The organism is Streptomyces sp. NPDC051217 (assembly GCF_044455465.1).
GTDB lineage: Bacteria > Actinomycetota > Actinomycetes > Streptomycetales > Streptomycetaceae > Streptomyces.
Window position 1 is genome coordinate 113,261 of record NZ_JBITEV010000006.1, and the last position, 57,057, is coordinate 170,317.

A 57,057-nucleotide genomic window follows, 5' to 3' on the forward strand; every position below is an offset into this window, starting at 1 on the left:
CGCTCCGCCACCTGAACGAGTGAACATCAAGGAGGAGTTGGCGAACAACTCGCGCGGGCGCGCGTCACGGACACGCACGGTGGGGCGGTTGGAACTTACGCGTGAGCTTTGGCAGGATGCCGGGCCGCGCCGTCGCGGAGCCGACCGCTCCGGGCCACTCGGGGGCGGGGCTCCGGCGCTTCGCGCGGACGGTACGCCGAGGTGCGTCGCGGCACCCGGCGACACCGCCGTCACCGTGTGTTTGCCCCGATACGTCACCGGCCTGTCGGAGCACACGGAAGACGCGCGGACGCGGCGCGGACGCCAGGCGGAGCCGCGCGGGGTCTGGGGCAGACTTGGGTCCATGCGCATCGACATCGCCACCGCCCCCGGCAGCCACCCACGCCCGAACGAGGACTGGACCGCCGTGGCCACGCCCTCGGCGGGCAGCGGCGGCACGCTGATCGCGCTGGACGGCGTGACGCCTCCGCGGGAGGGTGGCGACGGCTGTGTGCACGGCGTGCCGTGGTTCACCTCGCGACTGGGCGGTGCGCTGACCGAACTGTCCGCTTCCCGGCGGGAGATGCCCCTCGCCGACGTGCTCGGGGAGTCGATCCGGCGTACGGCAGACGCCCACCGGGACACCTGTGACCTTTCTCACCCCCGAACGCCTCAGGCGACCGTCGTCATGGTGCGCTGGGACGCGGGGACGGTCGAGCATCTCGTCCTCTCGGACTCGACCCTCCTCCTGGAGTCGCCGGCCGGCGAGGTACGGGCCGTCGTGGACGACCGGCTGGACCGCATCCCGCGCGCCGTCCGCCGCCAGGCCGCCGCGACGGACGCGCTGCGCAACGCGGAGGGCGGCTTCTTCACCGCGGCCGTCGACCCGGGCGTGGCGGCGAAGGCCGTCACGGGGCGTACGCCCGCCTCGGAGGTACGCGCCCTGGTGGCCCTCACCGACGGCGCGGCGCGCTGGGTCGAGGTGTTCGGGGAGGGCGACTGGGCGGACTGTCTGGCGCTTGTCAGGAAGAGCGGCCCGCAGGAGCTGATCGACCGGGTCCGGGCGGCGGAGTCCGCGGACCCGGACGGGGCGGCCTTCCGGCGGGGCAAGGCGTACGACGACGCGACCGTCGTGTACGTGGAGCCGTAGGAGCCGGGAACCCCCGCCCCCGCCCCCGCCCCGCCCCATCCCGCGGCGTCGGACTCGCTCAGCTCGCCGCGCGGGCGTTCAGCTCGCCGCGCGGGCGTTCAGCTCGCCGCGCGGGCGTTCAGCTCGCCGCGCGGGCGTTCAGCTCGCCGCGCGGGCGTTCAACTGGTGCAGCAGCCGCGCCAGTTCGGCGACCTCCGCCCGGTTCCAGTCCGCGAGCTTGCGCACGTACCGCTCGCGCCGGGCGTCCCGCACCCGCCGGAAGCGTGCGAGACCCTCGGCCGTGAGCCGGACCAGCGAGGCGCGCCCGTCGGCGGGGTCGGGCTCCCGCGTCACCAGTCCGAGCCCTTCCAGCGCGTGCAGTTGACGGCTCATCGTCGCCTTGCCGACGCCGAAATAGACGGCGAGATCGGTGGCCCGCTGCTGGCCGGTCTCCTCCAGCCGTACGAGAAGTCCGTAGGCGGCCGGCTCCAGTTCGGGGTGGACCTCGCGGGCCATTTCTCCGGAATTGGCTCTCGCGCGCCGCAGAAAGACGGCCAACTCCCGCTCCAGCGCCAGGAATTCGCTGTCGACATCACTTTTCCCGGCCGGTTCGGGTTCATTCTCCGTACTGTCTCCGTACACGTCAGCACCCATAACACCCATCGCGAGCTTTCCCGCTCCTGAAAGTTTTCCGCCGCCGGGACCCACTGCCCCAGCTCGGTCATTATTTCGCAGGTTTATACCAACGGCGGCGGCCTGAGACCCTTCCCCCGCTCCGTTCCACCCGCGTAGCGTCCTCCGCAGCGCAGTGTTGACATGTCCACACCATGACAGGTCGACACGTCATGAGCTCCCCCCAACCGTTCTCGGAGGCACGAACATGTCCGTGCGCAGATCCAGAACACCGGGCCGCCGCCTCACCCCGGCCGGCGTCCTCCTCGCGGCTCTCGCTCTTCTCTTCACCCTGCCGGGCGCGGCGAGCGCCGACGGGACCCCCCGCACCCAGGACACCCCCCAACGAGGCTCGGCCCACATGGGTATGGGCGTCATCGAACACGACGGGCAGGGCGGCGGCCCGCCGCCCGCCGGAAACCGCGCCGTGCAGACCGAGGGCGTCGACGTCTCCAGCCATCAGGGGAACGTCAGCTGGGGCTCCCTGTGGAGCAGCGGCGTCAAGTGGGCCTACGTGAAGGCCACCGAAGGCAACTACTACAAGAACCCGTACTTCGCGCAGCAGTACAACGGTTCGTACAACATCGGCATGATCCGTGGCGCGTACCACTTCGCCACCCCCAACGACTCCAGCGGCGCCAACCAGGCCAACTACTTCGTCGACGGTGGCGGCGGCTGGTCGCGTGACGGCAAGACCCTGCCGGGTGTGCTGGACATCGAGTGGAATCCGTACGGCGCCGCCTGCTACGGCAAGACGCAGGCGCAGATGGTCGCCTGGATCCGCGAGTTCCTGAACACGTACAAGTCACGCACCGGCCGTGACGCCGTGATCTACACGGCCACCAGCTGGTGGACCCAGTGCACCGGCAACTACAGCGGCTTCGGCTCCACGAACCCGCTCTGGGTGGCCCGCTACAACTCCACGGTGGGTCAGCTCCCGGCCGGCTGGGGCGTCTACACGATGTGGCAGTACACCTCCACGGGCCCGATCGTGGGTGACCACAACAGGTTCAACGGCGCGCTCGACCGTGTCGTGGCCCTCGCGAACGGCTCAGGCGACGCCGGCGCGTGAACGAGGTGGGCCCCCGGCACTCGGTGCCGGGGGCCCACTCCTTTTTCCGTTGTTTCCGGTCTTCGCCGTTACGCGGCGACCGGGATCTCCGTCGTGGCGGCCGTCGCCGACGAGAGCGCGATCTCCAGAACCTGGCGTACATCCGTCACCGGGTGGACCTCCAGCTTCTCCAGGATCTCGGCGGGGACGTCGTCCAGGTCCGCCTCGTTCCGCTTCGGGATCACGACGGTCGTGATGCCCGCGCGGTGTGCGGCCAGCAGCTTCTGCTTCAGACCGCCGATGGGCAGGACACGTCCGGTCAGCGAGACCTCGCCGGTCATGGCGACATCCGTACGGACCTGGCGTCCGCTCAGCAGCGAGGCGAGCGCCGTCGTCATCGTGATTCCCGCGCTCGGGCCGTCCTTCGGCACCGCGCCGGCCGGGAAGTGGATGTGCACGCCCCGGTCCTTCAGGTCCGCGACGGGCAGCTCCAGCTCCGCGCCGTGCGAGCGCAGGAAGGAGAGCGCGATCTGCGCCGACTCCTTCATGACGTCGCCCAGCTGACCGGTCAGGGTGAGACCCGAACCGCCCGTCTCCGGGTCGGCCAGCGACGCCTCCACGAAGAGGACGTCCCCGCCCGCGCCGGTGACGGCGAGGCCGGTGGCCACACCCGGTACCGCGGTGCGGCGCTCGGCCGGGTCCTGGGCGGACTCGGGCACATGGTGCGGCCGGCCGATGAGGCCGCGCAGATCGCCGTCTCCTACGGAGAAGGGCAGCTGACGCTCGCCCAGCTCGTGCTGTGCGGCGACCTTGCGGAGCAGTCTGGCGATGGAGCGTTCGAGGTTGCGTACGCCCGCTTCGCGGGTGTACTCGCCCGCCAGCTTGCGCAGCGCCTCGTCCTCCAGCGTGACCTCGCCGGTCTCCAGACCGGCCCGCTCCAGCTGCCGGGGCAGCAGGTGGTCGCGTGCGATGACGACCTTCTCGTCCTCGGTGTAGCCGTCGAGACGGACCAGCTCCATCCGGTCGAGCAGTGCCTCGGGGATGGACTCCAGGACGTTCGCGGTGGCGAGGAAGACCACGTCGGAGAGGTCGAGTTCGACCTCAAGGTAGTGGTCGCGGAAGGTGTGGTTCTGCGCCGGGTCGAGGACTTCGAGGAGGGCGGCGGCCGGGTCGCCCCGGTAGTCGGAGCCGACCTTGTCGATCTCGTCGAGCAGGACGACCGGGTTCATCGAACCGGCCTCCTTGATCGCCCGGACGATGCGGCCCGGAAGCGCGCCCACGTACGTACGTCGGTGGCCGCGGATCTCCGCCTCGTCCCTGACACCGCCGAGCGCGACGCGGACGAAGGAACGTCCCATGGCGTGCGCGACGGATTCGCCGAGCGAGGTCTTGCCGACGCCGGGCGGACCGACGAGGGCGAGGACGGCGCCGCCGCGGCGGCCTCCTACGACACCCAGGCCGCGGTCGTTACGGCGCTTGCGGACGGCCAGGTACTCCGTGATCCGTTCCTTCACGTCGTCCAGGCCGGCGTGCTCGGCGTCGAGGACGCGCTGGGCGCCCCGGATGTCGTACGCGTCCTGTGACCGCTCGTTCCACGGCAGTTCGAGGACGGTGTCCAGCCAGGTGCGGATCCACGAGCCCTCGGGGCTCTGGTCGGACGACCGCTCCAGCTTGTCGACCTCCTTGAGCGCCGCCTCACGGACGTGCTCGGGCAGATCCGCTGCTTCCACGCGGGTCCGGTAGTCGTCGGACTCGTCGGCGGCGTCGCCGTTGAGCTCGGACAGCTCCTTGCGTACGGCGTCGAGCTGGCGCCGCAGCAGGAACTCGCGCTGCTGCTTGTCGACGCCCTCCTGGACGTCCTTGGCGATGGACTCGGCGACGTCCTGCTCGGCGAAGTGCTCGCGGAGCTGGTCGGTCGCCATCTTCAGACGCGCCACCGGGTCGGCGGTCTCCAGCAGCTCGACCTTCTGGGCGGTGCTGAGGAACGGCGAGTAGCCGGCGTTGTCGGCGAGCTGCGAGACGTCTTCGATCTGCTGGACACGGTCCACGACCTGCCAGGCGCCGCGCTTCTTCAGCCAGTCGGTGGCGAGAGCCTTGTATTCCTTGATCAGTTCGGTGACGGAACCGGGCAGCGGGTCGGGCACGGTCTCGTCGACGTGCAGACCCTCGACCCACAGGGCCCGGCCGGGCCCGGTCGTACCGGCGCCGATCCTGACGCGGCCCCTGCCGCGGATCAGGGCGCCGGGGTCGCCGTCGGAGAGCCTGCCGACCTGCTCGACGGTCCCGAGGACGCCTGTCCCCGCGTATGCCCCGTCGAGGCGCGGCACGAGCAGCACCTTCGGCTTTCCCCCGTCGGAGTCGTCGCGGGCGGCCGCCTGGGCGGCCTCTACGGCGGCGCGTACTTCGGTGTCGGACAGGTCCAGGGGCACCACCATCCCGGGCAGCACGACCTCGTCGTCGAGCGGCAGCACGGGCAGGGTGAGCGGTGTGGACGTGACAGCCATGGTCTCCCCTTCGGCAGTTCAAAAAGTTGAGCTATGCAGACTCAATGCTTGTGAGCCTCGGGTTGTTCCCCGATACCTCGGGAGGGTGTTCGCTCTGAGCGATCCCGGCTCCCGGAACCCCTTCGTTCAGAAAGGCCCTCGTGAAAGAACAGCGACATGCGCTGTAATGTTCCAATGGGCACTTCAACCATTACATCGGCATGGGTGGCGGGCTGGGCCGTCTCCCGCTCGACACCGGCACCGGTCGTGGAGCCGTGGGGCTATCGCATCGACGTCGGCCTGTCCGGCCATGTGTTCCGGCACGTACTTCCCGAGCCCGACGAGCCCTCCGTAAGGAAGCTCTGCGAAACCGTCACCGAGCCCGGCGCCTGGCTGAAGGTGCCCGCTCCGCCGGAGCGGGTGGCCGAGTGGATCACGCCGGGGTGGACGGTGCCGGACGACCCCGGCTTCATGACGTTCCGGGAGCCGCGCCCCTCGGCCGTGCCGGTCCCGCCCGACGGCTACACCGTGCGGACCGAGACCCGTGGCGGCCTCTTCCTGGTGCGGGTGGCCGCTCCCGACGGCTCTCCCGCCGCACGCGGCCAGGTCGCCACGACAGGTGAGGGCGCGACCCGTGACTCCGCGACCCATGTGGGCGCGGCACGCGCCGGCGCGACAGCCGTCGTCGACCAGGTCGAGACCTGGCCGCACCACCGCAGGCGCGGCCTCGGCCGCCTGGTGATGCGTACCCTCGAAACGGCCGCCGCCGAGGCGGGCGCCACCACCGGTGTCCTCTCCGCCACCAGGGACGGCCTACCGCTCTACACCTCGCTGGGCTGGCGGCTCCAGGGCCCGCTGACGGGCGTGGTCCGCGGGACGGACGGATGACGCGCCCGGTTCCGCCGCGCCCGTGCACGACTGCCCGCGCCGCCCCCGGGCATACGCCCGATGAACCGGTTTGTCGTCGCCGCGCCCATCCCGCGAGGATGGCGTCGGCCCCGGTCAGCCACAGAACTGAGGAGACATCCCCGTGCCCGACCCCATGTCCGAAGCGACCCACGACCGCCCCGTCACCCTGGACCGGCGCGACGGCCCGTACGGCGAGGTCGTCCTGCGGCGGCGGCCCGGCGGCGACGGCCGGGGCGCCGGCACCGGTGACGGTGGTGACATCCACGAGATCATCGCCAACGGCACCTTCCTGATGGACACCTCCGACGGCCGCTCCGAGCGCCTGCTGATCGACGCCGCGCAGGCCGCCCTCGCCCCCGACCGGCGCGACGGCCTGCCGTCCCTCCTCATCGGCGGCCTCGGCGTCGGCTTCTCCCTCGCGCACGCCGCCGACGACGAGCGCTGGGGCCGGATCGTGGTGGTCGAGCGCGAGCAGGCGGTCATCGACTGGCACCACGAGGGACCGCTCGCCCGGATCTCCGGCGCGGCGCTCGGCGACCCGCGCACTGTGATCCTCCACACCGATCTGGTCGACTACATCCGTACGCAGACGGAGGCCGCGGAAGGCGACGACCAGCCCCTCGACCGTTACGACGCGCTCTGCCTGGACATCGACAACGGACCCGGCTGGACCGTCACGGAAGAGAACGCGAGCCTTTACACGCCCGGCGGACTGGCCGCCTGCCTGGCCCGGCTCAACCCGGGCGGAGTCCTCGCCGTCTGGTCCGCACAGCCCTCGCTCGCGTTCGAGGACGCTCTGCGGAATGCCGGTTTCACCGGGGTTAGGACGGAAGAGATCCAAGTTGCCCGGGGAGTGCCTGACGTGGTCCATCTCGGCATTCGCCCTGCGTAGCCGGGACCCCTCCGGTGCCTCTACGCTGCTCCCCACACACGGGATCCACATCCTCACGAAGTTTGTGGATCGAGGAACACGGATCGCGGAACGTACCAGGGGCGGGGCGATGGAGCAGACACACACCAGCCAGAACGGGGTCGCGGCCACACCCGGCGCGCAGCGCCGGGTGCTCGTGGTCGAGGACGACGCGACGATCGTGGACGCCATCGCGGCCCGGCTGCGTGCCGAGGGCTTCGTCGTCCAGACGGCTGTCGACGGCCCTGCCGCCGTCGACGCCGCCGAGGCCTGGCAGCCCGATCTGATGGTGCTCGACGTGATGCTGCCCGGCTTCGACGGTCTGGAGGTCTGCCGCCGTGTCCAGGCGCAGCGTCCGGTGCCGGTGCTGATGCTGACGGCGCGCGACGACGAGACCGACATGCTCGTGGGGCTCGGTGTCGGGGCCGACGACTACATGACCAAGCCGTTCTCGATGCGGGAGCTGGCGGCCCGGGTGCATGTGCTGCTGCGAAGGGTGGAACGCGCGGCGCTGGCCGCCGTGACACCACGCAGCGGCATCCTGCGCCTCGGCGAGCTGGAGATCGACCACGCGCAGCGCCGGGTGCGGGTGCGCGGCGAGGACGTACATCTGACGCCCACCGAGTTCGACCTGCTGGTCTGCCTGGCGAACACGCCACGCGCGGTGCTCTCGCGCGAGCAGCTGCTGGCCGAGGTGTGGGACTGGGCGGACGCCTCCGGCACCCGCACGGTCGACAGCCACATCAAGGCGCTGCGCCGGAAGATCGGCGCCGAGCGGATCCGTACGGTGCACGGCGTGGGGTACGCCCTGGAGACACCGGCGCCATGAGCCGGTCGCCGGGCGGCAGAGGCGAGCAGGACGAGGGTCCGGCGCGGTCCGGCCGCGCGGGCCGCTCGCCCCGCGTCCCGCGCCCCGGGCGCACGTCCCGTCCGTCCCTTACGGGCGCGGCCCGGCCGGCCAGGGCCGGGAGCAGGGGCGGCTCGCCGCGCCACGACCCGTCCGGCCACGGTCCCGCGCGGAAGGGCCCGGCCCGGATCAGATCCGGGCACGGCGCCCTCGGCGGCCCCGACGGCGGCGGTCTGCGGCCGTTCTCGATCAAGACGAAGCTCGGCATGCTCGTCGTGGTCTCCGTGCTCATCACCACGGGCCTGCTGATGGTGGCCCTGCGCACCGAGACGGAGCTGCGCTTCATCACGGTCTTCTCGATGATCGCGACGCTGCTGATCACGCAGTTCGTGGCCCACGGGCTGACCGCGCCGCTGGACGAGATGAACACCGTCGCGAAGGGCATCTCGCACGGTGACTACACCCGGCGGGTCAGCGGCGCCGACCGCCGTGACGAACTGGGCGACCTGGCCTCCACCATCAACCGGATGGCGGACGACCTGGAGGCCGTCGACCGGCACCGCAAGGAACTGGTCGCGAACGTCTCGCACGAGCTGCGCACGCCGATCGCCGCGCTGCGCGCCGTGCTGGAGAACGTGGTGGACGGTGTGTCCGCCGCCGACCCGGAGACGATGCGTACGGCGCTGAAGCAGACCGAGCGCCTGGGCAGACTGGTCGAGACGCTGCTGGACCTCTCCCGGCTCGACAACGGTGTGCTGCCGCTCAAGGCACGGCGCTTCGAGGTGTGGCCGTATCTGTCCGGGGTCCTGAAGGAGGCCAATCTCGCCGCCTCGCAGCGCGGCCTCAGCTCGGGCTCGGGCAATCACACCCGTACGGACGTCCATCTGCATCTGGATGTGTCGCCGCCGGAGCTGACGGCGCACGCGGACGCGGAGCGGCTGCACCAGGTGGTGGCCAATCTCATCGACAACGCGGTCAAACACAGCCCGCCGCACGGCCGGGTGACGGTACGGGCCCGGCGCGGGCACGGGCCGGAGTCGCTGGATCTGGAGATCCAGGACGAGGGGCCCGGCATTCCGGAGCCGGAGCGCCACCGGGTCTTCGAGCGCTTCAACCGCGGCAGCTCCCCCTCGCCGCACGGGCCGGGCAGCGACGGCGGTACGGGACTGGGGCTGGCGATCGCGAGCTGGGCGGTGGATCTGCACGGCGGACGCATCGGGGTGGCCGAATCCGTACGGGGGTGCCTCATCCAGGTGACACTTCCGGGAATACCTCGGGCGCGGGGTTGACGTAGGGTTCGAGCCGGAGGCACCGGAAGCGCCCGTTCCCCCGGGTGTTCGTCGGGCGCCGCCGAAGCGGACCCTGTTCAGGGGCCGAAAAGGCGTGTGAGCGGCGCGGTGTGTCCACAGTTCCGAGGACAGCTCCAAGGACAGCCCCAAGGAAACCTGGCTTATTTCCCGCCAATTCCTGTGCCGAAACCCGCCTTCCGGTGTGACTTGCATGACGTTGCCCCCGCCCGGTCTGCTCCTCTCGGTCCGGTAGGCGTAGCCTTGATTCCCGCTGTCCATCACCTTGTGAAGCGGAAGAGGGCGGTTGCCGCCGTGTCGTCTCAGTCCCCCAGTAACTCAAGCGTCTCGACCGACCAAACGGGGCAGGACAAGAATCCTGCCGCCGCCTTCGGGCCCAACGAATGGCTCGTCGACGAGATCTACCAGCAGTACCTCCAGGACCCGAATTCGGTCGACCGTGCCTGGTGGGACTTCTTCGCCGACTACAAGCCGGGCAACACCGGTGCGGCGGACAAATCCCCGGAGCCTGCCGCGACATCCACCGCAGCCGCGGGGGCTGCGGTGAGCGCCGCACCGGCAGCGCCGCCCGCCGCCACCACCACCGCGACGGCTCCGGCCGCGCCGGCGAGGCCCGTGGCAGCGGCTCCCGCGCAGGCCCACGCCCCCAAGGCCGAGACCCAGGCGCCGGCCGCACCCGCGGCGCCCGCCAGGCCCGCCGCCGCGGCGCCCGCACCGGCGAAGGCGGCGCCCGCCGCCAAGCCCGCGGTCGCGGCCGAGCCGAAGGAAGAGCCGGCCGAGGAGCCCACGGGCCCCGAGTACGTCACGCTGCGCGGCCCGTCGGCCGCCGTCGCGAAGAACATGAACCTGTCGCTGGAGCTGCCCACGGCCACGTCCGTGCGCGCCGTCCCGGTGAAGCTGCTCTTCGACAACCGCATCGTCATCAACAACCATCTGAAGCGGGCGCGCGGCGGCAAGATCTCCTTCACGCACCTCATCGGATACGCGATGGTGCAGGCCATCAAGGCCATGCCGTCGATGAACTACTCCTTCACGCAGAAGGACGGCAAGCCCACCCTGGTCAAGCCGGAGCACATCAACTTCGGCCTGGCCATCGACCTGGTGAAGCCGAACGGCGACCGTCAACTCGTCGTCGCCGGCATCAAGAAGGCCGAGACGCTCAACTTCTTCGAGTTCTGGCAGGCGTACGAGGACATCGTCCGGCGCGCCCGCAGCAACAAGCTGACGATGGACGACTTCAGCGGCGTCACCGTCTCGCTGACCAACCCGGGCGGCCTCGGCACGGTCCACTCCGTGCCGCGTCTGATGCCCGGTCAGTCGGTCATCATGGGCGTCGGATCGATGGACTACCCGGCCGAGTTCCAGGGCACCTCGCAGGACACCCTGAACAAGCTGGGCATCTCCAAGGTCATGACGCTGACCTCAACGTACGACCACCGCGTCATCCAGGGCGCCGCCTCCGGCGAGTTCCTGCGGATCGTCAGTCAACTGCTGCTCGGCGAGAACGAGTTCTACGACGAGATCTTCCAGGCCCTGCGCATCCCCTACGAGCCGGTCCGCTGGCTCAAGGACATCGACGCCTCGCACGACGAGGACGTCACGAAGCCCGCGCGGGTCTTCGAGCTGATCCACTCCTACCGGGTGCGCGGCCATGTCATGGCCGACACCGACCCGTTGGAGTACCGCCAGCGCAAGCACCCCGACCTGGACATCACCGAGCACGGCCTCACCCTGTGGGACCTGGAGCGGGAGTTCGCGGTCGGCGGCTTCGCCGGCCAGTCGATGATGAAGCTGCGCGACATCCTGGGCGTGCTGCGCAACTCGTACTGCCGCACCACCGGCGTCGAGTTCATGCACATCCAGGACCCGAAGCAGCGCAAGTGGCTCCAGGACCGCATCGAGCGCTCCAACTCCAAGCCGGAGCGCGAGGAGCAGCTGCGGATCCTGCGCAGGCTCAACGCGGCCGAGGCGTTCGAGACGTTCCTCCAGACCAAGTACGTCGGCCAGAAGCGGTTCTCGCTGGAGGGCGGCGAGTCCGTCATCCCGCTGCTCGACGCGGTCATCGACTCGGCGGCCGAGTCGCGGCTCGACGAGGTCGTCATCGGCATGGCCCACCGCGGCCGGCTCAACGTCCTGGCGAACATCGTCGGCAAGTCGTACGCCCAGATCTTCCGCGAGTTCGAGGGCAACCTCGACCCGAAGTCGATGCACGGCTCCGGCGACGTGAAGTACCACCTGGGCGCCCAGGGCACCTTCACCGGTCTCGACGGCGAGCAGATCAAGGTGTCGCTGGCGGCGAACCCCTCGCACCTGGAGGCGGTCGACCCGGTCCTCGAAGGCATCGCGCGCGCCAAGCAGGACATCATCAACAAGGCGGGCACGGACTTCACCGTGCTTCCCGTCGCGCTCCACGGAGACGCGGCCTTCGCGGGCCAGGGTGTCGTCGCCGAGACGCTCAACATGTCGCAGCTGCGGGGCTACCGCACCGGCGGCACGGTGCATGTGGTGATCAACAACCAGGTCGGCTTCACCGCCGCCCCGGAGGCCTCGCGCTCCTCGATGTACGCGACGGACGTCGCGCGCATGATCGAGGCGCCGATCATCCACGTCAACGGTGACGACCCGGAGGCGTGCGTCCGGGTGGCGCGGCTCGCGTTCGAGTTCCGCCAGACGTTCAACAAGGACGTCGTGATCGACCTCATCTGCTACCGCCGTCGCGGTCACAACGAGGGCGACAACCCGCAGTTCACCAACCCGCAGATGGTCACCCTGATCGACAAGAAGCGCTCGGTGCGCAAGCTCTACACCGAGTCGCTGATCGGGCGCGGCGACATCACTCTGGAAGAGGCCGAGCAGGCGCTCCAGGACTTCCAGGGCCAGCTGGAGAAGGTGTTCGCCGAGGTCCGCGAGGCCACGTCGCACCCGGCTCCGGCCCATGTCCCGGACGCCCAGGCGGAGTTCCCCGTCGCGGTCACCACGGCCATCTCGCAGGAGGTCGTCAAGCGGATCGCCGAGTCCCAGGTCAACATCCCCGACTCCATCACGGTGCACCCGCGGCTCATGCCGCAGATGCAGCGCCGCGCGGCGTCCGTGGAGGACGGCACGATCGACTGGGGCACCGGCGAGACGCTCGCCATCGGCTCACTGCTGATGGAGGGCACCCCGGTCCGGCTGTCGGGCCAGGACACCCGCCGCGGCACGTTCGGCCAGCGCCACGCGGTGCTGGTGGACCAGGAGACCGGCGAGGACTACACCCCGCTGCTCTACCTGGCAGAGGACCAGGCCCGTTACAACGTCTACGACTCGCTGCTGAGCGAGTACGCGGCGATGGGCTTCGAGTACGGCTACTCGCTGGCCCGCCCGGAGTCGCTGGTCATGTGGGAGGCCCAGTTCGGCGACTTCGTCAACGGGGCGCAGACCGTCGTCGACGAGTTCATCTCATCGGCGGAGCAGAAGTGGGGCCAGACCTCGGGCGTCACGCTGCTGCTGCCGCACGGCTACGAGGGCCAGGGCCCGGACCACTCGTCCGCGCGCCCCGAGCGTTTCCTCCAGATGTGCGCGCAGAACAACATGACGGTCGCGATGCCGACCCTGCCGTCGAACTACTTCCACCTGCTGCGCTGGCAGGTCCACAACCCGCACCACAAGCCGCTGGTCGTCTTCACCCCGAAGCTGCTGCTGCGGCTGAAGGCGGCGACCTCGAAGATCGAGGAGTTCACCACCGGCGGCTTCCGCCCGGTGATCGGCGACTCGATGAGCGAGGCGGGATCGATCGATCCGGCGGCCGTCCGCAAGGTCGTCTTCTGCGCGGGCAAGGTCTACTACGACTTGGACGCCGAGCGGCAGAAGCGCGGTCTGACGGACACCGTGATCGTGCGGCTGGAGCGGCTGTACCCGCTGCCGGGCGCGGAGCTCCAGGCGGAGATCGCGAAGTACCCGAACGCCGAGAAGTACCTGTGGGCGCAGGAGGAGCCGGCGAACCAGGGCGCGTGGCCCTTCATCGCGCTCAACCTCATCGACCACCTGGACCTGGCGGTCGGCGCCGACGTCCCGCACGACGAGCGGCTGCGCCGGATCTCGCGGCCCGCGTCCTCGTCGCCGGCGGTCGGTTCCGCCAAGCGGCACCAGGCGGAGCAGGCGCAGCTGTGCGCCGAGGTGTTCGACGCCTGACCGGTCCGATGTAGGTACGTACGAGGGCCCGGCACCGCGCGGACGCGGTGCCGGGCCCTCGTACGTCGCCGACGCTTCTCGCTCAGCCCAGATAGGGCTCGAAGTCCCAGTAGGGCCGCACCCGTTGGCGCGCGGAGAGCGTGTGCTGGTGCTGCGCGCCCATGGTGCGCGTCAGCTTCTGGAGCGCGTCCTCCTCCACCTTCTCCGCCTCCTCGCGCTGCTGGAGCGCGCGCAGATCGGCCGCGAGGGCAGTCTGGCAGGAGAGCGTCATGGGATGGATGTCGCTGAGCGCCGTACGGGCGCGGCGCAGCGTGTCCCTGCTCAGCTCGGCTGCCTCCTCCAGACGCCCGCTCAGATTCCGCCCGCCGGACGCGTTCAGCGCGCAGCCCAGGGTCCACGGGTGGTCGTCGCCGAGCAGTGTGCGCAGACCGGTGAGCGCCTGCTCGAAGAGGACGAGCGCGCCGTCCCTGTTCCCCTCGGCCTGCATGAGGAGCCCGATGTTGGACTGCATGCCGGTCGGTACGGGGTGGGCCTGGCCGACCAGGGCGCGGTAGGTGTCCTCGGCCTCGGTGAGCAGGTCCCTCGCCTGGCCCAGGTCGCCGTGCACCCGGAGGTAGTTGCCGTAGTCGGTGACCAGCATCAGGTTGTTGTGGTGGCCCTTGCCGTACACGCGCTCGTGCCGCGCGAGCAGGTCGGCCATCACGGGACCGATGTCGTCGCCCTTGGCCCCGGCCCTGCGCCTGCACAGGACGAGGTTGTGCTGCGCCCACAGCGTCTGCGGGTGGTGTTCGCCGAGGACCTGGACATGGGTGCGCACGCCGAGCTCCTGTCGGGCCAGGGCGTCGTGGTAGCGGCCGAGGAGCCGCAGGTCGCGGGCGCAGGCGTTGACCGAGTGCAGGGTGTTGGAGTGCCGGGCGCGCAGGACGGCCTCGCGTTTGCGGAGCGTGTCGAGGTCGATCTCGTACGCCTTCTCGTACTGGCCGAGAAGCCGCAGGGACACGCCCAGGCTGTGCTGGGCCAGCAGTGTCGTCCACTCGTCGGGGCCCAGCAGTTCACGGCCGACGTCGACGAGGTCCCGCTGGAGCTGGTACGCCTCCGGGTAGCGGCCGAGGAACCGGAGGTCGGAGCTGAGCCCGGTGTTGGCCGTCATCAGCCTGATCGGGTCCGGCTCCGGCTGCGCCAGAAGGAGAGACAGGGCGGCGCTGTCCCTGTCGAACGCCTCGTGGAACCGGCCGCTGGCACGGAGAATCACCGTGGTCCGCGCGCTGAGCTCCAGCATCTCGGGGGCGTCGGGCGCGAACAGCTCGTCCCACTTGGCCCGGACCAGCCGGACGAGGTCCATGCCGACGGTGTACTCACCGCTGTTGTAGCAGTAGCGCAGGCTGTTCAGAACGAGCTGGACGGCGCGCGGGTCGGTGCTTTCCAGCACGCCCGAGAATTCGAGCTGCGGCAGGATCTCGGCGTACCGGGGCCACTGCCTGCTGTCGGACGGTTCACCGGGGTGGCTGCCGACGAGGACCTGGCGGACCACGGCGCGGTGGATCTCGCGGTCGTCGCTCGCGGTGAGCTGCCTGACGATGCCGTGCACGACGCGGTGCATGTGGACGGACTCCTGGCGGGGCCCGGTGTCGCGTCCCTCCGAGACGGAGGGGCTGCGTGAATCCTTGGTGATGACCGAGTAGTTGGCGAGGGTGTCCAGGGCGCGCGGCCAGTCGGGGGTGTCGTCGGCGATCCAGCGCAGCTGTTCGGGAAGGTCCCCCGGGGCCACGCCGCGGACCAGGCCGATGGGGATCCGCCCGGGGGCGAAGCAGGCGCACAGTTTGAGGAGTTCGAGCGCGCGCGGCTCGGAATCGCGGACCCGGTTGAAGAACATCGACCAGGACGTGAGCGAGGAGCTGGGGTAGTCGCCCAGCTCGGTCATGTCGTCCAGGGGGTTGATCTCCCCGCTGTGGACCTTTTCCAGGTACTCCGACACCGGCATCTGCCACTCACCGAGCAGCGCCGCCGCGTGGGCCATCTGGAGCGGCAGGTCCGCGAACTCGACAGCGACCTTGTCGGCGTCCTCCGCCGTGATGTGCGGGGCCCTGCGCATGAGATAGCCGGTCGATTCGGCACGCAGGAAGACGGGCACCTCCACGACCTCTCCCACGGTGCGCCAGCCGTGGTTGCGCGAGGTGATGAGCACATGGCCGGTGCCGCCGCGGGGCAGCATCGCGGTCGCCTCGTCCACGTCCTCCCAGCCGTCGAAGATCACCAGCCAGCGGCTGTGCGGATCACCGCGGCGCAGCGCGTCACGTACCGCGCGGATCCGCTCGCCGGGCTCGGAGCCGCTGCGCAGGCCGAGGGCCGGTGCCAGCTCGCCGAACCGGTCGCGCTGGGTGCCGCGCTGGTCCGAGTTGACCCACCACACGACGTCGTAGTCGGGGCTGAAGCGGTGGGCGTACTCGGCGGCGAGCTGGGTCTTGCCGATGCCCGACATGCCGACCAGCGCGCAGACCGCCGCGCCGGACTCGACGTCCGTGAGGGACTCCTGGACGCGGTTGAGCAGGTCGTCCCGGCCGGTGAAGCGCGCGTTACGGCGTGGCACCTCGCCCCAGACGGCGGGCGCGTCGCTGGGGTAGCGGGAGGGGGAGGGCACCGCGTCGGCGCGGGGCGCGGCCGGTTCGAGGGAGAGCCGTGTCAGCAGGCGCCGTTCGGCTTCCTGTTCGGCGATGCCCCACAGGTCGACCGGTTCGAGCACGGCGGTCGCGGGCAGCAGCGAGCGGTTGGTGAGATTGACGGCGGCGAACCGCTCGGCGTTGGCGGCGACGAAGCCGCGCAGCACGGCGTTCCACTCGCCCTCACGCCGCGGGCCCAGCTGGAAGAACCACTCGCTGAGCACCAGCAGGACCCGCCCTCTGGCCAGCAGCAGGTCGCCGAGCGCGTCCTCCAGGGACTCGTCGCGATCGGGGTCCCAGCGGTGCGACGTGACGCGGTGGCCGTGTGCTTCGAGCCGACGGGCGATCCAGGTGGCCCAGGGCCGGTGGTGGCCCGGGAAGGCGACCACGAAATGCTGTGACTCCTGATCGGGGCCGCCGTCCTCCGTCAGGTGCCGCTGAGCGACCATGCGCGCGTCTCCTCATTCATCGAGCTGCGCCATTCCCTGACGGCGCGTCTGAAAGATTACCGAACGTCACCGTCCCCGGACAGGGAATCGGACAGTGCGTACGGGCTACCGGGGCCCCCGCCGAGCGAGGTCAGGTGCTGTCCCATCGACACGGTGAACCGCTCTCCGTGCTCGTTGAGTTGATGGCTGTTGAGCAGGATGGGGAGCGCGTCGGCGACCTGGGCGCGGTACTCCTCGCGACGCGCGCGGGCCGCGCGTCGGGCGGCGGGCCCGGCGCCGGGGCGCTCGGCGACGCGCGACCAGAGGTCGGCGAGGGCGAGATGCGCGTAGGTCCCCTGGAGCACACCGTCGAAGGGGCGCGGGTCCTCGCGCCACGCGACGTGGTGGACGGCCGAGCCGTCGGCGTGGTGCAGCGCGACGAGGTCGGTGAGAACGGCCAGCTTGCTGTGGGCGAGCTCGTGCACGAGCACCTCCGCGAACCGCCGGGCGGTGTCGGGCAGCGCGGTGTGTACGGCCCAGGGGGCCGCCCTGAGGGTGCGGCTGGAGGCGCCTTCGCCGGCCGGCTCCATCGGGACCAAGGACCGCACGAGCCCGGTGACTTCGGCGGCGCGCCAGGGGTCCGCGGCCTGGAGAAGGGTGACGGCGGCGCGCCAGCGGCCGAGCCAGGCGGCCCGTTCGGGACGCGGCCGTACGTCCGGGGCGTCGGAGACGTCCGGGGGCGCGGTGTGCCCGGTGCCGAGGTCGTCGAGCCGGCCGGCGCTGCCGGGCAGTACGGCCAGGGAGGCCCAGCCCGCCCCCGCTCCTCGGCCGTCGGGCCGCAGCAGCACGGAACGGGCGGGGTGTCCCACCGGGGTGAGCAGCGTGCCGTGCGGGCCGGTGCGGATCCGTACGTGGGAGGCGCGGGCGTCATGGACGCCGATGCCGGGCAGGACGAGCCGTCCGCCCGCCGTGGGGAGCACCGTGCCGAGCCGGGCTCCGGTGCGCAGCGCCGTACCGACGGCGATGCCGCCGAGAGGGTGCAGGGCGGCGGTGAGGCCGTCCGGTCCGGGTGCGTTGAGGGCGTCCACGATCCAGCCGCCGACGGCGGGGTAGTCGAGGAGCCGGCGGGCGGCGGCCGGTGTGGGCGACTCGGCCCGCTCCAGGAGGCGCCAGTCCCGGTCGAACGCGGCACGGGCGGCCGGAGCCAGGTCTTCCCGTCCGACGCGGGCGAGGAGAGCTTTGAACAGGACCAGCCGGCGGCTGTGCAGTGCGGCGTGCAGCAGGTCGATGTCGTGAGGCCGCTGGCGGGTGGCGGCGATCCGCACCAGGGTGGCGGGCGGGACATGGAAGGCCCCGGGAGCCGCGGCCATTACCTCCGCTCCGCGGCGAGACTGACCGAATCCCGCCGCCCCGTCGGCCGGTTCACGGCGAATCGCCCCACGAGTCGGTGAACGAGCCCGGGCAGCGGAGCACGTCCTCGACGGCCGCCGTCAGCGCCTCGTCGTCCAGCCCCTGGAGAGTCCGCAGGTCGACACCGGTGAGATCGGGGAGCACGGGGCTCCCCGGAATCCCACCCGTCTGCTCAGCGGATCCGGGCACACGTTGCTCCAGCACGCTCTGCTCCTCCCCGATGCCCCCGAGGGCGTGTGGTGAAAGTCCCGCCTTGCGATCGCACACACCAGACGCCCGGTGAGCACCGCTCTGCGGGGCGGACGGCGCCACGTTCACGGCACGCCGTGGGAGGCGCCGCCGCGTGGGTTCTACTTCCCGAGGCCCACGATTCGGAAACCCGTTCGCCACACAGGGAGTTGGGGTTCCGGCCGGAGCACGTAACTTCGGGGACACGTCATGGGGAGCGCATGCCGGGCGCGTAGAGGCATGAACCGGTCGCGCACGCACATGGTCCTCAGACCTGGGCATGGTCCTGAGACGTGGGCCACACCACGCGCCCGGCACTCGGTCCCCGGCGCCTCAGCCTTCCAGCGCCTCCGCCCGCTCGCGGGTCGCCCGTACCTCGTCCTCCGGGGCCGGAGTGCCCTGCTCCGCCAGTCGGCGCCAGTGGCTCTGGGCCGTCCGGTAGTCGGCCCCGGCCGCGAAGGGGCGGGCCATCCGCTCGTACAGTTCACCGCGGCCGTGCAGGGCGCGGGCCGCCGTGAGCGAGGGCGATTCGGTGGTCTCGCGCAGCGCCCGCCCGTAGGCCGACTCCGCGGAGGCGAAGTGCGACTCCGGGTCCGGCAGATCCAGCCGCGCGCCCGCCAGCGCCAGCCAGGCGCGGGCCCGTGCGGACGCGTCGGCCGCGCGGCGGGCCGCGAGCTCCAGCAGGTGGCAGCCCTCGTAGACGTCGGGCAGGAAGCCGCTGCCCGCGCTGTCGCCGCGGTAGCGGTCCAGCAGAGCCGTACCGAGCAGCAGATGCAGGTGCCAGCGGAGCGGGGCCGCGGAGGAGACGTTCGTGAGGGCCTCGCGCAGGATGCCCTCGGCGCGGTCGGGGCGGCGCGTCTCCGTGAGCAGCATCTCGCCCCATTCGGCGAGGAGTTCGCACCGCACGTGGCTGTCGCGCGGTGCGCTGCGCTCGGCCTGCCGGTACGCGGTCGCCGCCGCCTCCCAGTCCCGCGCCTCCCGGTGGATCCGCGCCCGCTCACGCCGGGCGCGCAGCAGCAGCGGAGCGCTGTCCTCGGCGGCCGACTCGGCCTCGTCCGTCAGGGCGAGGAGTTCGCCCGTGTCCTGGTCCCGCGTCAGCCGCAGGGCGGACACGAGGTCGAGGAGTGCGCCGGCGCGGCGATGGGGCGGTGCCTCCAGCTCGTCCAACAGGGCGAGCGCGGACCGCAGTTCACGTACCGACGCGGTGGCGGGCTCGTCCCGTTCGGTCTCCGTCCTCGCGAGGTCGAGCAGGGCCCGGCCCATCCGCAGCCGGCGCGCCGTCTGTGTGGCGAGATCTCCCGCGCCGTGGACCTCGGCCAGCCCGGCCACCGCCGCGCGCAGCCACCGCGTGTCACCGTCCTGGCGCCACAGTTCGTGCCGGACGTCCGCGCGGGCGACCGCCGTCGCCGGCTCCTCCCCGACGAGCAGCCGCTCGGCCCGTACCAGCAGCCGGTGCGCCTCGTCGGGATCACGGCGCGCCTCCGCCGTGTTGGCGCGGGCGAACAGCACCCGCCCCAGCAGATGGCGTGAGCGTTCGTCGCCGTCGGCGGCCAGCGCCGCCTCGGCGAGCGCCTGCGCGTCGAAGAGCATCTGCCGGTCGCGCCGGTCACGCCACAGCCCGAGCAGCCGCTCCACCTCGTCCAGCCTGCCGGGCACCGGCCGTACGGGCTTGTACCAGCGCACCACCCGCGCGGGGACCTGTGCGAACAGCTCCTCGTCGGCCTGCGGCCCGCCGTCGGGGTCCTCCGGCACGCTCGCCTCGCCGGCCTCCAGCCCCTGGAGGCGGGCGACGGCCAGTGCCGGGAAGTTGCGCATGCCCTTGCCGAAGCGCCGGGTGACGTACTCCGACAGGTACTTGAGGACCAGTTCGGCGGCGCCCCGGTCGAGCATCTCCAGCAGCAGCTCACGTACGCCGGGCGCGAAGTCGTAGCGCGGTCCGGGCACGCCGGCGGTGTCGGGCAGCCGCTCCAGCAGTCCGCCGAGAAGCACCTCGGCCAGCTGCATGGGGCCGGTGTCCGGGAGGAGCGCCTCCTGTACGAGCTGCATGACCGGCAGATAGAGCGGTACGGCAGCCAGATGCACGGCCAGTTCGAGCGCGCCGGGCGACGCGCCGGAGCGGAAGTCGCGCAGCCGCGCCTGCGGGGTGCGCGCCCCGCCGTACGGTCCCGACGCGGGCTGCGCCGGGTGCTGCGGCAGCACCCAGCCCGCCGCGCCGCGCATCGTACGGGTGCCGGTGCCGCCGAGCAGCTGGGCCCAGCCGCCGAGGACCCGGTCGGTCGGCAGCAGGACGGGCACGGGGCGCGCGCCGGCGGGCGGCGCCTCGCGGCCGTGTCTCTCGTCGGCGACGAACCGCATGCCGCGCCCCACGCCGGGCTCGTGCACGAGCGTCCCGGGATCGGCGGGCAGCGCCGTACGGTCCCACAGGCGCGGCGGCAGTGGCTGGACGACGGCGATCTGGGAGGACTCGGCCCAGCGGTACAGCAGCCGCTGGGCGCCGCCTGACTGCCACAGCGGTCCCACACAGTCGCTGATGACGAGGGTGAGCCGGCGCCCGGTGATGTCGCGGTGCTGGTCGGCGGGGCGCAGCCGGGTGTGGTGCGGGTCGGGTCCGGTACCGGCCATCGCGGAGCCGTCAGGCCCCTGGTGCAGGTAGTGCACCTGGACGTCGCGGAAGGCGCCGAGCCGTTCGCAGGCCTGCCGGAGCCGCTCCAGGGTCAGTTGCCACACGGACGTGGTCGGGGAGGCGTCCATCAGGAGCTGGATCTCGGCCTCCCGGTGCGCGGCCGGGCGGCGTACGGGATGCAGGAAGCCGTCGGCGGCGCTGCGTTCGGCGGTCGCCTCCTCGTCCAGTTCCGGACCGAGGACCGGGGGGACGGGCGGGCGGTAGCCGCGCAGCGGTCGCAGCGAGCGTTGCAGGCCGAGCAGGCCGGAGAGGGCCCCGGTGGCGGGGGCCCGTATCGGGAACGACCGGGTCGGGACGGCGTCGGCGCCGGACGGCGCGTAGATCGAGAGGGGCGCGGTGTGCTCGGAGCTGCGGGGCGGGGGCTCGGGCCGGGGCCCGGGGTCTTCGGCGGGCGGCCGCACGGCCGTGTCGGGTCCGGTCTGCCGGGTGGTCGGTGGTTCATGATGCCCCGGACGATCCCCTGTCCGCGCCCGCGGAGCCGTCAGACGCGCCAGCCAGACGGCCTCGGCCAGCTCTCTGGCCGATACGTCGCGGCCCGCCGCGCGCAGCCGGCCGACGAGCTCCGCCAGCCCGGCCGCCCCGGCGGACGTCCGGGTGCCCGGAGAAGCGCCCGGCGGGGCACCCGTAGAGGCGCCCGGCGGGGCGCCGGAGGGGTCGCCCGGGTGCCCGGCCGGCGACCGCACCGTCCCGTGGTCCGGCTGCCCCTGTTCACCGGGGGGCGGGCGTGGCGTGGCACCGGGGGGCGGGTCGGGGATGGTCACGCCATCACCTCGGACGGTCGAGAGGGCGGAGCAGCATCTCGGCGAGCCTGTTGCGGGTGACCTGTTCGGCGTCGGCGGCCCTCTGGGTCACATACAGCGCGTTCAGCAGCTGGTCGGTGGCGACGACCTCGCCGGGCTCGCGCTGGAGGAACCGCTCGATCAGCTCGGCGCCCTCCTCCAGGGCCTCCTCGCCCAGATGCGCCGCGACCATCGCGGCGAGCTGTTTCTCGCCGGGCGGTTTGAGGTCGAGCTGGATACAGCGGCGCAACAGGGCCGCGGGGAAGTCCCGTTCGCCGTTGGAGGTGAGGATGATGAAGGGGAACGCCGTGCACCGGACCCGGCCGCCCACCACGGTCACCGGCGTCCCGTCGTCGCTGAGGACGTCGGTCGTGGGCTCCCGCTCGGCGCGCCGCTCCAGCTCACGGATGGTGAACTCGCCCTCCTCCAGGACGTTCAGGAGGTCGTTCGGCAGGTCGATGTCGCTCTTGTCGAACTCGTCGATGAGCAGCACCCGGGGCAGTCCGTCGGGCGAGGGGAGCAGCGCCGTACCGAGCGGGCCGAGCCTGATGTACGAGCCGATGGGTGGCTGCGCCACCGCGTCGCCGGAGACCGCCCGGTCGAGCTGCACGTCCTGGAGCCGGCCGATGGCGTCGTAGTGGTAGAGGCCGTCCTGGAGGGTGGTGCGGCTGACGATCGGCCAGCGCAGCACGCGGCCGAGCCGCAGTTCGTGGGCGACGGCGTGGGCGAGCGTCGACTTGCCGGTGCCGGGAGTGCCGGTGACAAGCAGCGGACGGCGCAGCTGGAGCGCGGCGTTGACGGCCTCGACCTCTTCGGGGCGCGGGTGGAACGACTCCACGAGGCGGCGTTTGACGCCCAGTCGGCGGGCGTTGTCCACCTCTTCGTTGTCCGCCCCGTCCCCCGTACCGTCCGTGCCGTTCCGGCCGTCGGCGCCGTCGGGGCTCCGCGCGGTGAACTCGCGCCAGGGAGGCGGATCGGGTAATTGCCGCGCACCGTCGTGCGGCAGTCCCGCTCCTCGGTAGATGCGCCAGTCGCTCACTGTGGGCTCCTCATCGATGTCAGCCCGGCGTGCGCCCGGCATCCTGGACGTCCGTACCCCGCTTGGCCGCTCATACCCCCTTCGCAGCAGGTCACTTGGGGGCAGCTGTCTGTCATAGGGGCGGGGCGTGCAGAGGTTCGTCGGGAAGCGCCGGCCTGTGGGGTGGATCGTAGATGAGGACGATGTGCCGTGCCCAGGCTGCGTCGTGATCGGCCCGGCCGGCCTGTCCGGGGTCGGCGCTGAGGTTGCGCAGCACCCGTACGCGTTCGCGCAGCGCGCTGCCGGTAGGTGCCTCACGCACCAACTGGGCGGCCCTGCGGTAGAACTCGGCGCAGTCGTCGTGCCCGTCCTCGGCGGCACGGCGGCACAGCACGGCGACATGGCCGGCGTGGAAGGCACGGGTGAGGACACGGGAGCCGCGCCCGGTGGCCGTACTCGCGCAGTACACCGGCAGGGATACGCCCGCGACGCCCGCCGTGCTCACCGACAGGCGCGCGTACGCCGCCTCCTCGCCCTCCGGTGCGCCGGCCGTGTGCCCCCAGTCCGGTACGTCCAGACAGAGCGGAACGGCCTCCAGCGGCCCGTGGTCGGCGGCGCGTCTGCCGCGGTTCCACTCCGGGGTCACGCCGTCGCGCCGGCGCAACTGGTCGCGCAGGGCGACGACTCGGCGCCGTCCGATCGGGAGCGTGTGCACGCTGGGCGGTTCGTCGGCGCCCGGCAGCCGGGAGCGCCATTCGTCGACGGGCTCGTCGAAGAGCGCGCGGGGCAGCAGGAAGTCGACGGCCGCGACGTACTGTCCGGCGTCGGCGCGTGCCAGCGCCTCGCTCAGACCCTGGCGTACGGCGGCCTCCAGCCCGGTGCGCGGGACGCCCTCCTCGTCGTACCGGACGGTGGTCGTGCCGCCGTCGGGGTCCAGCAGCTGCACGCGCCAGGGGTGGGTGCCGTAGACCTCCGGCTCGATGACGACGAGTACGTCGTCGTGGGCCGCGTCGCCGGGGACGGCGACCGCGCCGCCGTCCGCTCCGTCGCCGGCCCCGTCGCCACCGGCGAGAAGCGCCAGGCTCTCCTCGCGGATCACGTCGGTCTCCAGGGCGTTGGCGGCCGTCTCCACCCAGTGGCGGAGCTTCTTGGCGGCCGCGGTGTCGTGGCGCGCGCGCAGGGTGCCGTACACCATCGCCGCGTACAGGACGACGGCTTCCTGTTCGAGATCCCGTCCCGCGAGGGCGCCTTCGGTGTGCTCGCGCGGGTCGTAGAGCAGGCCCGAGCCCTCGCGCCAGCTGCGCGGGTCGTTGGACTCGATGCGCTGCGGGCTGCGCAGCAGGCGCCGGCTCGCGCCGTTGACCAGGTGCAGCACCTGGCCGGGGCCCGACGGCGGTTCGACGTCGGCGAAGAGCCCGTACAGCTGGGTGCGCGCCTGCGGGGTGAAGCTGTGCGGCTGGCCCTGCGTCACCGCGAGGCGGGTGTGCAGCCGGGGCCAGCTCTCGCCGGAGCCCTCGAAGCGCCGCAGATGGTGCCGGTCGTGGGCGCCGACGACCTCCGTCCAGAGGGATTCGGCGCCCTGGTCGCAGAGCGTGCGCAGCGCGGTGACGGACTCGGCGCGGCCGATGGTGGCGTCGCCCTGGCCCTTGCCCTTGATGACTCCGATGACCGATCCGTGCCGGGTGTCGATGACGGGGCCGCCCGAACAGCCGTGCAGCACGAGGCCGTTCTGGAGCCACATCGGGTTTCTGCGGCGTCCGCCGGTGGCCATCGCCGTCGTGGAGAGGAACTCCTCGCCGCCGTGCGCCCCCGACGGCTGCGCCCAGCCGTACAGCTCGACCTCGGCGGGTGTCGGCGCCGAACGGTCGCTGAGCCAGAGGCAGTCGGCGAAGTCCGCGCCCGGCACCCGCACGAGCGCGAGGTCGTGACCGGTGAGGACATGGGCGATCTCGCCCTCGAAGCGCTCGTCCTCGTAGGTGGTGACCGTGACTGGGCCCCCTGGCTCCCGCTCCATCGCACCCACCCTCTTGTCCACGACATGCGCGCAGGTCACGACCCATTCGGGGGCGACGAAGAAACCGCTGCCCCGGAATCCGGCACTGTCTCCGTCATACCCGTCGGCGGACCGGCCGATGCGGACGACTCCCCGGCTCACGGGGTCTTCGAGGGAGCTCATGCGTCAACACACGGGGAGTACGAGGGCGTTGGAAGGGCGCGCGCCGGTACGCCTCGTTCCGGAACAGCACGTTCTCCCCTGCCGAGCGATCCGCAGACCTGAGCGTCTTTCATCCGCACCCCGTTCCCCCGAAGTTGAGGCAAGTGGGACGAGGCTAACCGGATGATCCCGAAGTGGGGAGTGGTTCCGGTCCCGGCGAGCCCCCCGGCCGGGGCGGGCCGGCCGGGGCGGGGGGCGCCGGCGGGGCGCCGGGGGGCGGGGGGACGGGCGGTGGGGCCACGGGTGGCGGGACCACGGGCGGTCGGGGCACGGGTGGGCCGTCGGGAGCGGGGGGCACCGGTGGGCCGTCCGCCGCAGCGGCCGCCGGCGGTGGTCCGGAGGCGGCCGGCTCACGGCCCGGCTGCCAGGTGAGGGTGACGGAGATGGACGCCTTGGCCTCCCCGTCCGCCAGGACGGCCGCCACCGCCGCGCCCGGCTTCATCGCCAGCTCGATGCCGAACGTGGCACTGACCTCGCTCGGTCCCGCCGCCCGCGCCGCGTCCATCACGGTCGCGCCGACGGCCGCGATCACGTCGTTGACGCGGGTCACGCCCGCGCGGAGCCGGTCGACGGCTCCGACGTCGTCGAACGCCGAATCGTCCGGGCCCAGCACACTGACCCTGGCGAGAATGATCTGCCCACCGGGCAGGACCACCTCCTGTACGTCATGGCCGCCTCGTATGTCGCGGTCCACCGCCACCCCTCCCCCGCTCGCTCCACACCGATGTGTTCGGGATACCTCCCCTCCCCACCAGGTAGTTACGCTGTTCGCATGTACTTCACCGATCGCGGGATCGAGGAACTGGAAAAGCGGCGCGGCGAGGAGGAAGTGACCTTCGAGTGGCTGGCCGAGCAGCTGCGTACGTTCGTCGATCTCAACCCGGACTTCGAGGTTCCGGTCGAACGCCTGGCGACCTGGCTGGCGCGCCTGGACGACGACGAGGACGACTGACGACGCCGCCACCCCGCCACCTCCCCACCGCGAGCAGAGGCATCGCGATAGGTCTTGACTTCCCTTATCCACGATATATCGTGTCGAGGAAGAGACGCGATATGTTGCGTCGTGGCCGGCCCCAGGGGAGTCAGCACCATGGCAGAGTCGACGTGGGAAGTCAGCGAGCCGAAGAAGCTGACGTTCGACGACCCCGTGACGGCGCTCAGCGTGCGCATCGCGAACGGCACCGTCAATGTCGTCGGCATCGACGAGACCGTACTGGCCGAGCAGGGCGGTGCGCGTCTGGAGATCTCCGAGATCCAGGGCCCGCCCCTGATCGTGACCCGCACGGGCAGCACGCTCACCATCGCCTACCAGGACCTGCCCTGGCAGAACTTCCTCAGCTGGCTCGACCCCAAGGGCCACCGGCGCCGCGCAGTCGTCTCCCTCACGGTCCCGGCGACGGCGAGCGTCGAGGTCGGGGTCGTCGGGGCGGGCGCCGTGATCTCCGGGATCAAGGGGCGCACGGACGTACGCGGCGTGAACGGGGACACCACACTCGTCCGTCTCTCCGGCCGGGTCCGCGCGGAGACCGTCGCCGGGAACGTCGAGGCCCAGGCCGTCACCGGCGACCTCCGCTTCAACTCGGTCTCCGGCGATCTGACCGTCGTGGACTGCGGAGGATCCTCCGTACGGGCCGACACCGTCAGCGGCGACATGGCCATCGACCTGGAGTCCGCCGGGAAACCCACCGACATCAAGGTCAACACGGTCTCGGGCGAGGTCGCCATCAGGCTGCCTCACCCGGCGGACGCGACGGTCGAGGCGAACACGGCGAGCGGTTCGGTCTCCAACGCGTTCGACGATCTGCGCGTCGGCGGACACTGGGGCTCGAAGAAGATCACCGGCACGCTCGGGTCGGGTACGGGGCAGCTCAGGGCGGTGACGGTGTCCGGCTCGATCGCCCTCCTGCGCAGGCCACCGGCGGAGGACCCGTACGACGCGGGCCCTCCGGCACCGGCGGGTCCCCCGCCGACGGACACCGCACCCACGGACACCGCGCCCGTGGACGCCGCACCCCTGGACGTCGTCGCCGACCACGCGACGCCGGCCGACAAGAAGGAGCTCTGACATGGCCCCGGTCTTCGCCCACGGCCGCCTCCGCCTCTACCTGCTCAAGCTGCTCGACGAGGCGCCGCGCCACGGCTACGAGGTGATCCGGCTGCTGGAGGAGCGCTTCCAGGGCCTGTACGCGCCCTCCGCCGGCACGGTCTACCCGCGGCTGTCCAAACTGGAGGCCGAGGGCCTGGTCACGCACGCCACCGAGGGCGGCCGCAAGGTCTACTCGATCACCGAGGCGGGCCGCGAGGAGTTGGCGGGCCGCAGCGGTGAACTGGCCGACCTGGAGCTGGAGATCCGCGAGTCCGTCTCCGAACTCGCGGCGGAGATCCGCGACGACGTACGGGGCGCGGCGGGCCAGCTGCGCAACGAGATGCGCGCGGCGGCGGCGTCCGCGTCGGCGGGCACGCCGAGCGGCGGCGCCTCCGACTGGGAGAACGCGCCCGGGGACGGCGAGTCCTGGCGCGCGGCGAAGGAGGAGCTGCGCCGCGCGAAGCAGGAGTGGAAGGAACAGGCCCGCCGCGCGAAGGACGAGTCCCGCCGGGCGCGTGAGGACGCCCAGCAGGCCCGCCGCCAGGCGAAGGAGGCACAGGAGACGGCCCGCCAGGAGATGCTGCGCATCGCCAAACAGGTCCAGGACCAGGTCCAGGGCCACTTCTCGCGGGGCGACTGGCCGACGGGTGTACGGGAGGGCCTGTCCGAACTGTCGACGCAGCTCGGCGGCCTGGCGAAGGGCTCCGCGTGGCCCCCGTACGTCAAACCGGACGCGGCGGACACCGACCCCGCCTGGGCCGAGGACACACCCCCGACCGGCAACCCGGCCCGCGACCTGGACCGCCTGCTCGACCGCTTCCGCGACGACGTCCGCGACGCGGCCCGCGACCACGGAGTGACGGAGGCCCAACTCACAGAGGCCCGCCGCCACTTGTCGACGGCAGCGGCCCACATCGGGGCGCTGCTGCGAAAGCCCCCGGCGTAAGGGGTGACCGCCGCACCCGCCCCCGGGGCGGGTGCGCCTGCGCCGCCCGGGTAGGTCTCGGCCGGTGTCCGGGGGCCGCTCCGGGGGCCGGGGCCGTGAAAGACTCCATACGTGCCCACCTGGATAACAGCGCGCCGTCTGGGCGCCACCGCCGTCCTGTACGCCGTCTTCGTCGGCGGCTGGTATCTCGGCCAGCCGCTGCCCGGCGTGGGGTGTGACACCCCCGAACCGGTGATCGCGGCCGAAGGACCCGACACGTTCACGGAGCCCGGCCAGTTCACCAAGGGGATCGCCACGTTGACACAGAAGGCCGTCACCGCCGAGGTCATCGACACCGCCATCATCGTGACGTGTGACGGGACGCCCCGGGCCAGGCTGGTGGCCTGGGTGACCGGCGACTGGCGCTGAGGCCGGTCAGCCGGAACCCGCCGGACGGGAACCCTCCCCGAACAGCGCCCGCTCCACAGCCCCGTACGTCCCCCCGTGGTCCGCGAGCACGTCCGACACCACCCCCGGCCGCGCCGTCAGCGCCAGCAGGATGTGGCCGTCGGTGATCTCCTTGTCGCCGCGCCCCAGCGCGACCCGCAAGGACTGTTCCAGCGTCTTCTTCGCGGCGGGCGTGAACTTCCGGTGGGACGTCCAGCCCCGCTTCACCGTCCCGCCGACCCCCATCGCGCCCGCGCCGTGCGCCTCCTCGACCTTCGAGACGATCTGCCCGACGTCGATCCCGATCTCGGCGAGCGCCGCCGCGTCGGCGGACGACATGCCGCCCCGCCGGCGCGCGTCCGCCAGCCCCGCCTCCACGGAGGCGCGTTGGTCCAGGATGCCGAGCGAGGCGAAGGCGAACGCCGACCGTGTCCCCTCCGAGTCCAGCAGCGCGAGCAGCATGTGCTCGTCGGTGACCTGGGGCGACGCCGTGCGTTCGGCCTGGGCGACGGCGCCCGTCACCACGGCCCGCGCACCCTTCGTGAACCGTTCGAACATCACTGCCTCCCGTACTTCTTGTGTACCGCCTGCCTGCTGACACCGAGCTGGGCCGCGATCTCCTGCCACGACCAGCCCTGGTTGCGTGCGCTGCGCACCTGGACGGCTTCGAGCTGTTCGAGCAGCCGCCGCAGCGCGGCGACCGCTCGCAGCCCGACGCGGGGATCGCGGTCGCCCGCCCGTTCGGCGAGATCCGTTGCATCGGTCATGCCTGTCAATTTACGTTGACAAGTGGACCCTGTCAACCAAGATTGACATCTCGGCCGCGCAGCCGCCGCGCCCAGCGCCGCAGTACGGAACGGCGGCGGGCAGGGGGCCGGGTGCGCGAACGCCCGGACGGACCAAAGCCGTTGGCCGCCCGGTGGTCCGGATCGTCGGGCGAGGGCAGCGGGATCTGCCGCTCGGCCCGCGCCCGGATCTCGTAGTGCGCCTCGTGCGCGGTCACCCGGAACGCCTCGTCGTACGAGGCCATGGCCGCGGTGATGGCCGCGCCCGCGCTGCCCCGTCTCCTGACGAGCAGTGCGAGCCACCCGAAGAAGCCCATGACCACCGCGAGGCAGCCGACGACCATCAGCAACGGCAGCAGTGCGGTCACGCCCCCCCTCAGCGGGTCAGCACGATCTTGCCGAACAGATCGCCCTCGGTCATCCGCTCGAAGCCCTCGCGCGCGCGGTCCAGGGGCAGAACGGTGTCGATCACCGGGCGGATGCCCGTGGTCGTACAGAAGGACAGCAGGTCCTCCAGTTCGTCCTTGGTGCCCATCGTCGAGCCGACGATCCTCAGCTCCAGGAAGAAGATCCGGGTCAGCTCGGCATGCGAGGGCCGGTCGCCGCTGGTGGCGCCGGAGATCACCAGCGTGCCGCCGGGCCGCAGGGACTTGACCGAGTGCGACCAGGTCGCGGCGCCGACCGTCTCCAGGACGGCGTCCACACGGTGCGGCAGCCGCGCGCCGGGCTCGAACGCCTCCGTGGCGCCCAGTTCGACGGCGCGCTTGCGCTTCGCCTCGTCGCGGCTGGTGGCGTACACGCGCATCCCGGCGGCCTTCCCGAGGACGATCGCGGCGGTCGCGACACCGCCGCCCGCGCCCTGCACGAGGACGGAGTCCCCGGGCCGTACACCGGCGTTGGTGAACAGCATCCGGTACGCGGTCAGCCAGGCGGTCGGCAGACAGGCGGCCTCTTCGAAGCTCAGCCCGGCGGGCTTGGGCAGCAGATTCCAGGTGGGGACGGAGACCTGCTCGGCGAAGGTGCCCTGGTGGCGCTCGGTGAGGATCGAGCGGGGCTCCCGGGGGCCGACGCCGTGGCCGGTCTGTCCGATGACGGAGTGGATGACGACCTCGTTGCCCTCCTCGTCGATCCCGGCGGCGTCGCAGCCGAGGATCATGGGCAGCCGGTCCTCCGTGATCCCGACCCCGCGCAGGGTCCAGAGGTCGTGGTGGTTGAGCGAGGCGGCTTTCACGGTCACGGTGGACCAGCCGGGGCGTGGCTCGGGAGCCGGGCGGTCCCCCAGCTCAAGGCCGTTGATGGGCTGGTCGCGGTCGATGCGGGCTGCGTAGGCGGCGAACATGACCTCGACCCTAGACGAGTCGGTCCGAAGTCGCGTCTGCCAGGAGGCGACTTCGGACCGGCCCGGCCGGCGGAGGCGGGACGCGCGGAACCACGCGTGTGAGGCGGGTCCCGCCTCCGGCTCAGGGCCGCGGGGACGTGGCGGTCAGTCCCTGCGGTACTGCGCGGGCGACGACTTCGTCGCCGGGTCCTCGTACGCGCCCGCCGTGCCCCGGTCCACATGGAAGGTGGTCAGGGTGGAGACGGGAGAGGCCGGGTCGCGGCGGTCGTCGATGACCCGCATATGGGTGGTGAACCGTTCCGGCGTGACCTCGTACACGTCATAGCCGTATCGGTTGCCCTCGAAGTACTGGAGGTGCGGGTTGGCCGCGCCCATCAGCGGACCGTTGGTGGCGTTCCACTGCGAGTCGTACGCGCCGGAGGTGACCGAGTGCGCGGTGAACTCCGTTCCTACGACGGGCGATTCGGTGTTGTCGTAGTCCGGCCGGATGTCGTCGACGAACGCGGAGTGCCAGTCGCCGGTGAGGACCACGAGGTCTTCGAGGCCACTGGTACGTACGTGCTCCAGCACCTCCTTGCGCTCGCCGAGGAAGCCGTCCCACTGGTCGGTGAACATGAAGCCGCCACCGGGGCGGCCTCGCAGCTGACTGAGCATGATCGAGTTGGCCCAGATGTGCCAGCTGTCGGGCGCGCGGTCGACGGTCTTCTTCAGCCAGGCCTTCTGGTCGGCGCCCAGGATGGTGCCGTCGGGGAGGTTCTGCGCGGAGCGGTACTGCCGCAGGTCGAGCACGGCCAGCTCCAGCAGGTCGCCCCAGCGGCGCACGCGATGGATGTCGATGTCCGGCAGCACGGACTCGCCGGCGCCGCGGTGGGGCTGGTGCTCGTACCACGCCTGGTACGCCGCGGCCCGGCGCCGCATGAACGGGGCGCCGCCGCCCGTACCGCTGTAGTCGTTGGAGACCTCGTGGTCGTCCCAGGTGAGGAACCACGGGTGGGCGGCGTGTGCCTCGCGCAGCGACGGATCGCCCTTGTAGAGGGCGTGGCGTACCCGGTAGTCCCGCAGCGTGAGGATCTCCGGGCCGTTGTGGTCACGGATGTCGCTGCCCTCGGGGCCGTACTCGTATATGTAGTCACCGAGGTGGATGACGAAGTCCAGGTCCTCGCGCGCGATCCCGCGCAGCGCGGCGTAGTGGCCGGACGGGTAGCTCTGACAGTTGGCGGTGGCGAAGCGGGCGGATCGGACGTGGCCGGCGGGGGCGGTACGGGTCCTGCCCAGGCGGCTGGTCCTGCCGAGCGCGGTGAAGGCGTAGTAGTACGTACGGCCGGGGCGCAGACCGCCCACCGGCACGTGCACGCTGTGCGCGAGGGTCGCGGACCCGGGGACGGTGCCGCGCGCGACGACGCGGCGCAGACCGCGGTCCTCGGCGACGACCCAGCGGACGTCGACGACCTCGGCGAGCTTCTGCTCGCCCGGCTCGGCGAACGGCTCGGGCGCGAGGCGTGTCCAGAGCACGACGCTGGTGGGCTGCGGGTCGCCGGACCCGACACCGAGCGTGAACGGCGCCTTGTCGTACGTCGATCCGAGCGCCTCGGCGGCCTCGCGCGCCTGCGCGGGCGAGAGTCCGGCGGTCAGGGGCCAGACCACGTTGAGCGCGCCCGCGGCGCCGGCGGCCTTGAGCAGATCACGTCTGTTGAGAGTCACGAGTGCCTTCCCGAAGCGGTCAGCCGGAGTGAGATCGCGTCCGCGTAGCCGTCGTTCGACGTGCCCGCGCCACTGCGCGTGAAGGACAGCTGTACGTGGGCGGACCGGGCGCCCGGCGGTACGGCGGCCTCGGCGCTGCGCTCCAACAGGGCGGTGACGTTGCCGCGTTCGGCGGCGCTGACGGGGCCGAGGACGGAGAGCGCGAGGGGGTTCCCTGCACGGTCCCGGAACTCGACTGACAGCCTGACCCCGTCCTCCTGCCCGGCGTACCCACCGAGCCAGCCGCTCAGCACGTACCGGACGCGCCCGGCGTCGACGGCGCGGTGCCCGGTGGCTCCGCCGGCGGGAAGGGCCGTCTCCTGGACCAGTGTGGTGAGGGGACTGTTCCCGCCGGAAAAGAACCGCCGCCCGGCCGAGCCGCCGCCGGGTCCGGGATCGGCGGGCGTGGGATACCCGCCGCCGACGTCGTACCCGACGAGCGCGGGCGCCCCCTTCCGCACCCCCCAGCCGACAACACTCCCGACGGGCTCGGCGGTGCCGCCCGGCCCCTTCTCGGCGTCACCGTTGACAAGCAGATTCACTAGCGCCTCCTGGTTGGGAATCGACGGCGCGAGGATCTCAGCAGGCGCGGGTGAATGGGTGGGGTTGGTTGGGTTGCGGTTTTCGGTGGGGGGTGAGGTCCGGTTTGCGACCTGGGTCGCGGCCCGAGTTGCGGCTGTCGGCCGACGGGCGGGGGTGGGGGACCCGCACGAGCCACCCCGCGCATGTCCCACGGCTGCGCGTGCCGACTACCGTCGTCGGCCCGCCGGGTGCACGCGGCGACTGATGCCCGTGGGCGATCACAGCCCACCTACCTTGAGAACGGGACAGGCGTCGGGGTCCAGGTCTGACGCATCGGTCCGGACGGGGTCGCCGCCATCGGGAGGTTGTCACCCGGCCGGCCCGCGCGTCGGAAGGGGACGCGCAGGGGGCGTGGTCGGACCTCGGGTCCAACAAACCCTGCACGCGCCGTGAGTCACGCCGTCCGGGCATGACCCCGGAGCGGCACCCGGGCACCGGCCGCAGCCGCTTCCAGCCCGGCCGGCTATTGAGGCCGAACCCGACCCGCGGGGCCGCCCCCGACGGGAGGCGGCCCTAGGGCTGTCCGGCGGGACTTCGCGGACACGCCCTAGCGGCGCGCGACCCCCTCCGCCCGCGCCGCCGCCGCGACCGCCGACGTCACCGCCGGGGCCACCCGCTCGTCGAACGGGGACGGGATCACGTAGTCCGCCGACAGTTCGTCGCCGACCACGTCCGCCAGTGCGTTCGCCGCCGCGATCTTCATGCCCTCCGTGATGCGTGACGCCCGCACCTGGAGCGCGCCCGCGAAGATCCCGGGGAACGCCAGCACGTTGTTGATCTGGTTCGGGTAGTCGCTGCGCCCCGTCGCCACCACCGCCGCGTACTGGTGCGCGATGTCCGGGTGGACCTCCGGGTTCGGGTTGGCCATGGCGAAGACGAACGCCCCGGGGGCCATCGACGCGATCGCCGGCTCCGGGACCGTACCGCCGGAGACGCCGATGAAGACGTCCGCGCCCGAGAGCGCGGCCTCCAGCGAGCCCGAGAGGCCCCCGTGGTTCGTGATCTCGGCCAGCTCGCGCTTGACGTCGGTCAGGTCGTCGCGGTCGGGGCTGACGATGCCCTTGCGGTCGGCGACCGACACGTCGCCGATCCCCGCCGCCAGCAGGAACTTCGCGATGGCGACCCCCGCCGCCCCCGCCCCGGAGATGACGGCGCGCAGTTCACCGAGCGTGCGCCCGGTGAGCTTCGCCGCGTTCCGCAGGGCGGCCAGCGTCACGACGGCCGTGCCGTGCTGGTCGTCGTGGAAGACGGGGATGTCGAGCCGCTCCTGGAGCCGGCGCTCGATCTCGAAGCAGCGGGGCGCCGAGATGTCCTCCAGGTTGACCCCGCCGAAGGACGGCGCGAGCCGCACGACGGTGTCGATGATCTCGTCGGTGTCGGTCGTGGCCAGCGCCAGCGGCACCGCGTCGACACCGCCGAACTGCTTGAAGAGGATCGCCTTCCCCTCCATCACGGGGAGCGACGCCTCCGGGCCGATGTCGCCGAGGCCGAGGACCGCGGTCCCGTCGGTCACGACGGCGACGACCTGCGACTTCCAGGTGTAGTCGTGGACCAGTTCCGGGTTCTCCGCGATCGCCGTGCACACCTTGGCGACGCCCGGCGTGTACGCGAGGGACAGGTCGTCCTTGTCCCGGACGGGCACGGTGGCCTGGATGGCCATCTTCCCGCCGCGGTGCAGCGCGAAGGCCGGATCGAAGGGCTCGTCCGTGGTGTCGTCGGCGACGCCGTCACCGACGACGTCCCGGACGCCTTCGCTCTCGCTCTCGCTCTCGCTGCGAGGATTCACGATCTCCGCTGCCATGTTCTTGACCCCTTAAGTCTCTTCATCAGTTGAGGGTGTCCACTCCTGGGTTACGGAGGGGTGGGCGGGCACCGCGTACATGACCTGTTATCGGCGGTTGGAACGCCGGACAGGAGGAGGTACATACGCGCCGGGCGCACCGCACACGCGCCCTGAGCCCCGGATGAGGGGTGTCGGTGTCCTTCATACCGGACGGGCCGGACGTCCACGACTCCTTCTACAAGCGGTGACATGACTCATAGCGGAGTTTCAAGACAGATCCGCCGCACGACACGAAACCGCCTGGAGGGGCGGGACGGGCCGGAGATTGTCCGGCCGGAAGAAGGCACTCCAGTAGATGATCCGGTCTTGATCTGCCGGTCTGCCGGTACACGGGGGTCACCCGTTATCCGATTTTGACATGACGGGGCCCCTGAACGGCCCAGTCCGAATGGCAAGATGCCCTAATCAATCACACACGGTCGTGACACTCGATGACGCGTGCCCACCGCGTGGTAATTCCCTCGTCCGCCGGAGGATCCTCATCATGACCGCCAGCTTCACCAGTCGTACCACCGCCGGGAAGTCCCGGATCGCCGCGGTCGGCGCGATCGCGGTCGCCGGCGCGTTGCTGCTGACCGCCTGTGGCGACCAGACCGACGGCGACAAGAAGGACCCCGCCGCCTCCACGAAGAGCGCGCCGCTCGCCGATCAGCTGCCGAAGGCGATCGCGGACAAGGGCGTCATCAAGGTGGGTTCCGACATCGCGTACCCGCCGGTCGAGTTCAAGGACGACTCCGGCAAGACCGTCGGTATCGACCCGGACATCGCCGACGCGCTCGGCAAGCAGCTCGGTGTGAAGTTCGAGTTCGAGAACGGCACGTTCGACACACTGCTCACGGGTCTGCGCTCCAAGCGCTACGACATAGCCATGTCTGCCATGACCGACACCAAGGCCCGCCAGGACGGCGTGGACTCCGAGACCGGCAAGAAGGTCGGCGAGGGCGTCGACTTCGTCGACTACTTCACCGCCGGTGTCTCGATCTACACCAAGAAGGGCGACGACAAGGGCATCGCGGCCTGGTCGGACCTCTGCGGCAAGAAGATGGTCGTCCAGCGCGGCACGGTCTCGCACGACCTGGCCAAGGCCGAGTCGACGAAGTGCACGGACGGCGGCAAGAAGGCCATCGGGATCCAGGCGTTCGACAACGACCAGCTGGCCCAGACGCGGCTGCGCGCCGGCGGCGCCGACGCCGGTTCGTCGGACTTCCCGGTCGCGGCCTACGCGGTGAAGACCTCGGGCGGCGGCAACGACTTCCAGCTCGTCGGCGAGCAGATCGAGGCCGCCCCGTACGGCATCGCGGTCGCCAAGGGCAACGACGACCTGAGCAAGGCGCTGAAGGCCGCGCTCGACGCGATCATCGCCAACGGTGAGTACGACAAGATCATCGCGAAGTGGGGCGTCGAGGCAGGCGCGGTCAAGGAAGCCACGATCAACGCCGGCACCTGATCGCACCCGGCTCCGAAAGGCAGCATCCGTGTCTGTTGACATATCGAAGTCGGACGGTCCCTCCGACGCTCCACCATCGGGACCCGCCGGACCGGAGGCCATCAAGGCCATCCCGGTCCGGCACTACGGGCGGTACGTGAGCGCGGTCGTCGCGTTCGCGCTGCTCGCCACGATCATCTACGCGTTCTCCCAGGGAAAGATCAACTGGGGCGCCGTACCCGACTACTTCTTCGACGACCGCATCCTCAAGGGTGTCGGCCAGACGATGATCCTGACGATCCTGTCGATGGCCATCGGCGTCGTCGGCGGCATCGTCCTCGCGGTGATGCGGCTGTCGAAGAACCCGGTGATGTCGTCCATCGCCTGGTCGTACATCTGGTTCTTCCGCGGTACGCCGGTTCTCGTCCAGCTGATGGTCTGGTTCAACCTGGGTCTGGTCTTCGAGTACATCAACCTCGGCCCGATCTACAAGGACTACTGGGCCAGCTTCATGACGCCGTTCCTGACGGCGCTGCTCGGCCTCGGCCTCAACGAGGCCGCGTACATGGCCGAGATCTGCCGGGCCGGTCTGCTCTCGGTGGACGAGGGCCAGACGGAGGCGTCGCACGCGCTGGGCATGAGCCACGCCAAGACGCTGCGCCGCATCGTGATCCCGCAGGCGATGCGGGTGATCGTGCCGCCGACCGGCAACGAAGTCATCAACATGCTGAAGACGACGTCGTTGGTGGCGACCGTGCAGTTCTACGAGTTGCTGAGATACGCGCAGGACATCGGGCAGACGTCCGGCGCCCCGGTCGAGATGCTGTTCCTCGCCGCCGCCTGGTATCTGCTGATGACCTCGGTCCTGAGCATCGGCCAGTACTACCTGGAGCGGCACTACGCGCGCGGCTCGCTGCGCACCCTGCCGCAGACCCCGTTCCAGAAGGTCAAGGCCAGTCTGTTCTCCCTGGGCCGCCCGAACGGAGGCACCGCATGACCGCCATCGCGAAGACGAGAGACGGGAACACGGCGAACGGCGCGACCGCGATGGTGAAGGCCGAGGGCGTACACAAGTCCTTCGGCCCGGCGCACGTACTGAAGGGCATCGACCTGGAGGTCGCGCCGCGCGAGGTCTTCTGTCTGATCGGCCCCTCCGGGTCCGGCAAGTCGACCTTCCTGCGCTGCATCAACCATCTGGAGCAGGTCAACGCCGGTCGGCTGTACGTCGACGGCGAGCTGGTCGGCTACCGCCAGAAGGGCGACAAGCTGTACGAGCTGCGGGACGCCGAAGTCGCCCTGAAGCGCCGGGACATCGGCATGGTCTTCCAGCGCTTCAACCTCTTCCCGCACATGACGGCCATCGAGAACATCATGGAGGCACCGATGCAGGTGCGCCGTGAGCCGAAGGCGGTCGCCAGGGCGCGGGCCGAGAAACTGCTGGACCGGGTGGGTCTGGCGGACAAGGCGGGCGGCTATCCGTCCCAGCTCTCCGGCGGCCAGCAGCAGCGCGTCGCCATCGCCCGCGCGCTGGCGATGGAGCCGAAGCTGATGCTCTTCGACGAGCCGACGTCCGCGCTCGACCCCGAGCTGGTGGGCGACGTCCTGGACGTGATGCGCGATCTCGCCGAGGACGGCATGACGATGATCGTCGTGACGCACGAGATGGGCTTCGCCCGCGAGGTCGGCGACGCGCTGGTGTTCATGGACGACGGGGTGGTCGTGGAGTCGGGCCATCCGCGCGAGGTGCTGACGAATCCGCAGCACGAGCGGACGAAGTCGTTCCTGTCGAAGGTGCTGTAGCAGCGGAGGCGCGGCGGAGGGGTGTTACGGAGAGGGGTGTTACCGACGAAGGTCCGTAACACCCCTCCCCTCTGCCCCGCCCGCGCCTCTGCCCCCGGCTGGGCCGTGTCTGACACATGGCGCCGTCCGCCCGCGGGGTGGGCGCGCGCCCGCCGCGGAGCGGCTGATGACTCGTCGGTGCGTGCGATCGCAAGGCGGAGGATCATTCTCGTACTGGACGTACGTGAATGAGTCCGACAACGCGGCGAGCGTGCGTGCCGGACGCCGCGCGCCAGGCGGGATTTGTCAGACACGGCCTACTTCAGCGCCAGGACCAGCGAGTCCGACGGCGAGGACCAGACCGCCCGCGCCTCCCCGAAGCCCGCGTCCATGAGCAGCCTCGCGTGCCAGCCGGCGGACGGCGCGTCGCCGTCCGCGTGCTCGCCGTAGATCGCGAACCGCTCGGCGGTCGGCCCGGCGAGCACCGGGTCCTTGGCGGCGAGATTCCACCATTCGGCCCAGTCGAGGGCGCCCGCCTCCTTGGCGCGGTCCATCTCCCGGTGCCGGTGGGCGCGCTCGGCCTCGTTGATACGAGGCGTGCTCCCGTCCTTCATACGGTCGGCGTTCATGAAGACGCCGCCGGGCCGGACAAGTCCGGCGATCTGCCCGTACAGCACGGCCAGCGGTTCGCTGTGGAGCCAGTGCAGCGCGGTGGCGGTGAGGACGGCGTCGTAGGAGTCGTACGGCAGCTTCGCCGTCCAGTCGGGGTCCTTGAGGTCGGCCCGCACCAGGGTCAGACGGGTGTCGCCGGCGAAGTAGCCGCCCGCGATGGCGAGCAGCGCCGGGTCGAGGTCGACGCCGGTGCTGGTGGCCGCCGGGAACCGCTGAAACAGCCGGTCGCTGATGCTTCCCGTGCCGCACGCGAGGTCGAGCACCCTCGGTTCACGCCCCACCAGCGCCTCGACCATGTCGAGCATCACCCGGAAGCGCTCCTCGCGGTCGGGCATGTACCACTCCTGCTGACGGTCCCAGCTGTCCTGCCAGGCGCGCCATTCGGCCCGTCCCACGGCGGACGCCCCACCGACGGCGCTGCCCGCGTCCGTCCCCGCGTCCGTCCCCGTGTCCACCATCGGAACCCTCCGCTCCGTAATACCCTGTGAGCAAGACCAGCTATTACGCCGACCCTAGACCGCTGCCGTAAGGACTACAAGTGGAACTGGCCTCTTACTCGGACTACGCCGTACGCCTGGTCAACACCGAGGAACCGGCCCGGGGTACGGACACGCTGACCTCGGTCGAAGCCGTCCGCGCCCTCTTCGGCGGGTCCACCCAGGCATCGCGCCGGGCCACGGACGCGGACGTCACCCGCTTCCGTTCCGTACGGGGCCGGCTGCGCGCGGTGTTCGCGGCGGCCGACGAGGGCGAGGCGACGCACGCCGTCGACCTGCTGAACTCGCTGCTGCTGGAATTCCCCGTGAGCCCGCAGATCTCGGGCCACGACTTCCTCGACGACGAGGGCCATCCGCGCTGGCACATGCACCTGGCCGAGCACCCGTCGAACGCGACCGCGGGGTTCGCCGCGATCGCCGCGATGGGCCTGGCGTTCCATCTGACGGAGTACGGCGTGGACCGCCTCGGCCTCTGCCAGGCCGCACCGTGCCGTAACGCCTACCTCGACACCTCCACCAACCGCTCACGCCGCTACTGCTCGGACCGCTGCGCGACCCGCGCCAACGTTGCCGCCTACCGGGCCCGTAAACGCCTGGAGACGGAACGGTCCGACAGCACGGGCCGCAGCGCCGAGAAGGCCCACGCGAGCGCCCCCGCCACCGACCGCTGATCCTCGGCGCGCGGCCGGTAACGGGCCCGGACCCGGCCGAGCACCAGTTCGCCGGGGACGGTGCCGAACACCCGGCTGTCGCCTTCGGCCCCGGGATTGTCCCCGAGCACCCACCACCCGCCCTCGCGCCGCTGGACCAGCCGCTTCACGATGAGCAGATCCTGCTGGAGGGGATGTTTCAGTACGGCGATGTCCCCCGCCTTGACCGGTGCGCGGTAGTGCACCAGTAGCTGATCGCCCTGCTTGAGGGTGGGATACATGGACGGTCCCGACACCTCCGCGATCCCCAACAGCGCCCTCGGCTCACGCCCGTGCTCCGTCATCCCGCACCTCCCGGTCCCACGGTACGTTCCGCCGTCCGGTCCCGATCCGACCCCGGACTTTTGTCCTAAGCCCTAGGGGGCACACGCGAAATCCGGCTTCTCACGGAGTAATGTCCCACCTGAGAAGACGATCACGAGGAAGGACAGCTCATGCTCTCCCGCCTGTTTGCCCCCAAGGTGAAGGTCAGCGCCCACTGCGACCTTCCCTGCGGCGTGTACGACCCCGCCCAGGCCCGCATCGAAGCCGAGTCGGTCAAGGCCATCCAGGAGAAGATGGCGGGTAACGCCGACGCACACTTCCAGGCCCGCTCCACGGTCATCAAGGAACAGCGCGCCGAACTCGCGAAGCACCACGTGTCGGTGCTGTGGAGCGACTACTTCAAGCCCCCGCACTTCGAGAAGTACCCGGAGCTGCACCAGCTGATCAACGACACCCTCAAGGCCCTGTCGGCCGCGAAGGGGTCGACGGACCCGGAGACGGGCCAGAAGGCGCTGGACTACATCGCCCAGGTCGACAAGATCTTCTGGGAGACCAAGAAGGCTTGATCTGCGCTTTGGCCGTCTGACCTGCACTTTCGTGGGTCGCACTGCCTACCGGTCCGCACCCGGTCCGCATGCCGCCGAGAACGGCGTCCATGACGGAGCGGGTGCGGTCCTCTTCGCCCGGCCACAGGTGCGCGTAGATCCGCAGGGTGATGACGGCGCTCGCGTGGCCGAGGACCAGCTGGACCTGCTTGACGCTCGCGCCGCCGCCAATGAGCGCCGAGGCGTAGAAGTGCCGCAGGTCGTGAGTGACTACGCGCGGCAGCCCGACGGGCTTGCGGCCTTCGCGGTCGGCCGCCTGGTTCTCCGCCGCCTGGAGCGCCCTACGGGCGCAGTTCCATTCGGTCTTCCAACGGCGGTAGTTGAGGGGCTCGCCCTCCTCCATCGTGAACAGCCATTCCTTCGACGGCCGCGCGGCGAGATGCCCGAGCAGTGCGTCGGTGACGACCTCGCCGACCGGAACCGTACGCCTGGACTTGCCGGTCTTCGGCGGGCCGATCAGGCCGGACTGCAGCCGCTGACGTTCGACGCGGATCGTGCCGCGCTTGAAGTCGACGTCTGAGACCTTCAGTCCGAGCAACTCGCCTACGCGCAAGCCTGATCCGGCCAGGACGACGATCGCGGCGCGAAGATACGGCGGCATGACGTCGGCCATTGCCTGAACCTGTGCGACGGTGGGCGGTGCGACCTCGTCGTCCGAGAGGGGCGGGAGAGTGATCCGCTTGCAGGGGCTCGCGGCGATGACCTTGTCATCGACCGCTGCCGTCACGACGCGGACGAGGACGTCGTAGACGTTGCGCACGCTGCCGGGCCCCAGCTGCTCGGAAAGCTGCTTGAAGAGGGCCTGAATGTGGGTCCGCCGCAGGGACACCATCGCGTACGCGCCCAGCGCGGGTATCAGGTGAAGCCGCAGGGCGTTGTCGGTGATACGGGTGCCCGCCTCGCCGGCGATCTGCTGCCCCTGCCACTGAGTGGCATATTTCTCGAAGGAGATCTTTCCAGCGCGCGGGTCGACGTACAGACCGGTGACCAAGCTGGTCGTGACCTCGTCGAGCCAGCGCTGGGCGTCGGCTTTGCGGTCGAAGTGGCGGGCGTGTTCCTTGCCGTCCAGGTCGCGGTAGCGCGCCCGCCATTTGCCGTTCGCTCGCTTCTGAATGTTGGCCAAGTGGCCCCTCCTTCAACGGGATTACTGGTAGTAGCCGCCACCCTCGATGTACTCGGTGAGGGTGCGGGCGTCGCGTTCCTCGCCCATGAGGCGAAGGCATTGCTCGTGGATGGCCCGCGAACTGTCGGGCTGGGCGTCGATGTGCTGGGCGATGGCGACAACGGCGCCGTGCAGCCGGTCCTGGGCATCACGGGTCTCGAAGTACGCCTCGACGGCCTCCTGGACGAGCCGCCTGACGCCGGCGTCCAGCCCCTCCAGGGGTGGAGACATCAGCTCTTCAAGCGGCAGTTCGAAGACCCGCGAGAGGGCGAGCGCCTCGTCGAGGTTGATGCGACGGCGCGGCTCGCCGTTCTCGATGCGCCAGACCGCGGTCTGATTCATCTTCACGCCGGCCTTGGTGACCCGTTCCGCGAGTTCGATGGTGCTCCATCCCCTCACCTCACGTTCCAGCGCCACGCGCGCCGCCGCGTTCCCCTCGCTGTAGAGCAGCGGCACATCGCTGTTGGCCTGTCCGTCGGCTGCCATCGCAGTTCCACCCTCACTCTCGCTATCCCGATTGAAACATGGACTTGCCGGTTTGCCTAACCGGCGATCCAGGGGTCCCATTGATGCATCCGGAAAAGCCTCCTAGCCATCAGGGAAAACATGCGATTTCTGACCACGGATGAGGTCGCCGAGCGATACCGCACGGCCGCCAGCTCGGTTCGTTACTGGCGCCAGATCGGGAAGGGGCCGCGCGCTATCAAGATCGGCAAGCGTGTGCTGTACCCCGAGGCGGATCTGCTGCGCTACGAACGGTCGCTGGCCGAGGGCCAGGACGATTTGGGGCTGATCTCGTAGGCGTGGCCGGCGCTCCAGAGAGCCGCTCACAGAAACCGAGGACTCCCGAACTCGTTGCCCTCACCCGAACGAACAGACCAATGCGGAGCCTGGCCGTGCTGAATCCGGTCCCCCGCGTAGAGAGGAAGTCCATGGAGGACTCCACGTCCCCCGCTGCTTCGAACGCGTCCCCCAAGGCCGCCTGGCCACAGGCCAGGGTCCCCGGAAAAGGACCCACGTCTCACAGCTCGAAGCAGCCCGTGAACCAGGCTGATGTGCCGACAGAACATGGCGGGGACCGGGCAGTCGACGACGTACCGACCAATGATCTACCTGCGGGCCAGACATCCGTTGGCACGCGGAACAACCAGATCAGCGGCCAGAAGGCCGGTCCCAGCGCTGCGGATCACGGCAGTCAGGGTCCACCGGAAGTCACACACCGGACTTCCGGTCAGTCGGTCCCCAAGACCGCCACCACGGTCCCGGGGACCGGTCCCCAGCGGGTGGGGACCGCACTTGGGGACCGAGCGGGGAGCGGTCCCCACAGCTCTCTGGGGACCGGTCCCGTGCGGGGAAACACGGTCCCCGACGACGACTCGGGGACCGGGGTCGCGATCCTGGACGAGTTGCGTGCGACGGTCGGCCGGTACGTCGTGTTGCCGAGCGAGGAGGCGCTGACCGCCGTCACCTTGTGGGTGGCGGCTTCCCACATTCAGCCCGCGCTGCAGCACGCGCCGCGTCTGGCGGTGGTGGGCCCGACCAAGGGATGCGGCAAATCCCGCGTCCTGGACGTGCTCCACGAGACCGTGCACCAGCCGATGATGACGGTCAACACCTCGCCGGCCGTGGTCTTCCGCGTGATCGGCAAGAACCCGCCCACCCTGTTGGTGGACGAGGCGGACACGATCTTCGGCCCCAAGGCCGGCGAGAAGGAAGACCTGCGCGGCCTGCTGAACGCCGGGCACCAGCGCAACCGGCCCGCCTGGCGGATCTCCGGACCGGAGCACAAGCCGACCGCGTTCCCCACCTTCGCAATGGCAGCACTGGCCGGGATCGGCGACCTGCCCGACACGATCATGGACCGGGCGGTCGTGCTCCGTATGCAGAAGCGCAAGCCCGGCGAGCGGATCACCCCCTTCCGCTCGCGGTACTCCGTCCCCGAACTGAACGCACATCGCGACCGGCTGACCGCATGGCTGACCCCACTGCGCGGCACGGCAGCCGCTCTGGTGCCGACGATGCCGGTCGAGGACCGGGCGGCGGACACCTGGGAGCCGCTGGTGATCGTCGCCGACCTGGCCGGCGGCCACTGGCCCGCCAGCGCCCGCGCCGCCTGCCTGGCCATGACACAGCACCAGGCCGTCCACGACGGACAGACCACCCTGAAGACACGGCTGCTCCGCGACATCCGCCGCATCTTCGAACAGGGAGGCAACAAAGAGGCCCTGCGGACACACGACCTGCTCGCCGCCCTCCTGACGGACGCCGAGTCTCCCTGGCCGGACTACGGCACCAAGGGCCTCAACGCCTACCACCTGGCGGCACTGCTCAGGGACTTCGACATCGGCCCGGCCAACTACCGCTTCGAGAACGGCCGCCAGGCCAAGGCATACGCCCGCAACCAGTTCCTCGACGCCTGGGCCCGCTACTGCCCCGAGCCCGCCCCGCCCACGCCGACACCCACACCCCGGCGCGAAGCAGAGCCGACCCGCCCGGTCCAGGGCAGGCCACCCCCTCCTCCGGCTGGGGCACTGCCCGTCGGCCCAGTCGGCGGCACCGCCGGCCCGACACGCGCCCGCTGACCGCACACCCACCTGAGGCCGTATCAGTCCGTCGCATCCGTCCCAACGCAGGTCAGCACGGGGACGGACTTCCCCGCCGCAACGGATCAAGCCGTACCTGCACGCCTGCCCGTACCTGCTCCGACCAGCCACGGGACGGATGCGACGGACGTGACGAGCCCCCCTCACCTACAACCGGAGCACAACCATGCACCAGAACCTCGCCGACAACGCCCCGGCCCGTCAGCCGGTTGAGCAGGAGATCAACTCCGCACCGGCTTCAACGCGAGCAAGGTATGCCGTTGGACCGTCCAAGGGCCGGTCCAACGGGGATCTCTCCGCCCCGGGGGTGGCGGAGGGGCTCGGGCACCAGGGGGTGCCCGAGCGGGACGATCCAACTGACGTCTCTGCGTCTTCCGTTGTGCCGTTGCCGCGTGCTGCTGATCAAGCCGCGCTGCACCGTGTGGCCCGACGCCGCGAGCGCCAAGGCGAGCAGCGCAAAGAGCGCGTCGATGTCCGATACAGCGTCGGCGAGAAGACCGGCATCCTCGGCATGGCCCAGTCACTGAACATCGCCGCCGCCCACTACGTCGGCGCCGTCGTCATGGCCCACGTGCACGGTGACCTCGCCCTGCCCGGCCAACGCACCCCACTGGACGACTACATCGACGAACTCAACGCGCTACGCGCCCAGATCACCCACATCGGCCGCAACCTCAACCAGATCGCCTGGAAGCTCAACTCCGGCGGCCACCCACACCCCGGGGACAGCGCCCTGCTCGCCGAGACCGAGCACACCCTGACCGCCGTAGGCGCGGCTGTGCGGGACATCGCACAGGCCGCGAACCAGGCGGTCAGCAAGAAGGCCGCCCGTTGATCGCGAAGATCAACAGCGGCAAGAGCACCGCCGGCCTGATCCGCTACTTCTTCGACACGAAGGCGAAGGGCCACACCGATCCACACCTGGTGGGCTCCTGGGACGGCTTCGCGCCGGATCCCGGCCGCGCCGAGGACGCCGACGCCGTCAGGAAGCTCCTGGTCGCGGATCTCGACCTGCACGTCAAGCAGGCCGGACGGCTGGGCCGCGCCCCGGAGAAGCATGTGTGGCACTGCTCGGTCCGCGCCGCCGAGAGCGACCGCATTCTCACGGACGAACAGTGGGCCGATGTCGCCCGCCGCGTCGTTCACGCCACCGGCATTGCCCCCGAGGGTGATCCGGACGGGTGCCGGTGGGTCGCCGTCCGGCACGCACCCGACCACATCCACATCGCCGCCACCACCGTGCGGGCGGACCTGCGGGGTGCCCGGCACTGGAACGACTACCTCACCGCCGACCGTGAACTCGCCGCCGTCGAGAAGCACTACGGCCTGCACCAGGTCGTGCGCGGCGACCGCACCGCCGCCAAACGCCCCACCCGCGCCGAGCAGGAGAAGGCCAAGCGGGCCGGCCAGCAGAAGACGCCGCGTGAGCGTCTGCGTGCCACGGCCCGCACGGCGGTGTCCGCAGCGGCCAGCACGGAGGAGTTCCTCACCCTGCTGGAGAACACCGAGGGGGTGCTCGTCGAGGTGAAGCGTTTCCCCTCCGGCGACGTCCGCGGCTACACGCTCGCCCTGAAAGGTGACACCAACAGCGAGGCGGAGCCGATCTGGTACTCCGGATCGAAACTCTCCCCCGACCTGTCGTGGCCCAGGATCAGCGAACGCCTGACCACCACAGCCACCCCCGCACGCCCGTGGCAGGACGCGATCACCGCCGCCGAGGACATCCCCCGTGCTCTCGCCCACGACGGGGCCCCGGCCGCGCAGGCCCACATCACCGCACTCGGCGAAACCCTCGACGCCCTGCCCCTCCTCGCCCCAGCCCCCTACCGGGAGGAACTTCGCCACGCGGCAGCCGCCTTCGAACGGGCCTCCCGCTCCCGCGTCCAGGCCGAGAACCACCACGCCGCGCGGCTGCGGGGAGCGGTCAGGGCCATGCTCCGCACCCCACCACCGAACAGCACTGACGGCACGCTCCTGGCCCTGCTCCTCGACACGATCGTCCTGGCCAGCGCCGCCGCCTTGCGATGGCACGACCTGCACCACCACGACCAGCAGGTCACCGCCACCCGCAACGCCCTCACCCACCTCCACACCGCCGCGGACCAGGCCGCCACCACCGCCCTGGCCACCGTCAAACGGGCAGGGCCGAGCAGTCCTACGGGCCGGCTCCGGTACGAGCGTGTCGTCCGCGTGGTGCTGCCCGAACACGCCGACCGAATTCTCAACACCCGCGACTGGGAGGCGCTCGTCGCCACCCTCGCCCGCGCCGACACCAGCGGCCTCGACCCCGTCGACGTCCTCCGCGCCGCCGCCCAGCGCCCCCTCGACGACGCCCGGTACCCCGCACGCCTCCTCGCCTGGCGCATCCAGCAAACCACCCACACCGCACAGACACCCCGCCCCGCGCCGTCGGCACCACATCCCACACCAGGGCCGGCGCCCCTGCCCGGCGGGCCGCGCACCCGCCACTGACCGCCCGTACCCGAAGCCCCTGTCCACCGAGTCATGGAGGTACCTCATGCCCCGCGCACCACCTGAGCGATTCACCGCGAAGCGCTTACCAATTCAGACCCCATCCACACCCCATTGCAGAAGGAATCGCTCATGCCCCAGACCCGCATCCGCCCCGACGTCGTCGCGCTCTTCGCCGACGTGGACTGGCACGGCCACCTCGACGACCCCCAGCGCGCATACCACCGTGACGGGCGTCCCTTCACCCTCGCCGAGCAGCGCCTGCTCGTCACCATCACCCCGGAAGAGAAGGCCGCCGGGCACCAGCAGATACGGCGCGAGAACGAGTGGCTGGACGAAGTCGATGCGATGAGGGACGACTTCGTCGCCCTCGTCAGGAAGTACCTCGCCCGGCTTCCCAAGGGCTCCGTGGTCGCCGACGCCATCAGCATCATGACCGACGAGGACTACGCCGAGTACGAACGCCTCGTCCCCATCGTCACCGCACAGGACACCCTCGAATACCGCGCCACCCACGGAAACTCCACCGAACACCTCACCCGACACACGGAGGACTGACACACACGCCGACAGCCGCCGACTGCACGGAGGGCACTGACACAGCCGCCGAACAGGCCACCAGCTCTCCAGGCGATTGCCAGAGCCTCAGCGGCTGCCACGTGCCCGCCTGAACCACAACCGCACACAGACACGCACCGCAGCCCCGCATGCCGAAACAGCATGCGGGGCTGCGCATTACCACCCCCGGTGTGAACACGCCGCACCATGCGGCCGGTTCAGACCCGAGGCGAGAGGAGAGGCGGCGGGCTTGTCACCGGGGCCGGCCGAGAGCAGCCCCCGTCTTGCTGGGCACGGACGAAGACGTCGCCCGTCATTCGGCCCCAGCCCGAGTAGTCGCTCAGGCCGCCACCTTCGCCGACATTGTGCCCTTGTCAGCCTCCCGGCCGAACAAGGGGCTCTTGCGTCACGCCCGGCGTGCCGCGCCGTCCGGCCATACGACGTCGACGGGCAATCCTGCCGCGCGTGCTTCCTCGACGGTGTCAGCGGTGCCCCCGCCCTTGCCCGAGGGCGGAGTTCCGTCCCACACCGCGACAAGCCGGTCCGCGCGCGCCAGCAGCTCGCTGTTCGCCGCCTCGTAAGCGGCTCGGTTCGCCGTCTCGTGAGGCATCGTCACCACGTCCACGGCTGCCTCAACAAGATGGTCGAAGAAGGCGGCATGCGCCGGTTTCACCTTCGTTTCCCGGTAGTCGCGGGAAGGGATCACGACAACAAGCCAGCCGCCGAGCGCGGTGACTTCCTTTGCGAACAGCGCGTCAGCCCCGGCGGCGATACACGACACCCCGGTCAAGTCCTCGCGGTACGGCTCCAGAAGCTGACGTAGTGCGGACCGTACGAGCGGCACGCTCTCCTCGGTCAGGTCCATGTGTCCGGTCACGGCCAGCGTCGTCACGCCGTCCTCCTCAGCTCGACAGCAGGTCGCGGATACTATCCCGCGCCTCACGTACCGACCGCGACGCCTGGTGGCCCACGGTGTACGGGTAGAGCTGCCCGAGCTGCGTACGGACCCGGCCGGACTGGGTGAGCCTTGCGGCGGCGACCGCGCGGTGGGTCTCCTCCGCGCCGCCGCCGACATCACCGACGAGGAAACGGCACTCGGCAAGGCCGATCCGGTCGAGCGCATACGAGCGGCCCGCCTCCGAACCGCGTGAGGAGAGTGCCGTACGGATCTCATCAGCCGCCCGCTCCGCGTGCTGCCGGGGGTCCTGTCGTGCGAGGTCGAGCAGTCGGCCGCCGGTGACGCCCGCCAGCTCAGCCTCGTCGAAGTACGCGATCCAGTAAGGCTCTTCCCCACTGCGGGTCGCATTGGCGAGGGCTTCGGCCGCCTTCGCGGTGGCCCGCTGGAATCCGGCGGTGCGGCCCTGCGCGGCGTACGCCCACGCCTCACGGGTGTGGAGCATGGCCCGCACACGCGGTCCGATCACGTCCCGGGCGCCTTCCTGGGCAAGCTGGATGAGCTGAAGCGCGTCATCCGGGCGGTCGCGGTAAAGCATCTGCCGGGCCATTCCGGCAAGGACGTTGGCGCCGAACACCGGGTCGGCACCCGCGTGCGCGGATCGCAGGGCCAGACGGTAGTACTCCTGCGCCCGTCGGTGAAGGCCGCTATCCCATGCCATGGTCGCCGCCGTTCCGGCGAGCTGCGCCATGATCCGGTACAGGCACGTCTCCACCTCGGGCGCCTGGTGCTCGTCGAGCGCGCCGGCCACCTCGGCAAGCTGCCCGAGAACCGCCTTGCGGCGGAGCCCGCCACCGTACTGGTGGTCCCACTGCCGGAACGCGCGTGCTGTGAACTCCAGTTCATCCGTCTCACGAAGTCCGAGTCGGCCTCGCCGGACAGGCGCGGGCAGAGCGGCAGCCGGCTGGAGCCAGCCCTCCAGGGAATCGAGCAGGGCGGCGCCGGTTACAGCCGCTCCGGCAAGGGCGCGCGTGATTGCGCGACGGTCCATCACGAGATCGCTCCTCGTCAGGTCTGCTGCCAGGTCGATGGTGGCATCCGGCCTCCACGGGACCTCGCTGGCTGCCGGTCGTACGCCCGGCGACTCTGGCGGGTGCTGGGTCTGCTGCTGGTGCTCCCAGGGACGCGGTGCGAGCCCGAGCATGTGACCTGGGACGCGTAGTCCGTCGGCGATCCGCCGCACCACATCGAAGCTGGTGACGCGCTGGCTGCCGCTGATGATCGTGGACACCTTGCCGGGGGTGAGTTGGCAGGCGGACGCGATGCGGTTCTGGGAAAGGCCGCCCCACTTCTTGATCAGGGTGAAGACGGCCGCGAAGTCGTGCTCCGCGAGGGCTGCCCGTACGTCTGCTCTGTCGAGAACGTCGGGGGTGAGCGGGCCGGATGTCGTGGCGTCCATGTGAGCCGACCTCCAGGGCGATCCTACGCACGCGAGCGCGTCTTGCAGGAGCGTCAATGAGTGTATTACCGCCTCGGTAACCCCCGCCGGTTATCCCGTAGTTGCGCCTTCCGGACGACCCTGATTGGGCAACGCACAAACCGACGAGCCGGGGAGCACGCCATGGACGAGACCACCTATCGGGCGATCCAGAGTACGTTCCCGCTCGACATCTTGACGATGACCGCAGCGGCATCCGTCCTCCTCGACGACGCCGTCGAGCCTCCCACCGGCGAAGCACTGACCTCGCTCACTCTCCAACTTCGCGGGCACCTCAACCTGCTCATCCCGGAGTTGGAACGGAAGTACGACGTGGCCGGGCCACGAGACGCGGCATGCGCCCAAGCGGGAATCTGCGAAGCGCAACGTCGTCTCGCGGCCGACCCCAGCTCGCTGAGCCCTGTACGCCACGCCACACTCCTGGCCCGCTCCGTCGAAGCGCTGTGCCGCCACTTTCAGCGCCAAGCGGACCCGGATGAGAATCACGACTCCCAGGATCAGCGTCGGCGTCTGCAAGGTGCCGGGCTGAGGCAGCAAAGACCAACGGCACAGCGCGTTGCCTCGCAAGGCCAGCTGCGGGATTGAGCGACCGCTGCGGCGGGCGACAGCGACGCCAGAAGAACGCGAAGTCCTGTCCCAGTCGGGCCGGGTGTTACACGACCTCAGAGGAATTCCTATGCATTCGACGCCTCTGGCACACCGCACTCCCGCTCTCTTCTCCCGACGTTTACCGGCCCGCCTCGACACGATCCCGGCGGGTGGCGAGACGGCGACTTGGAGAGGACCGATGAGAAGTGCGCACGCCGAGATGTCGTTCGATGCCGATCCGAGGCGGGTGGAGACCGCGCGTCGGGTGACGGCCGCCGTGCTGGGGAGGGCCGGCGTCAGGGATCACGATGTGGTCGGGACGGTGCAGTTGCTGGTCAGCGAGATCGTGACCAATGCCATCGTCCACGGCACCGCCAACTCGGTCTCCTTCCAGATCACTTGTGACACCGCCGGTGACGTGCTGATCCAGGTCGACGACCACTCCTCGGGCGGTCCGGAGGTGCGGGAGGCGGGTCCGGACGACGAGGGCGGACGCGGCATGCAACTCGTCATCTGCCTCGCCCGGGACTGGGGCCGCAAGGGCACCTGCACCTGGTGCACGTTCGCCGTCGGGAGCTGCTGATGCCCTCGACTTCCACGGACCTCGCCGAGGCCCACTGGTCCGTATCACCTCCGGCCGGGCAGTGGCTGCCATCCATCGACGCTGCGGGTCTCGCCCGCATCGCCTGCCTGCTCCGTGGTGTGAAGCCGTTGGAGGCGATCGTGGACGACGTCGGTGACGTCCTGGGCGAACAGGACCCGCGTGAGAGTGAGTTCGGAGAGATCGCCGAGCGCTTGCGCGGCGATCTCCGGCGGCTCGATGCCATCGCTCAGGCCGCCGGGGACAAGGACGCCCACGTGCGCCGTCTCCTTCAGCGCGCGCGCACGCTGCGCTCCAAGGAAATCCCCGTCGATTGCAGTCAGTCCCTCGGGCACCTTCGGCGGATGGCCGGAGTCGTCAACGACCTGCTGGAACGGCTCGTGGAGACCAGGACTGTCAAGGAAATCGCATGAACCACCGCCGCTACGGACCTTGTTTGCATCTTCCTTGGAAGGCGTCCTCGCAAATGATTACTGAAGATTCCGGCCTCTCCTCGCTGGAGGGCGTCCTCGCCCAGGCGGTGGACCGTGCGCGCATCGCCGGACGTGTTGCACTCCGTGAAGGCTGTGAAGGTGACGGGGGCGGGACTCTGGAGCTGACGCTGCTGGGCAGCAGTCGGCTGCCGTTCTCCCTGAACACCGCTGAGGCCACCGCGTGGTTGGAGGCGGCGGGTGTCGATGCGACCGCCGACTACGACGAGGCCCACTACCTGGTGATCAGGGTGCGCGGCAAGGCGGGCGTCGACCAGCTGGTGCAGCGGCTGCTGGCACGCTTCATGTACGCGGAGTCGGTCCGCGACCGGCTGCAGGACGCATCCGCCCGGCACCAGCTGCGTGTGGTGGTGGAAGTCGAGAATGAGACGTCACTGGCTCTGGTGGTGCACGATTCCGACAACCTGCAAGCAGCCATCCGACTGAGCACGGTACTGGGCGCCGACAGCATCAGTGAAGGGCTGAAGCTTCACCGGCCCCGTGGGATGCGCAAGCTCGCGACCCGGATGCGATTGCTGCTGACCGGCGCCCTGGGCGCGGGTGTTCGTGTGCTGGCCGAGCCTGGCTGTGCCCACGTGGAAGACGAACTGCGTATCCACCTGTCGGTGGAGCAGGGTCTGCGGCTCGCCGGGAGAATCGCCGCCGAACCTGTCCACTCAGGGCAAGAGGAAGACGCCGTGCCCGTGGGGGAAGCGTCATGAGTCCGCCGCGGCAGTTCTACTGGAAGGGAATGCACGTCCCGTTCATCACGCCCTGGACCGGCGAACAGGCTCAGCCGGGAACAGTGGTCCTGCGGACCGGACGTGGCGGTCAGGGCATCGGTTACGCCGACGAACTGAGCCACATCGACCGCCGGTACGAGGCTCTGTGGATCAGGCGCGCCGCGGTGCGCGGGCTCGGGAAGCCCGATCTGGCGGCGGTTCATCCCTACCGGCAGCGACAGGCGATGTCGCACATGCTCTGCCAGGTCTGTGGAACCTCCACCTTTGGCCGGGCTGATGAACGGCACCTGTTCCTCACGCGCTCAGCCGACGGACGCCCCATCAGCGAGGGGGAGCAGGCGACCACGCCACCGGTGTGCGAACCCTGTGCGGTCGAATCCGTCGGTGCCTGCCCGCACCTGCGCAAGGGATACACCGCGGCCTTGGTCGAGCGTGCCCAGATGTGGGGTGTCGCCGGCCTTGTTCACGACCCGGGCACGCTCGCCCCCGTGCACGGACCCGAGGATCAGCCCGTCGCGGTCAGCCTCGACAGCCCGCTGATCCGCTGGACGCTCGCAGCCTGCACCGTCGTCACCCTCCACGGCTGCACCACCGTCGATCTCAAACACCTCACCACCCAGAAAGCCACGGCATAGACCGCCGCCCGTCGGCCTGCTCTGAACCCGCGGCCCGCCCAAGCGGGGCCCGCTCCATCCAACGTGGAGGTCCGCATGATCACACACGCCACCATCACCGCACAGTCAACGGCAAGCAGTTCAGCGCCGCGTCTTGTCGCCAGCCCGTTCCTCGGCCAGTACCTCCTCGTCCAGCCCGGCCAGGCCGCAGGCGTACGCATCCCTGAATCTCGCTACGAGGAACTGCTGGCCGACGCTGCGGGTGACCAGTCGGCCCCGGCCTGGCTGATCAACGCGGCGGCGAAAGCGTGGGGCACCGAGCTACCCGAGTCCCCGCTCCGCGACGCTGTCCTCGTCCGTGAGCGGTCCCGGTACGGGTACGCCAAGGCGTCGTGGGAGATCAACCTCGGCTGTGACTACGACTGCGAGTTCTGCTACCTCGGAGAGAAGCGCTTCGCCGGCCTGGACTGGGACGGCAAACAGCAGCTCCTGCGCGTGATGCGGGACGCCGGAGTCCTGTGGCTGCAGATCACCGGCGGAGAGGCACTGATCGACCGCGAGTTCGGCGCGGCGTACGAGTACGCGCACCAGCTCGGCATGATGGTCCAGGTCTCGACAAACGGCTCGTCGCTGAGGAAGCGCCCGATCCGGGACCTGTTCGCCCGGCGCCGCCCGTACCGGCTGACGGTGAGCCTGTACGGGGCGACCGCCGAGACGTACGACAAGGTCACGAAAAACCGAGGCGCGTTCGGCCGGTTCGTTCAGGGCCTGGACGTCGCCCGCGACGATGGTCTCCCGATCCGGCTCAACGTGATCGTCTCGGACGACAACGCCCACGAGGTCGACGCCATGGTGCGCCTGGCCGAGTCGTACGGCTTCCCGCATCACGTGTACACGAGCATGTCGCCCACGATCGACGGCGAGGCGAACCCGCTGGCGACACAGTCACTCGACCACTTACAGCCCCGGAGCGTCTTCACCGGCTGCAACGCGGGACACACCTTCTTCCACGTCGACCCGCACGGCATCGCGTCAATCTGCAAGGTCGGCCGGGACCCGAGCGTGAACCTCATCACCGAGGGCGTCGAAGCCCTCCCCCGACTCGGCTCCATCGCCGAGTCCCTACAGCTCCGCACCGGTGGATGCTCCGGCTGCACGAAGACCGGCACATGCCGCACGTGCCGGCCGCTGGCCAAGCTCTACCAGGAGGCGGGGGACCAACGAGAGCTCTACTGCCAGCATGGAGGCTACGGATCATGACTCCACCCACCACGCTCGTCCCGTCGAAGCAGCCGGTGATGCTCACCATCGGGGTGCGCCCACCCAACGGGACAATCGGCACCCTGCCGGTGCCCCTGAACGTCTCCCCGATCGGGGACGACGAGATCCAGATCATCAACAACCTGGACGAGGCGGCCGAAGCCGCCGAGTGCAGCTGCGCCGCCGGGGACGACCAGCCGTACTAACCCCTGACTGGCGCACCGTGTAATCGCCCACCCACCGCTCCGAGTGCCGCCCGGCCGTACCCTGGCCGGGCGGCACTTCCCACTTCCCGGCAGCCAAGGAACCGCGCGTGTCCATCTCCCGCATCCCCTACGAGCACCTTCCCGCCGAGGCCCGCCGCTCCGTCGCCGACAAGACCGGCGCCGTGCACCAGGCGGCGACCGTGAGCGGCGGAATGAACTCCGGCGTCGCCTCCGTCCTCGACACCGACAGCGGCAGCGTCTTCCTCAAGGGCATCCCGGCAGACCACCCCCAGGTCAGCGCGCAGCGCCGTGAGGCGGCGGTAGCACCGCACCTGCCCGCGTCCTGCCCACGCCTCTACTGGCACCTGGAAGTCGACGGCTGGAGCCTCCTCGGCTACGAGGTGATCGACGGCCGCCACGCCGACTACACCCCCGGCTCGCCCGACCTGCCGCTCGTCGAAGCCGCACTCACCGAACTGCAAGCATTCACCGCACCAGCTGATGTCCAGATCAAGGACGCCATGGACCGATGGGCGGAGTACGCACCACCGGGCACACGGCAGCACTTCGCCGGCAACGCCCTCCTCCACACCGACTTCGCCCCGGACAACGTCCTGATCGCCGGAAACCGTGCCCGCCTCGTCGACTGGGCATGGCCAACGCGCGGCGCCGCATGGATCGACCCAGGCACCCTGGCACTGCGCCTCATGAACGCCGACCACCCAGTCGAGGCCGCGGTCGCCTTCGCGAACCGCTTCCCGTCCTGGCGAAATGCCTCATCCGAAGCACTAGCGGCATTCGGCGCGGCCACCGCAGCCCTGTGGCGAGAGATCGCCGAGGAGGACGGGACGCCGTGGAAGCGAAGGATGGCGAGTCGAGCGGCAACGCTCGCACAGTTCCTTGATGGTGCCCTATAGGCGTTCTCGATTCCGGTACGGCCACACGGCAGCGTTCACTCCGAGGGAACCGCAGGAGACGGCGACTTACCGACGGTCAGTTGTCCAGCGCCCCGTATCACCTGGCAGCACGAATCTGCAAATCCGTTAGCGGGCTGGCCCTGGTGTGTGGTGAAGTCGCCAAGTGGCATCTAAATCGAAGCGTCATGAATCGCGCAAGAAGAGACAGCGGCGCGCAGTTCCAGCATCACCGGCGTTCGACCCGCACGCGGAGGTGATGGTTGATACGTGGGCTTCAATGGTGGGGCTCATGGGGAAGTTTGGTGCGGCTGAGGACCCTGAGGCGGCGTTTGACAGTGCGCTCAAGGAGAGCGTCACCGAGTTCAGTGCGAAGCTACGACGGTTCGATCCGATCCGTCTAATCGAGGTAGCTCGTCTGGCCTTCCTTCCGATGACACATGAGGGAGCAGTGTCCGTCGACCCAGCCGCCTCCGCCGCTCAGCTGGAACTGCTGGCATTGGTTGCCCTCGCGTCTCAGCAGGAGGAGTCGACTGACACTTCCTCTCACCAGGCAGCGGTCGGGGATCAGGAGATGAGCCACTTCGTCTCGGATGCGCGGGAAGAACTCGACAAGCTTCTGCATCTGGCTCAGCTGCGTTCCTTAGCCGGCGCGGACCGGAACGACAAGCTTGCCCTCGTATCACTACTCATCCAGGGTGGCGAGGTGTGGATGCGCAACTCCTCCTATCCGGAGATGGTCGAGACGACTAACAGGGCGCTCCTCGATGGTGAGCCGAACGTCCGGGCCGCCCTCGTGGCCGAGCTGGGTTTCGACTCGTCCGATGCCCTGACAGTTCTCGACGCGTGCCACGACATACAAATAGCCAGCATGAACGGTCGCATGGACGCGATGCGCAGCACGATGCTGCAGGCGATGGCGTCCGGTAAGGCTGACGACGCGTTGATGGAACGGGCTAGGTCCGGGTTCATGACAATGTTCGAGCCCGACGCCGACGCGGCCTCGGTCGCGGTCGAAGATGTCGTTGCGCATACTGGCGTCCTCGAGGAACGAGTCAGAGCTGTCATCGAGCGATTCCGTCTGGACCTTGGAGAGACCAGCACCGCGCAGGTCGTCGACGCATTCAGCACCGGAAAGAATCCGCTGCGTGTCCGACCGCTCATCGTGGGCGCCAACGGGCGCATGATTCTTCCTCATCCTGCGCTGAACGTGTTCGCCGTCCGAGAGAATCTCGAAGAGCACCTCAAGAAATCCGCAGTATGGAGCAAGTACGCGAAACATCGTGGGGACCTCCTTGAATCCCGTACTCGCGTTGCGCTGAGCCGCGTACTTCCCGGCGCTCACTATCGGGACGCATTCGAGTATTACGTCCCCGCGGACTCCATCGAAGCAGCCAATGCCGATTCGGCGAAGTACACCAAGCGCGTTGAGGGTGACCACCTTGTTCTCCTCGACGACGTCGCGATCATCGTGGAAGACAAGGCCGTCGCATTGAGTGCCCTGTCTCGGGGTGGTAAGGCGGCGCGCATCCGTACGGATCTGACCGGAATTATTACGAAAGCCGCAGCGCAGGCCGGCCGGATGCGAGACGGAATCGAGCGCGACGGAGGTCTGCGCATCGAAGGGGAAGGGTGGGTCGACCTCAGTCACATCCGGGAGATTCATACCATCGCAGTCAGCCTCGACGACCTGTCGACCGTCCTGACTGCGACCGCGGAATTGGTGCGGGCTGGTCTACTCAGCGTCGACAACATTCCCTGGACCGTGTCGTTGCACGACCTCGAGTTGATCACCGAACTCGCTGCGCGACCAGCTGAGTTCCTCCTCTACCTTCGCCGGCGACGCAACCCTGACGTCACCGTGATGTTCAGTGCGCCGGACGAACTGGACCTGTTCC

The 57,057-nt window shown here is 70.4% G+C and carries 52 protein-coding genes (1 of these 52 running past the window's edge); 30 read left to right on the forward strand and 22 right to left on the reverse strand.

Annotated elements, in window-relative coordinates; translation table 11 throughout:
- Nucleotides 1-343 precede the first annotated feature (343 nt).
- Nucleotides 344-1,129 carry a hypothetical protein gene (locus ACIBBB_RS16075; protein ID WP_398982268.1) on the forward strand — a complete coding sequence of 262 codons (786 nt, stop codon included), beginning with the start codon at nt 344-346 and terminating at the stop codon, nt 1,127-1,129.
- Nucleotides 1,130-1,267: 138 nt separating this feature from the next.
- On the opposite strand, the gene ACIBBB_RS16080 is transcribed toward ACIBBB_RS16075, so the two are convergent.
- The gene (locus ACIBBB_RS16080) at nt 1,268-1,762 is read right to left on the reverse strand and encodes a MarR family winged helix-turn-helix transcriptional regulator (RefSeq protein ID WP_398982270.1); all 495 of its coding nucleotides are present in this window, start codon (nt 1,760-1,762) and stop codon (nt 1,268-1,270) included.
- A gap of 226 nt (nt 1,763-1,988) precedes the next feature.
- Here ACIBBB_RS16080 and ACIBBB_RS16085 point away from each other — a divergent pair, with 226 nt between their 5' ends.
- Nucleotides 1,989-2,852: a lysozyme gene (locus ACIBBB_RS16085; RefSeq protein ID WP_398982272.1), complete on the forward strand. Its 864-nt coding sequence runs from the start codon at nt 1,989-1,991 to the stop codon at nt 2,850-2,852.
- A 68-nt stretch (nt 2,853-2,920) separates the two neighbouring features.
- Here the strand turns inward: ACIBBB_RS16085 and lon are convergent, their stop codons facing one another.
- Nucleotides 2,921-5,335, reverse strand: a complete 2,415-nt coding sequence (lon, locus tag ACIBBB_RS16090) for an endopeptidase La (protein WP_398982274.1) — start codon at nt 5,333-5,335, stop codon at nt 2,921-2,923.
- Nucleotides 5,336-5,509: 174 nt separating this feature from the next.
- On the opposite strand from lon, the gene ACIBBB_RS16095 reads away from it, so the two are divergent.
- The 5 genes from ACIBBB_RS16095 (at nt 5,510) to ACIBBB_RS16115 (ending at nt 13,457) form a co-directional block, all read left to right on the forward strand.
- On the forward strand, nt 5,510-6,202 hold the full coding sequence (locus ACIBBB_RS16095; RefSeq protein ID WP_398982276.1) for a GNAT family N-acetyltransferase: 693 nt from the start codon (nt 5,510-5,512) through the stop codon (nt 6,200-6,202).
- A gap of 154 nt (nt 6,203-6,356) precedes the next feature.
- Nucleotides 6,357-7,115 carry a spermidine synthase gene (locus ACIBBB_RS16100; protein ID WP_398982772.1) on the forward strand — a complete coding sequence of 253 codons (759 nt, stop codon included), beginning with the start codon at nt 6,357-6,359 and terminating at the stop codon, nt 7,113-7,115.
- Between the two features lie 109 nt (nt 7,116-7,224).
- Nucleotides 7,225-7,962, forward strand: a complete 738-nt coding sequence (locus tag ACIBBB_RS16105; RefSeq protein ID WP_023538700.1) for a response regulator transcription factor — start codon at nt 7,225-7,227, stop codon at nt 7,960-7,962.
- A 284-nt stretch (nt 7,963-8,246) separates the two neighbouring features.
- Entirely contained in the window at nt 8,247-9,269 is a 1,023-nt protein-coding gene (locus ACIBBB_RS16110) for an ATP-binding protein (RefSeq protein ID WP_242574998.1), read from the forward strand.
- Between the two features lie 312 nt (nt 9,270-9,581).
- Entirely contained in the window at nt 9,582-13,457 is a 3,876-nt protein-coding gene (locus ACIBBB_RS16115; RefSeq protein ID WP_398982278.1) for a multifunctional oxoglutarate decarboxylase/oxoglutarate dehydrogenase thiamine pyrophosphate-binding subunit/dihydrolipoyllysine-residue succinyltransferase subunit, read from the forward strand.
- 82 nt (nt 13,458-13,539) lie between these two features.
- Here ACIBBB_RS16115 and fxsT read toward each other — a convergent pair whose 3' ends face one another.
- The 7 genes from fxsT to ACIBBB_RS16150 form a co-directional block, all read right to left on the reverse strand.
- Nucleotides 13,540-16,563 carry an FxSxx-COOH system tetratricopeptide repeat protein gene (gene fxsT / locus ACIBBB_RS16120; protein ID WP_398982280.1) on the reverse strand — a complete coding sequence of 1,008 codons (3,024 nt, stop codon included), beginning with the start codon at nt 16,561-16,563 and terminating at the stop codon, nt 13,540-13,542.
- Nucleotides 16,564-16,619: 56 nt separating this feature from the next.
- Nucleotides 16,620-17,912 carry an aKG-HExxH-type peptide beta-hydroxylase gene (locus ACIBBB_RS16125; RefSeq protein WP_398982282.1) on the reverse strand — a complete coding sequence of 431 codons (1,293 nt, stop codon included), beginning with the start codon at nt 17,910-17,912 and terminating at the stop codon, nt 16,620-16,622.
- 52 nt (nt 17,913-17,964) lie between these two features.
- Nucleotides 17,965-18,156, reverse strand: a complete 192-nt coding sequence (locus ACIBBB_RS16130; protein ID WP_189105489.1) for a hypothetical protein — start codon at nt 18,154-18,156, stop codon at nt 17,965-17,967.
- Between the two features lie 357 nt (nt 18,157-18,513).
- Complete coding sequence (locus ACIBBB_RS16135) at nt 18,514-21,624, reverse strand: SAV_2336 N-terminal domain-related protein (RefSeq protein WP_398982285.1); 3,111 nt, start codon at nt 21,622-21,624, stop codon at nt 18,514-18,516.
- A 4-nt stretch (nt 21,625-21,628) separates the two neighbouring features.
- Entirely contained in the window at nt 21,629-22,681 is a 1,053-nt protein-coding gene (locus ACIBBB_RS16140; RefSeq protein WP_398982287.1) for an AAA family ATPase, read from the reverse strand.
- Nucleotides 22,682-22,793: 112 nt separating this feature from the next.
- On the reverse strand, nt 22,794-24,836 hold the full coding sequence (locus tag ACIBBB_RS16145) for a trypsin-like peptidase domain-containing protein (RefSeq protein WP_398982289.1): 2,043 nt from the start codon (nt 24,834-24,836) through the stop codon (nt 22,794-22,796).
- A 154-nt stretch (nt 24,837-24,990) separates the two neighbouring features.
- The gene (locus ACIBBB_RS16150; protein ID WP_398982291.1) at nt 24,991-25,569 is read right to left on the reverse strand and encodes a CU044_2847 family protein; all 579 of its coding nucleotides are present in this window, start codon (nt 25,567-25,569) and stop codon (nt 24,991-24,993) included.
- A 78-nt stretch (nt 25,570-25,647) separates the two neighbouring features.
- Between ACIBBB_RS16150 and ACIBBB_RS16155 the strand changes: the two genes are divergently transcribed.
- The 4 genes from ACIBBB_RS16155 (at nt 25,648) to ACIBBB_RS16170 (ending at nt 28,315) form a co-directional block, all read left to right on the forward strand.
- Entirely contained in the window at nt 25,648-25,827 is a 180-nt protein-coding gene (locus ACIBBB_RS16155; RefSeq protein WP_189105494.1) for a DUF6104 family protein, read from the forward strand.
- A gap of 138 nt (nt 25,828-25,965) precedes the next feature.
- Nucleotides 25,966-26,940 carry a DUF4097 family beta strand repeat-containing protein gene (locus ACIBBB_RS16160; protein ID WP_398982293.1) on the forward strand — a complete coding sequence of 325 codons (975 nt, stop codon included), beginning with the start codon at nt 25,966-25,968 and terminating at the stop codon, nt 26,938-26,940.
- A gap of 1 nt (nt 26,941) precedes the next feature.
- On the forward strand, nt 26,942-27,907 hold the full coding sequence (locus tag ACIBBB_RS16165) for a helix-turn-helix transcriptional regulator (RefSeq protein WP_398982295.1): 966 nt from the start codon (nt 26,942-26,944) through the stop codon (nt 27,905-27,907).
- 111 nt (nt 27,908-28,018) lie between these two features.
- Complete coding sequence (locus ACIBBB_RS16170; RefSeq protein WP_398982297.1) at nt 28,019-28,315, forward strand: hypothetical protein; 297 nt, start codon at nt 28,019-28,021, stop codon at nt 28,313-28,315.
- A gap of 6 nt (nt 28,316-28,321) precedes the next feature.
- Here ACIBBB_RS16170 and ACIBBB_RS16175 read toward each other — a convergent pair whose 3' ends face one another.
- The 7 genes from ACIBBB_RS16175 to ACIBBB_RS16205 form a co-directional block, all read right to left on the reverse strand.
- Nucleotides 28,322-28,891: a Clp protease N-terminal domain-containing protein gene (locus tag ACIBBB_RS16175; RefSeq protein ID WP_398982299.1), complete on the reverse strand. Its 570-nt coding sequence runs from the start codon at nt 28,889-28,891 to the stop codon at nt 28,322-28,324.
- Complete coding sequence (locus tag ACIBBB_RS16180; RefSeq protein WP_069630502.1) at nt 28,891-29,100, reverse strand: helix-turn-helix domain-containing protein; 210 nt, start codon at nt 29,098-29,100, stop codon at nt 28,891-28,893. Before ACIBBB_RS16180 ends, ACIBBB_RS16175 begins: the two co-directional genes overlap by 1 nt.
- A gap of 32 nt (nt 29,101-29,132) precedes the next feature.
- Nucleotides 29,133-29,486, reverse strand: a complete 354-nt coding sequence (locus tag ACIBBB_RS16185; protein ID WP_398982301.1) for a hypothetical protein — start codon at nt 29,484-29,486, stop codon at nt 29,133-29,135.
- An 8-nt stretch (nt 29,487-29,494) separates the two neighbouring features.
- Nucleotides 29,495-30,457 carry a zinc-binding dehydrogenase gene (locus ACIBBB_RS16190; protein ID WP_398982303.1) on the reverse strand — a complete coding sequence of 321 codons (963 nt, stop codon included), beginning with the start codon at nt 30,455-30,457 and terminating at the stop codon, nt 29,495-29,497.
- A gap of 144 nt (nt 30,458-30,601) precedes the next feature.
- Nucleotides 30,602-32,158, reverse strand: a complete 1,557-nt coding sequence (locus tag ACIBBB_RS16195) for an alkaline phosphatase D family protein (protein WP_398982305.1) — start codon at nt 32,156-32,158, stop codon at nt 30,602-30,604.
- Complete coding sequence (locus ACIBBB_RS16200) at nt 32,155-32,739, reverse strand: phosphoesterase (protein ID WP_398982307.1); 585 nt, start codon at nt 32,737-32,739, stop codon at nt 32,155-32,157. The genes ACIBBB_RS16195 and ACIBBB_RS16200 overlap by 4 nt, the downstream gene beginning before the upstream one ends.
- A gap of 587 nt (nt 32,740-33,326) precedes the next feature.
- Nucleotides 33,327-34,580, reverse strand: a complete 1,254-nt coding sequence (locus ACIBBB_RS16205; protein ID WP_398982309.1) for an NADP-dependent malic enzyme — start codon at nt 34,578-34,580, stop codon at nt 33,327-33,329.
- 526 nt (nt 34,581-35,106) lie between these two features.
- Here ACIBBB_RS16205 and ACIBBB_RS16210 point away from each other — a divergent pair.
- From ACIBBB_RS16210 to ACIBBB_RS16220, 3 genes are read left to right on the forward strand one after another with little or no spacing between them, the layout of a single operon-like run.
- Complete coding sequence (locus ACIBBB_RS16210) at nt 35,107-36,069, forward strand: ABC transporter substrate-binding protein (protein WP_398982311.1); 963 nt, start codon at nt 35,107-35,109, stop codon at nt 36,067-36,069.
- A gap of 28 nt (nt 36,070-36,097) precedes the next feature.
- Nucleotides 36,098-37,045, forward strand: a complete 948-nt coding sequence (locus ACIBBB_RS16215) for an amino acid ABC transporter permease (RefSeq protein ID WP_398982313.1) — start codon at nt 36,098-36,100, stop codon at nt 37,043-37,045.
- Between the two features lie 50 nt (nt 37,046-37,095).
- The gene (locus ACIBBB_RS16220; protein WP_398982775.1) at nt 37,096-37,848 is read left to right on the forward strand and encodes an amino acid ABC transporter ATP-binding protein; all 753 of its coding nucleotides are present in this window, start codon (nt 37,096-37,098) and stop codon (nt 37,846-37,848) included.
- Nucleotides 37,849-38,144: 296 nt separating this feature from the next.
- Here ACIBBB_RS16220 and ACIBBB_RS16225 read toward each other — a convergent pair whose 3' ends face one another.
- On the reverse strand, nt 38,145-38,957 hold the full coding sequence (locus ACIBBB_RS16225; protein WP_398982315.1) for a class I SAM-dependent methyltransferase: 813 nt from the start codon (nt 38,955-38,957) through the stop codon (nt 38,145-38,147).
- 80 nt (nt 38,958-39,037) lie between these two features.
- Here ACIBBB_RS16225 and ACIBBB_RS16230 point away from each other — a divergent pair, with 80 nt between their 5' ends.
- A complete protein-coding gene (locus ACIBBB_RS16230) occupies nt 39,038-39,667 on the forward strand; it encodes a CGNR zinc finger domain-containing protein (protein ID WP_398982317.1) in 630 nt (209 codons plus the stop codon).
- Here ACIBBB_RS16230 and sodX read toward each other — a convergent pair.
- Entirely contained in the window at nt 39,571-39,990 is a 420-nt protein-coding gene (gene sodX, locus ACIBBB_RS16235; RefSeq protein WP_398982319.1) for a nickel-type superoxide dismutase maturation protease, read from the reverse strand. The genes ACIBBB_RS16230 and sodX overlap by 97 nt on opposite strands.
- A gap of 150 nt (nt 39,991-40,140) precedes the next feature.
- On the opposite strand from sodX, the gene sodN reads away from it, so the two are divergent.
- Complete coding sequence (gene sodN / locus ACIBBB_RS16240) at nt 40,141-40,536, forward strand: superoxide dismutase, Ni (RefSeq protein ID WP_398982321.1); 396 nt, start codon at nt 40,141-40,143, stop codon at nt 40,534-40,536.
- Here sodN and ACIBBB_RS16245 read toward each other — a convergent pair.
- Together ACIBBB_RS16245 and ACIBBB_RS16250 are read right to left on the reverse strand one after the other, a co-directional pair.
- Nucleotides 40,427-41,698, reverse strand: coding sequence for a tyrosine-type recombinase/integrase (locus tag ACIBBB_RS16245; RefSeq protein ID WP_398982323.1), 1,272 nt, complete (start codon nt 41,696-41,698; stop codon nt 40,427-40,429). The two genes, sodN and ACIBBB_RS16245, sit on opposite strands and share 110 nt — an antisense overlap.
- Before the next feature lie 21 nt (nt 41,699-41,719).
- The gene (locus ACIBBB_RS16250; RefSeq protein WP_398982325.1) at nt 41,720-42,223 is read right to left on the reverse strand and encodes a helix-turn-helix domain-containing protein; all 504 of its coding nucleotides are present in this window, start codon (nt 42,221-42,223) and stop codon (nt 41,720-41,722) included.
- Nucleotides 42,224-42,343: 120 nt separating this feature from the next.
- Between ACIBBB_RS16250 and ACIBBB_RS16255 the strand changes: the two genes are divergently transcribed.
- From ACIBBB_RS16255 to ACIBBB_RS16275, 5 genes are all read left to right on the forward strand, one after another.
- The gene (locus ACIBBB_RS16255) at nt 42,344-42,538 is read left to right on the forward strand and encodes an AlpA family transcriptional regulator (RefSeq protein WP_242574513.1); all 195 of its coding nucleotides are present in this window, start codon (nt 42,344-42,346) and stop codon (nt 42,536-42,538) included.
- A gap of 545 nt (nt 42,539-43,083) precedes the next feature.
- Nucleotides 43,084-44,319: a DUF3631 domain-containing protein gene (locus tag ACIBBB_RS16260; protein WP_398982328.1), complete on the forward strand. Its 1,236-nt coding sequence runs from the start codon at nt 43,084-43,086 to the stop codon at nt 44,317-44,319.
- 442 nt (nt 44,320-44,761) lie between these two features.
- On the forward strand, nt 44,762-45,175 hold the full coding sequence (gene mobC / locus ACIBBB_RS16265) for a plasmid mobilization relaxosome protein MobC (protein WP_398982330.1): 414 nt from the start codon (nt 44,762-44,764) through the stop codon (nt 45,173-45,175).
- Complete coding sequence (locus ACIBBB_RS16270) at nt 45,172-46,812, forward strand: relaxase/mobilization nuclease domain-containing protein (RefSeq protein WP_398982332.1); 1,641 nt, start codon at nt 45,172-45,174, stop codon at nt 46,810-46,812. Before mobC ends, ACIBBB_RS16270 begins: the two co-directional genes overlap by 4 nt.
- A gap of 132 nt (nt 46,813-46,944) precedes the next feature.
- Entirely contained in the window at nt 46,945-47,370 is a 426-nt protein-coding gene (locus ACIBBB_RS16275) for a hypothetical protein (RefSeq protein ID WP_398982334.1), read from the forward strand.
- A gap of 406 nt (nt 47,371-47,776) precedes the next feature.
- Here the strand turns inward: ACIBBB_RS16275 and ACIBBB_RS16280 are convergent, their stop codons facing one another.
- The gene (locus ACIBBB_RS16280; RefSeq protein ID WP_398982336.1) at nt 47,777-48,262 is read right to left on the reverse strand and encodes a hypothetical protein; all 486 of its coding nucleotides are present in this window, start codon (nt 48,260-48,262) and stop codon (nt 47,777-47,779) included.
- Nucleotides 48,263-48,272: 10 nt separating this feature from the next.
- Complete coding sequence (locus tag ACIBBB_RS16285) at nt 48,273-49,724, reverse strand: helix-turn-helix domain-containing protein (protein WP_398982338.1); 1,452 nt, start codon at nt 49,722-49,724, stop codon at nt 48,273-48,275.
- A 162-nt stretch (nt 49,725-49,886) separates the two neighbouring features.
- On the opposite strand from ACIBBB_RS16285, the gene ACIBBB_RS16290 reads away from it, so the two are divergent.
- The 9 genes from ACIBBB_RS16290 to ACIBBB_RS16330 form a co-directional block, all read left to right on the forward strand.
- Nucleotides 49,887-50,348, forward strand: coding sequence for a DUF6415 family natural product biosynthesis protein (locus tag ACIBBB_RS16290; protein WP_398982340.1), 462 nt, complete (start codon nt 49,887-49,889; stop codon nt 50,346-50,348).
- Nucleotides 50,349-50,550: 202 nt separating this feature from the next.
- Nucleotides 50,551-50,934, forward strand: coding sequence for an ATP-binding protein (locus ACIBBB_RS16295; RefSeq protein WP_398982342.1), 384 nt, complete (start codon nt 50,551-50,553; stop codon nt 50,932-50,934).
- Nucleotides 50,934-51,365: a DUF6415 family natural product biosynthesis protein gene (locus ACIBBB_RS16300; protein WP_398982344.1), complete on the forward strand. Its 432-nt coding sequence runs from the start codon at nt 50,934-50,936 to the stop codon at nt 51,363-51,365. Before ACIBBB_RS16295 ends, ACIBBB_RS16300 begins: the two co-directional genes overlap by 1 nt.
- A 53-nt stretch (nt 51,366-51,418) precedes the next feature.
- Nucleotides 51,419-52,144, forward strand: coding sequence for a hypothetical protein (locus ACIBBB_RS16305; protein ID WP_398982346.1), 726 nt, complete (start codon nt 51,419-51,421; stop codon nt 52,142-52,144).
- The gene (locus ACIBBB_RS16310; protein ID WP_398982348.1) at nt 52,141-52,800 is read left to right on the forward strand and encodes a hypothetical protein; all 660 of its coding nucleotides are present in this window, start codon (nt 52,141-52,143) and stop codon (nt 52,798-52,800) included. The genes ACIBBB_RS16305 and ACIBBB_RS16310 overlap by 4 nt, the downstream gene beginning before the upstream one ends.
- A gap of 75 nt (nt 52,801-52,875) precedes the next feature.
- Nucleotides 52,876-54,039: a radical SAM protein gene (locus ACIBBB_RS16315; protein ID WP_398982350.1), complete on the forward strand. Its 1,164-nt coding sequence runs from the start codon at nt 52,876-52,878 to the stop codon at nt 54,037-54,039.
- On the forward strand, nt 54,036-54,245 hold the full coding sequence (locus ACIBBB_RS16320) for a hypothetical protein (RefSeq protein WP_398982352.1): 210 nt from the start codon (nt 54,036-54,038) through the stop codon (nt 54,243-54,245). Before ACIBBB_RS16315 ends, ACIBBB_RS16320 begins: the two co-directional genes overlap by 4 nt.
- Before the next feature lie 107 nt (nt 54,246-54,352).
- Nucleotides 54,353-55,162 carry an aminoglycoside phosphotransferase gene (locus ACIBBB_RS16325; protein WP_398982354.1) on the forward strand — a complete coding sequence of 270 codons (810 nt, stop codon included), beginning with the start codon at nt 54,353-54,355 and terminating at the stop codon, nt 55,160-55,162.
- 289 nt (nt 55,163-55,451) lie between these two features.
- Nucleotides 55,452-57,057: the 5' portion of a preprotein translocase subunit SecA gene (locus ACIBBB_RS16330; protein ID WP_398982356.1), read on the forward strand. The gene runs 740 nt beyond the window's last position; only the first 1,606 of its 2,346 coding nucleotides appear in the window; its start codon is at nt 55,452-55,454; its stop codon lies off the right edge, out of view.

Excerpts from the sequence above, each read along its gene's own strand:
- ACIBBB_RS16075 (WP_398982268.1), top strand. The coding sequence starts at position 344 with ATGCGCATCGACATCGCCACCGCCCCCGGCAGCCACCCACGCCCGAAC.
- ACIBBB_RS16080 (WP_398982270.1), bottom strand. The coding sequence starts at position 1,762 with ATGGGTGCTGACGTGTACGGAGACAGTACGGAGAATGAACCCGAACCG.
- ACIBBB_RS16085 (WP_398982272.1), top strand. The coding sequence starts at position 1,989 with ATGTCCGTGCGCAGATCCAGAACACCGGGCCGCCGCCTCACCCCGGCC.
- lon (WP_398982274.1), bottom strand. The coding sequence starts at position 5,335 with ATGGCTGTCACGTCCACACCGCTCACCCTGCCCGTGCTGCCGCTCGAC.
- ACIBBB_RS16095 (WP_398982276.1), top strand. The coding sequence starts at position 5,510 with ATGGGCACTTCAACCATTACATCGGCATGGGTGGCGGGCTGGGCCGTC.
- ACIBBB_RS16100 (WP_398982772.1), top strand. The coding sequence starts at position 6,357 with ATGTCCGAAGCGACCCACGACCGCCCCGTCACCCTGGACCGGCGCGAC.
- ACIBBB_RS16105 (WP_023538700.1), top strand. The coding sequence starts at position 7,225 with ATGGAGCAGACACACACCAGCCAGAACGGGGTCGCGGCCACACCCGGC.
- ACIBBB_RS16110 (WP_242574998.1), top strand. The coding sequence starts at position 8,247 with ATGCTCGTCGTGGTCTCCGTGCTCATCACCACGGGCCTGCTGATGGTG.
- fxsT (WP_398982280.1), bottom strand. The coding sequence starts at position 16,563 with ATGGTCGCTCAGCGGCACCTGACGGAGGACGGCGGCCCCGATCAGGAG.
- ACIBBB_RS16125 (WP_398982282.1), bottom strand. The coding sequence starts at position 17,912 with ATGGCCGCGGCTCCCGGGGCCTTCCATGTCCCGCCCGCCACCCTGGTG.
- ACIBBB_RS16145 (WP_398982289.1), bottom strand. The coding sequence starts at position 24,836 with ATGAGCTCCCTCGAAGACCCCGTGAGCCGGGGAGTCGTCCGCATCGGC.
- ACIBBB_RS16155 (WP_189105494.1), top strand. The coding sequence starts at position 25,648 with ATGTACTTCACCGATCGCGGGATCGAGGAACTGGAAAAGCGGCGCGGC.
- ACIBBB_RS16160 (WP_398982293.1), top strand. The coding sequence starts at position 25,966 with ATGGCAGAGTCGACGTGGGAAGTCAGCGAGCCGAAGAAGCTGACGTTC.
- ACIBBB_RS16165 (WP_398982295.1), top strand. The coding sequence starts at position 26,942 with ATGGCCCCGGTCTTCGCCCACGGCCGCCTCCGCCTCTACCTGCTCAAG.
- ACIBBB_RS16175 (WP_398982299.1), bottom strand. The coding sequence starts at position 28,891 with ATGTTCGAACGGTTCACGAAGGGTGCGCGGGCCGTGGTGACGGGCGCC.
- ACIBBB_RS16180 (WP_069630502.1), bottom strand. The coding sequence starts at position 29,100 with ATGACCGATGCAACGGATCTCGCCGAACGGGCGGGCGACCGCGATCCC.
- ACIBBB_RS16190 (WP_398982303.1), bottom strand. The coding sequence starts at position 30,457 with ATGTTCGCCGCCTACGCAGCCCGCATCGACCGCGACCAGCCCATCAAC.
- ACIBBB_RS16205 (WP_398982309.1), bottom strand. The coding sequence starts at position 34,580 with ATGGCAGCGGAGATCGTGAATCCTCGCAGCGAGAGCGAGAGCGAGAGC.
- ACIBBB_RS16210 (WP_398982311.1), top strand. The coding sequence starts at position 35,107 with ATGACCGCCAGCTTCACCAGTCGTACCACCGCCGGGAAGTCCCGGATC.
- ACIBBB_RS16220 (WP_398982775.1), top strand. The coding sequence starts at position 37,096 with ATGGTGAAGGCCGAGGGCGTACACAAGTCCTTCGGCCCGGCGCACGTA.
- ACIBBB_RS16225 (WP_398982315.1), bottom strand. The coding sequence starts at position 38,957 with ATGGTGGACACGGGGACGGACGCGGGGACGGACGCGGGCAGCGCCGTC.
- sodX (WP_398982319.1), bottom strand. The coding sequence starts at position 39,990 with ATGACGGAGCACGGGCGTGAGCCGAGGGCGCTGTTGGGGATCGCGGAG.
- sodN (WP_398982321.1), top strand. The coding sequence starts at position 40,141 with ATGCTCTCCCGCCTGTTTGCCCCCAAGGTGAAGGTCAGCGCCCACTGC.
- ACIBBB_RS16250 (WP_398982325.1), bottom strand. The coding sequence starts at position 42,223 with ATGGCAGCCGACGGACAGGCCAACAGCGATGTGCCGCTGCTCTACAGC.
- ACIBBB_RS16255 (WP_242574513.1), top strand. The coding sequence starts at position 42,344 with ATGCGATTTCTGACCACGGATGAGGTCGCCGAGCGATACCGCACGGCC.
- ACIBBB_RS16275 (WP_398982334.1), top strand. The coding sequence starts at position 46,945 with ATGCCCCAGACCCGCATCCGCCCCGACGTCGTCGCGCTCTTCGCCGAC.
- ACIBBB_RS16285 (WP_398982338.1), bottom strand. The coding sequence starts at position 49,724 with ATGGACGCCACGACATCCGGCCCGCTCACCCCCGACGTTCTCGACAGA.
- ACIBBB_RS16290 (WP_398982340.1), top strand. The coding sequence starts at position 49,887 with ATGGACGAGACCACCTATCGGGCGATCCAGAGTACGTTCCCGCTCGAC.
- ACIBBB_RS16295 (WP_398982342.1), top strand. The coding sequence starts at position 50,551 with ATGAGAAGTGCGCACGCCGAGATGTCGTTCGATGCCGATCCGAGGCGG.
- ACIBBB_RS16300 (WP_398982344.1), top strand. The coding sequence starts at position 50,934 with ATGCCCTCGACTTCCACGGACCTCGCCGAGGCCCACTGGTCCGTATCA.
- ACIBBB_RS16305 (WP_398982346.1), top strand. The coding sequence starts at position 51,419 with ATGATTACTGAAGATTCCGGCCTCTCCTCGCTGGAGGGCGTCCTCGCC.
- ACIBBB_RS16310 (WP_398982348.1), top strand. The coding sequence starts at position 52,141 with ATGAGTCCGCCGCGGCAGTTCTACTGGAAGGGAATGCACGTCCCGTTC.
- ACIBBB_RS16315 (WP_398982350.1), top strand. The coding sequence starts at position 52,876 with ATGATCACACACGCCACCATCACCGCACAGTCAACGGCAAGCAGTTCA.
- ACIBBB_RS16320 (WP_398982352.1), top strand. The coding sequence starts at position 54,036 with ATGACTCCACCCACCACGCTCGTCCCGTCGAAGCAGCCGGTGATGCTC.